General features: G+C 69.6%; 55 protein-coding genes and 4 pseudogenes (2 of these 59 cut by a window edge). 31 read left to right on the forward strand and 28 right to left on the reverse strand.

The features are described 5' to 3' along the window. Together OHA61_RS13505 and hemC are read left to right on the forward strand one after the other, a co-directional pair. Nucleotides 1–133: the 3' portion of a DUF4360 domain-containing protein gene (locus OHA61_RS13505; protein WP_324976462.1), read on the forward strand. It extends 518 nt beyond the left edge of the window; 133 of the gene's 651 nt are visible here — the last part of the coding sequence; its start codon lies beyond the left edge, outside the window; the stop codon is at nucleotides 131–133. 159 nt (nucleotides 134–292) lie between these two features. Continuing rightward, a complete protein-coding gene (gene hemC / locus OHA61_RS13510; RefSeq protein ID WP_406303261.1) occupies nucleotides 293–1,228 on the forward strand; it encodes a hydroxymethylbilane synthase in 936 nt (311 codons plus the stop codon). A 38-nt stretch (nucleotides 1,229–1,266) separates the two neighbouring features. Here the strand turns inward: hemC and OHA61_RS13515 are convergent. Then, nucleotides 1,267–1,387 (reverse strand): annotated as a pseudogene (locus OHA61_RS13515) (DNA mismatch repair protein MutT); the annotation flags it as partial. Nucleotides 1,388–1,966: 579 nt separating this feature from the next. On the opposite strand from OHA61_RS13515, the gene OHA61_RS13520 reads away from it, so the two are divergent. Both OHA61_RS13520 and OHA61_RS13525 read left to right on the forward strand, forming a co-directional pair. Beyond that, nucleotides 1,967–3,178, forward strand: a complete 1,212-nt coding sequence (locus tag OHA61_RS13520) for a pyridoxal phosphate-dependent aminotransferase (RefSeq protein ID WP_324976467.1) — start codon at nucleotides 1,967–1,969, stop codon at nucleotides 3,176–3,178. 91 nt (nucleotides 3,179–3,269) lie between these two features. Then, nucleotides 3,270–3,653, forward strand: coding sequence for a hypothetical protein (locus OHA61_RS13525; RefSeq protein WP_389371571.1), 384 nt, complete (start codon nucleotides 3,270–3,272; stop codon nucleotides 3,651–3,653). Nucleotides 3,654–3,857: 204 nt separating this feature from the next. Here the strand turns inward: OHA61_RS13525 and OHA61_RS13530 are convergent, their stop codons facing one another. Beyond that, nucleotides 3,858–5,681: a phosphoenolpyruvate carboxykinase (GTP) gene (locus OHA61_RS13530; RefSeq protein ID WP_406303262.1), complete on the reverse strand. Its 1,824-nt coding sequence runs from the start codon at nucleotides 5,679–5,681 to the stop codon at nucleotides 3,858–3,860. Between the two features lie 276 nt (nucleotides 5,682–5,957). Here OHA61_RS13530 and OHA61_RS13535 point away from each other — a divergent pair, with 276 nt between their 5' ends. The 3 genes from OHA61_RS13535 (at nucleotide 5,958) to OHA61_RS13545 (ending at nucleotide 8,966) form a co-directional block, all read left to right on the forward strand. Next, nucleotides 5,958–6,635: a hemolysin III family protein gene (locus OHA61_RS13535; RefSeq protein ID WP_406303263.1), complete on the forward strand. Its 678-nt coding sequence runs from the start codon at nucleotides 5,958–5,960 to the stop codon at nucleotides 6,633–6,635. Nucleotides 6,636–6,792: 157 nt separating this feature from the next. After that, nucleotides 6,793–8,325 (forward strand): DHA2 family efflux MFS transporter permease subunit, encoded by a 1,533-nt coding sequence (locus OHA61_RS13540; RefSeq protein WP_406303264.1) that lies wholly within the window; start codon nucleotides 6,793–6,795, stop codon nucleotides 8,323–8,325. A 5-nt stretch (nucleotides 8,326–8,330) separates the two neighbouring features. Further along, nucleotides 8,331–8,966 carry a TetR/AcrR family transcriptional regulator gene (locus tag OHA61_RS13545; RefSeq protein ID WP_406303265.1) on the forward strand — a complete coding sequence of 212 codons (636 nt, stop codon included), beginning with the start codon at nucleotides 8,331–8,333 and terminating at the stop codon, nucleotides 8,964–8,966. Nucleotides 8,967–9,013: 47 nt separating this feature from the next. Here the strand turns inward: OHA61_RS13545 and OHA61_RS13550 are convergent, their stop codons facing one another. Then, nucleotides 9,014–11,026, reverse strand: a complete 2,013-nt coding sequence (locus OHA61_RS13550; protein ID WP_406303266.1) for a thioredoxin domain-containing protein — start codon at nucleotides 11,024–11,026, stop codon at nucleotides 9,014–9,016. A 144-nt stretch (nucleotides 11,027–11,170) separates the two neighbouring features. On the opposite strand from OHA61_RS13550, the gene OHA61_RS13555 reads away from it, so the two are divergent. Then, a complete protein-coding gene (locus OHA61_RS13555; protein WP_406303267.1) occupies nucleotides 11,171–14,380 on the forward strand; it encodes a tetratricopeptide repeat protein in 3,210 nt (1,069 codons plus the stop codon). A gap of 155 nt (nucleotides 14,381–14,535) precedes the next feature. On the opposite strand, the gene OHA61_RS13560 is transcribed toward OHA61_RS13555, so the two are convergent. Next, complete coding sequence (locus OHA61_RS13560) at nucleotides 14,536–14,793, reverse strand: hypothetical protein (RefSeq protein ID WP_406303268.1); 258 nt, start codon at nucleotides 14,791–14,793, stop codon at nucleotides 14,536–14,538. Next, nucleotides 14,786–15,667: a mycothiol conjugate amidase Mca gene (gene mca / locus OHA61_RS13565; RefSeq protein ID WP_324988062.1), complete on the reverse strand. Its 882-nt coding sequence runs from the start codon at nucleotides 15,665–15,667 to the stop codon at nucleotides 14,786–14,788. Before mca ends, OHA61_RS13560 begins: the two co-directional genes overlap by 8 nt. A 108-nt stretch (nucleotides 15,668–15,775) precedes the next feature. Here mca and OHA61_RS13570 point away from each other — a divergent pair, with 108 nt between their 5' ends. Together OHA61_RS13570 and greA are read left to right on the forward strand one after the other, a co-directional pair. Further along, nucleotides 15,776–16,180 (forward strand): DUF4307 domain-containing protein, encoded by a 405-nt coding sequence (locus OHA61_RS13570; protein ID WP_406303269.1) that lies wholly within the window; start codon nucleotides 15,776–15,778, stop codon nucleotides 16,178–16,180. Nucleotides 16,181–16,366: 186 nt separating this feature from the next. Beyond that, entirely contained in the window at nucleotides 16,367–16,864 is a 498-nt protein-coding gene (gene greA, locus OHA61_RS13575; RefSeq protein ID WP_406303270.1) for a transcription elongation factor GreA, read from the forward strand. A gap of 71 nt (nucleotides 16,865–16,935) precedes the next feature. Here the strand turns inward: greA and OHA61_RS13580 are convergent, their stop codons facing one another. From OHA61_RS13580 to ilvA, 3 genes are all read right to left on the reverse strand, one after another. After that, nucleotides 16,936–17,787 carry an ABC transporter permease gene (locus OHA61_RS13580; RefSeq protein ID WP_406303271.1) on the reverse strand — a complete coding sequence of 284 codons (852 nt, stop codon included), beginning with the start codon at nucleotides 17,785–17,787 and terminating at the stop codon, nucleotides 16,936–16,938. Then, entirely contained in the window at nucleotides 17,784–18,830 is a 1,047-nt protein-coding gene (locus OHA61_RS13585; RefSeq protein ID WP_406303272.1) for an ATP-binding cassette domain-containing protein, read from the reverse strand. Before OHA61_RS13585 ends, OHA61_RS13580 begins: the two co-directional genes overlap by 4 nt. Nucleotides 18,831–19,130: 300 nt before the next feature. Then, entirely contained in the window at nucleotides 19,131–20,360 is a 1,230-nt protein-coding gene (ilvA, locus tag OHA61_RS13590) for a threonine ammonia-lyase (protein ID WP_406303273.1), read from the reverse strand. A gap of 147 nt (nucleotides 20,361–20,507) precedes the next feature. Here ilvA and OHA61_RS13595 point away from each other — a divergent pair, with 147 nt between their 5' ends. The 4 genes from OHA61_RS13595 (at nucleotide 20,508) to OHA61_RS13610 (ending at nucleotide 22,058) form a co-directional block, all read left to right on the forward strand. Next, on the forward strand, nucleotides 20,508–21,020 hold the full coding sequence (locus OHA61_RS13595) for a MarR family winged helix-turn-helix transcriptional regulator (protein ID WP_266486929.1): 513 nt from the start codon (nucleotides 20,508–20,510) through the stop codon (nucleotides 21,018–21,020). A gap of 32 nt (nucleotides 21,021–21,052) precedes the next feature. Continuing rightward, nucleotides 21,053–21,532 (forward strand): sigma factor-like helix-turn-helix DNA-binding protein, encoded by a 480-nt coding sequence (locus OHA61_RS13600; protein WP_406303274.1) that lies wholly within the window; start codon nucleotides 21,053–21,055, stop codon nucleotides 21,530–21,532. After that, nucleotides 21,529–21,780 (forward strand): hypothetical protein, encoded by a 252-nt coding sequence (locus tag OHA61_RS13605; RefSeq protein ID WP_406303275.1) that lies wholly within the window; start codon nucleotides 21,529–21,531, stop codon nucleotides 21,778–21,780. Before OHA61_RS13600 ends, OHA61_RS13605 begins: the two co-directional genes overlap by 4 nt. Nucleotides 21,781–21,866: 86 nt before the next feature. Beyond that, nucleotides 21,867–22,058, forward strand: a complete 192-nt coding sequence (locus OHA61_RS13610) for a DUF1059 domain-containing protein (protein ID WP_361914399.1) — start codon at nucleotides 21,867–21,869, stop codon at nucleotides 22,056–22,058. 125 nt (nucleotides 22,059–22,183) lie between these two features. Here OHA61_RS13610 and OHA61_RS13615 read toward each other — a convergent pair whose 3' ends face one another. After that, nucleotides 22,184–23,338, reverse strand: a complete 1,155-nt coding sequence (locus OHA61_RS13615; RefSeq protein WP_406303276.1) for a cystathionine gamma-synthase — start codon at nucleotides 23,336–23,338, stop codon at nucleotides 22,184–22,186. A gap of 107 nt (nucleotides 23,339–23,445) precedes the next feature. Between OHA61_RS13615 and OHA61_RS13620 the strand changes: the two genes are divergently transcribed. The 4 genes and pseudogenes from OHA61_RS13620 to OHA61_RS13635 form a co-directional block, all read left to right on the forward strand. Next, nucleotides 23,446–24,549: a hypothetical protein gene (locus tag OHA61_RS13620; RefSeq protein WP_361918218.1), complete on the forward strand. Its 1,104-nt coding sequence runs from the start codon at nucleotides 23,446–23,448 to the stop codon at nucleotides 24,547–24,549. A 93-nt stretch (nucleotides 24,550–24,642) separates the two neighbouring features. Continuing rightward, nucleotides 24,643–25,314, forward strand: coding sequence for a peptide-methionine (S)-S-oxide reductase MsrA (gene msrA / locus OHA61_RS13625; protein ID WP_406303277.1), 672 nt, complete (start codon nucleotides 24,643–24,645; stop codon nucleotides 25,312–25,314). Next, nucleotides 25,311–25,907 (forward strand): hypothetical protein, encoded by a 597-nt coding sequence (locus OHA61_RS13630; RefSeq protein ID WP_406303278.1) that lies wholly within the window; start codon nucleotides 25,311–25,313, stop codon nucleotides 25,905–25,907. The genes msrA and OHA61_RS13630 overlap by 4 nt, the downstream gene beginning before the upstream one ends. Beyond that, nucleotides 25,908–26,003 (forward strand): annotated as a pseudogene (locus OHA61_RS13635) (peptide-methionine (S)-S-oxide reductase); the annotation flags it as partial. Between the two features lie 14 nt (nucleotides 26,004–26,017). On the opposite strand, the gene OHA61_RS13640 reads toward OHA61_RS13635, so the two are convergent. Together OHA61_RS13640 and OHA61_RS13645 are read right to left on the reverse strand one after the other, a co-directional pair. Next, on the reverse strand, nucleotides 26,018–26,164 hold the full coding sequence (locus OHA61_RS13640; RefSeq protein ID WP_406303279.1) for a hypothetical protein: 147 nt from the start codon (nucleotides 26,162–26,164) through the stop codon (nucleotides 26,018–26,020). A gap of 267 nt (nucleotides 26,165–26,431) precedes the next feature. Next, nucleotides 26,432–27,205: a polysaccharide deacetylase family protein gene (locus tag OHA61_RS13645; RefSeq protein ID WP_406303280.1), complete on the reverse strand. Its 774-nt coding sequence runs from the start codon at nucleotides 27,203–27,205 to the stop codon at nucleotides 26,432–26,434. Between the two features lie 209 nt (nucleotides 27,206–27,414). Between OHA61_RS13645 and OHA61_RS13650 the strand changes: the two are divergent. The 3 genes and pseudogenes from OHA61_RS13650 to OHA61_RS13660 form a co-directional block, all read left to right on the forward strand. Continuing rightward, nucleotides 27,415–27,543, forward strand: a pseudogene (locus OHA61_RS13650) (peptide-methionine (S)-S-oxide reductase); the annotation flags it as partial. Nucleotides 27,544–27,622: 79 nt separating this feature from the next. Then, nucleotides 27,623–28,729, forward strand: a complete 1,107-nt coding sequence (locus tag OHA61_RS13655) for a serine hydrolase domain-containing protein (protein ID WP_406303281.1) — start codon at nucleotides 27,623–27,625, stop codon at nucleotides 28,727–28,729. A gap of 76 nt (nucleotides 28,730–28,805) precedes the next feature. Next, complete coding sequence (locus tag OHA61_RS13660; RefSeq protein WP_406303282.1) at nucleotides 28,806–29,540, forward strand: hypothetical protein; 735 nt, start codon at nucleotides 28,806–28,808, stop codon at nucleotides 29,538–29,540. Here OHA61_RS13660 and OHA61_RS13665 read toward each other — a convergent pair. The 5 genes and pseudogenes from OHA61_RS13665 to OHA61_RS13685 form a co-directional block, all read right to left on the reverse strand. Continuing rightward, entirely contained in the window at nucleotides 29,485–30,060 is a 576-nt protein-coding gene (locus OHA61_RS13665; RefSeq protein WP_406303283.1) for a hypothetical protein, read from the reverse strand. The two genes, OHA61_RS13660 and OHA61_RS13665, sit on opposite strands and share 56 nt — an antisense overlap. Then, entirely contained in the window at nucleotides 30,050–31,948 is a 1,899-nt protein-coding gene (locus tag OHA61_RS13670; RefSeq protein WP_406303284.1) for an alpha/beta hydrolase, read from the reverse strand. The genes OHA61_RS13665 and OHA61_RS13670 overlap by 11 nt, the downstream gene beginning before the upstream one ends. Continuing rightward, nucleotides 31,945–32,367 (reverse strand): hypothetical protein, encoded by a 423-nt coding sequence (locus tag OHA61_RS13675; protein ID WP_406303285.1) that lies wholly within the window; start codon nucleotides 32,365–32,367, stop codon nucleotides 31,945–31,947. The genes OHA61_RS13670 and OHA61_RS13675 overlap by 4 nt, the downstream gene beginning before the upstream one ends. 1,009 nt (nucleotides 32,368–33,376) lie before the next feature. Beyond that, nucleotides 33,377–33,448 (reverse strand): annotated as a pseudogene (locus OHA61_RS13680) (DNA mismatch repair protein MutT); the annotation flags it as partial. 54 nt (nucleotides 33,449–33,502) lie between these two features. Then, on the reverse strand, nucleotides 33,503–33,829 hold the full coding sequence (locus OHA61_RS13685; protein ID WP_406307346.1) for a GYD domain-containing protein: 327 nt from the start codon (nucleotides 33,827–33,829) through the stop codon (nucleotides 33,503–33,505). A gap of 502 nt (nucleotides 33,830–34,331) precedes the next feature. On the opposite strand from OHA61_RS13685, the gene OHA61_RS13690 reads away from it, so the two are divergent. The 3 genes from OHA61_RS13690 to OHA61_RS13700 all read left to right on the forward strand — a co-directional run bounded on the left by OHA61_RS13690 (nucleotide 34,332) and on the right by OHA61_RS13700 (nucleotide 35,649). After that, a complete protein-coding gene (locus OHA61_RS13690; RefSeq protein ID WP_406303286.1) occupies nucleotides 34,332–34,565 on the forward strand; it encodes a hypothetical protein in 234 nt (77 codons plus the stop codon). A 281-nt stretch (nucleotides 34,566–34,846) separates the two neighbouring features. After that, nucleotides 34,847–35,230, forward strand: coding sequence for an MmcQ/YjbR family DNA-binding protein (locus tag OHA61_RS13695; protein WP_389371554.1), 384 nt, complete (start codon nucleotides 34,847–34,849; stop codon nucleotides 35,228–35,230). A gap of 119 nt (nucleotides 35,231–35,349) precedes the next feature. Beyond that, entirely contained in the window at nucleotides 35,350–35,649 is a 300-nt protein-coding gene (locus OHA61_RS13700) for a hypothetical protein (RefSeq protein WP_406303287.1), read from the forward strand. Between the two features lie 111 nt (nucleotides 35,650–35,760). Here the strand turns inward: OHA61_RS13700 and OHA61_RS13705 are convergent, their stop codons facing one another. Further along, nucleotides 35,761–36,198 carry a PaaI family thioesterase gene (locus OHA61_RS13705; RefSeq protein ID WP_406303288.1) on the reverse strand — a complete coding sequence of 146 codons (438 nt, stop codon included), beginning with the start codon at nucleotides 36,196–36,198 and terminating at the stop codon, nucleotides 35,761–35,763. 157 nt (nucleotides 36,199–36,355) lie between these two features. Here OHA61_RS13705 and OHA61_RS13710 point away from each other — a divergent pair, with 157 nt between their 5' ends. Further along, nucleotides 36,356–37,903, forward strand: a complete 1,548-nt coding sequence (locus tag OHA61_RS13710; RefSeq protein WP_406307347.1) for a glycosyltransferase family 87 protein — start codon at nucleotides 36,356–36,358, stop codon at nucleotides 37,901–37,903. Between the two features lie 9 nt (nucleotides 37,904–37,912). On the opposite strand, the gene OHA61_RS13715 is transcribed toward OHA61_RS13710, so the two are convergent. From OHA61_RS13715 to OHA61_RS13730, 4 genes are all read right to left on the reverse strand, one after another. Continuing rightward, nucleotides 37,913–38,266 carry a DUF1330 domain-containing protein gene (locus OHA61_RS13715; RefSeq protein ID WP_406303289.1) on the reverse strand — a complete coding sequence of 118 codons (354 nt, stop codon included), beginning with the start codon at nucleotides 38,264–38,266 and terminating at the stop codon, nucleotides 37,913–37,915. 106 nt (nucleotides 38,267–38,372) lie between these two features. Beyond that, nucleotides 38,373–39,359, reverse strand: coding sequence for a GNAT family N-acetyltransferase (locus OHA61_RS13720; RefSeq protein ID WP_406303290.1), 987 nt, complete (start codon nucleotides 39,357–39,359; stop codon nucleotides 38,373–38,375). Between the two features lie 114 nt (nucleotides 39,360–39,473). After that, entirely contained in the window at nucleotides 39,474–40,736 is a 1,263-nt protein-coding gene (locus OHA61_RS13725) for an Ig-like domain-containing protein (protein WP_406303291.1), read from the reverse strand. A gap of 202 nt (nucleotides 40,737–40,938) precedes the next feature. Continuing rightward, a complete protein-coding gene (locus OHA61_RS13730) occupies nucleotides 40,939–41,301 on the reverse strand; it encodes a hypothetical protein (RefSeq protein WP_406303292.1) in 363 nt (120 codons plus the stop codon). A gap of 107 nt (nucleotides 41,302–41,408) precedes the next feature. Here OHA61_RS13730 and OHA61_RS13735 point away from each other — a divergent pair, with 107 nt between their 5' ends. After that, nucleotides 41,409–41,687 (forward strand): hypothetical protein, encoded by a 279-nt coding sequence (locus OHA61_RS13735; protein ID WP_406303293.1) that lies wholly within the window; start codon nucleotides 41,409–41,411, stop codon nucleotides 41,685–41,687. A 120-nt stretch (nucleotides 41,688–41,807) separates the two neighbouring features. Here OHA61_RS13735 and OHA61_RS13740 read toward each other — a convergent pair whose 3' ends face one another. The 6 genes from OHA61_RS13740 to OHA61_RS13765 form a co-directional block, all read right to left on the reverse strand. After that, on the reverse strand, nucleotides 41,808–42,800 hold the full coding sequence (locus tag OHA61_RS13740) for an IS481 family transposase (protein WP_406303294.1): 993 nt from the start codon (nucleotides 42,798–42,800) through the stop codon (nucleotides 41,808–41,810). A 124-nt stretch (nucleotides 42,801–42,924) separates the two neighbouring features. Continuing rightward, a complete protein-coding gene (gene hutH, locus OHA61_RS13745; protein ID WP_406307348.1) occupies nucleotides 42,925–44,466 on the reverse strand; it encodes a histidine ammonia-lyase in 1,542 nt (513 codons plus the stop codon). Nucleotides 44,467–44,560: 94 nt separating this feature from the next. Beyond that, nucleotides 44,561–45,727, reverse strand: coding sequence for a diguanylate cyclase domain-containing protein (locus OHA61_RS13750; protein WP_406303295.1), 1,167 nt, complete (start codon nucleotides 45,725–45,727; stop codon nucleotides 44,561–44,563). Nucleotides 45,728–45,798: 71 nt separating this feature from the next. Continuing rightward, nucleotides 45,799–46,593 (reverse strand): enoyl-CoA hydratase/isomerase family protein, encoded by a 795-nt coding sequence (locus tag OHA61_RS13755; RefSeq protein WP_406303296.1) that lies wholly within the window; start codon nucleotides 46,591–46,593, stop codon nucleotides 45,799–45,801. 279 nt (nucleotides 46,594–46,872) lie between these two features. Beyond that, complete coding sequence (locus OHA61_RS13760; protein WP_406303297.1) at nucleotides 46,873–48,105, reverse strand: adenylate/guanylate cyclase domain-containing protein; 1,233 nt, start codon at nucleotides 48,103–48,105, stop codon at nucleotides 46,873–46,875. A gap of 108 nt (nucleotides 48,106–48,213) precedes the next feature. Continuing rightward, complete coding sequence (locus OHA61_RS13765; RefSeq protein WP_328670135.1) at nucleotides 48,214–49,071, reverse strand: biotin--[acetyl-CoA-carboxylase] ligase; 858 nt, start codon at nucleotides 49,069–49,071, stop codon at nucleotides 48,214–48,216. Nucleotides 49,072–49,180: 109 nt separating this feature from the next. Here OHA61_RS13765 and OHA61_RS13770 point away from each other — a divergent pair, with 109 nt between their 5' ends. From OHA61_RS13770 to OHA61_RS13785, 4 genes are all read left to right on the forward strand, one after another. Then, nucleotides 49,181–50,764 (forward strand): acyl-CoA carboxylase subunit beta, encoded by a 1,584-nt coding sequence (locus OHA61_RS13770; protein WP_406303298.1) that lies wholly within the window; start codon nucleotides 49,181–49,183, stop codon nucleotides 50,762–50,764. A gap of 14 nt (nucleotides 50,765–50,778) precedes the next feature. Beyond that, nucleotides 50,779–50,985: an acyl-CoA carboxylase epsilon subunit gene (locus OHA61_RS13775; RefSeq protein ID WP_324989630.1), complete on the forward strand. Its 207-nt coding sequence runs from the start codon at nucleotides 50,779–50,781 to the stop codon at nucleotides 50,983–50,985. 397 nt (nucleotides 50,986–51,382) lie between these two features. Then, on the forward strand, nucleotides 51,383–51,511 hold the full coding sequence (gene mmpB, locus OHA61_RS13780) for a morphogenic membrane protein MmpB (RefSeq protein ID WP_266486898.1): 129 nt from the start codon (nucleotides 51,383–51,385) through the stop codon (nucleotides 51,509–51,511). 20 nt (nucleotides 51,512–51,531) lie between these two features. Continuing rightward, nucleotides 51,532–52,140 (forward strand): Maf family protein, encoded by a 609-nt coding sequence (locus OHA61_RS13785; RefSeq protein WP_406303299.1) that lies wholly within the window; start codon nucleotides 51,532–51,534, stop codon nucleotides 52,138–52,140. Between the two features lie 121 nt (nucleotides 52,141–52,261). Here the strand turns inward: OHA61_RS13785 and OHA61_RS13790 are convergent, their stop codons facing one another. Then, on the reverse strand, nucleotides 52,262–52,717 hold the full coding sequence (locus OHA61_RS13790; protein ID WP_406303300.1) for a hypothetical protein: 456 nt from the start codon (nucleotides 52,715–52,717) through the stop codon (nucleotides 52,262–52,264). A gap of 356 nt (nucleotides 52,718–53,073) precedes the next feature. Between OHA61_RS13790 and OHA61_RS13795 the strand changes: the two genes are divergently transcribed. Continuing rightward, on the forward strand, nucleotides 53,074–54,575 hold the 5' portion of the coding sequence (locus OHA61_RS13795; RefSeq protein ID WP_406303301.1) for an acetyl/propionyl/methylcrotonyl-CoA carboxylase subunit alpha. It continues 253 nt past the right edge of the window; the window shows 1,502 of its 1,755 coding nt (coding positions 1–1,502); it begins with the start codon at nucleotides 53,074–53,076; the stop codon falls past the right edge of the window.

Genomic DNA, 54,575 nt, shown 5'->3' on the forward strand with positions numbered 1-54,575 from the left:
CAACACCGAAGTGCGTGTGAACGCCGGGACATCGGACCCCAAGAAAACAACCAGCTTCATGACGATGGATTCGACGGACGGTGACATCAACACCATCTACCGGCTCGCCTGGAAGGACTGCGAGGAGTCCTGAGCAGGCCCGCTGCCCCGGCCGCTCATGTGCGGTGGCCGGGGCAGCGGGGGTCACTCGGCGTCCCGGACGACTGATGGCGTCCAATCTCCTTGCGACAACACCGAGATGGGCGTCAGGTCTGGGCATTGGGGGCGCGTGTGACGCTCTATGGTGGATGCCATGTCCGCCTCCGAGCTGATCCGCATCGTCTCCCGTGACTCGCCGATGGCACTCGCCCAAGTGGAGCGTGTACGGACCGAACTGGCCGCGCTCCACCCCCGTATCGCCACCGAGGTCGTCCCGGTCAAGACCACCGGGGACAAATGGATGGGCGATCTGGCTCAGGTCGAGGGGAAGGGTGCCTTCACCAAGGAGGTCGACGCCGCGTTGCTCGCCGGCGAGGCCGACCTCGCAGTGCATTGCGTCAAGGACATCCCCGCCGACCGGCCGCTGCCCGCAGGTACGACGTTCGCCGCCTTCCTCAAGCGGGACGACATCCGCGACGCCCTCATTCACCCGGCGGGCCTCACGCTCGACCAGCTTCCGGCCGGGACCCGGATCGGGACCTCCTCCGTACGCCGCGTCGCTCAACTCGCCGCCTCCCACCCGCAACTTCAGTGCGTACCGATGCGCGGCAACGCCAACCGCCGCCTGGACAAACTCGCCGCGGGTGAAGCCGACGCGCTGCTCCTGGCGGTCTCCGGACTGGAACGCATCGGCCGCACCGATGTCATCACCGAGACTCTGTCGACCGAGGTCATGTGCCCACCGATCGGCGCGGGCGTCCTGGCCCTCCAGTGCCGCGAAGGCGACCAGGACCTGATCCACACGGTCAGCGGCCTCGGCGACCCGGACACGCACCGAGAGGTGACTGCGGAGCGCATGCTGCTCCACGTGCTGCAGGGCCACTGCAACAGCCCGATCGCCGGGTTCGCCACCGCGGAGGGCAGTGGTGACCTTTCGCTGCGCGCGTGCGTCTTCGCCCCCGACGGGAAGAGGGTCCTGAACGCCCACGAGTGGGCGGGCCCGCTCGACCCCGCAACTCTCGGAACCTCGGTCGCTGTTGCGCTGCTCCGTCAAGGGGCACGGGAACTGATCGACTCCATCGCTCACTGACCTACCGCGAGGCGCGGCCCGGGTCCAGCACCTGCGTGCTCAAGACCGCCGCCGGGCATCGGCCAGTGGACTCCCACGTCATCGTTGTCGTAGGGGAAGAGGAAGACGGCACCGCTCGGGGTCGAGTACGGCAACTCGCGCCGCCTGACGGGGTATTCGCATCCCGACACCGCAGGGAGTGTCGCTCGAGACTGTGTCTCACCGGGCAGAGCCACGGCTCACGGCGTCGATGGACAAGGGGCGCCTGAGTCAGGCAGCGTGGGCTTCGAACCACAGCGAACCGAGATCATGTCCGGCGGTCAGACGTACGTCTGCGTCCAGAGCCGCCGCCAGATGCCTGAGGAGCGCCACGGTGGTCGCGGTGCCCCCTCCTCGATGCACGGTCCTCGTCGGTGGGCTGGGAGTGATCCGCCGAAGTGATCGTTCGGTGCGGCTCCGGCGATCGGGTCCGTGCCGTCGCCTCCGTCCGGACGTGGCCGCCGCCGAGGTGCCGCAGGAGGCGGTCGACGTTCCCGCCCCGGCGGGAGGGACGTCGTGGGCATGGTGACGAGGACAACACCGGCCCGTCCGCTTGCCGCTCTCGTAACGCAATCCGCAGGTGCAGGCACCGTACCGGTGGCCCTTTCGAAGGGAAGTTGGCGCTCTCACCGACCGATGCAACAAACCGGACATTCGTGCCACGCCCCGGTGGCCGAAAACACCAAGCGATCAGCTTTACGCGCCCGTAAGCTCACGGGCATGCAGGTGATCCAGTCGACGAAGCTCGCAAACGTCTGTTACGAAATCCGGGGTCCGGTCCTCGAGGAGGCGATGCGGCTTGAGGCAGCGGGTCATCGCATCCTCAAGCTCAACACCGGCAACCCCGCAGCCTTCGGTTTCGAGTGCCCGCCCGAGATCCTGGAGGACATCCTCCGCAACCTCGGCGACGCGCACGGCTACGGCGACGCGAAGGGCCTGCTGTCCGCACGCCGCGCGGTGATGCAGCACTACCAGACCAAGGGCATCGACCTGGACGTCGAGGACATCTACCTCGGCAACGGCGCCTCCGAGCTGATCCAGATGTCGATGCAGGCGCTGCTCGACGACGGCGACGAGGTGCTCGTACCGGCCCCGGACTATCCGTTGTGGACCGCGTGCGTGTCACTCGCGGGCGGCACCGCCGTGCACTACCGCTGTGACGAGCAGGCCGACTGGATGCCCGATCTCGCGGACATCGAGCGGAAGATCACCGACCGCACCAAGGCGATCGTGATCATCAACCCGAACAACCCCACGGGCGCGGTGTACAGCGAGGAGATGCTCCGCGGCCTCACCGAGATCGCCCGTCGGCACAACCTGATCGTCTGCTCCGACGAGATCTACGACAAGATCCTTTACGACGGTGCCACGCACACGCCGACCGCCGCGATCGCGCCGGACCTGATGGTCCTGACCTTCAACGGGCTGTCGAAGAACTACCGGGTGGCCGGGTACCGCTCCGGCTGGATGGCCGTCTGCGGCCCGAAGGCGCATGCCGCCTCGTACATCGAGGGCCTGACCATCCTCGCCAATATGCGTCTGTGCGCGAACATGCCCTCGCAGCACGCGGTCGCCACCGCGCTGGGCGGCCGGCAGTCGATCGAGGACCTCGTCCTGCCGGGCGGGCGGATCCTGGAGCAGCGGGACGTCGCGTACGACCTGCTCACCCAGATTCCCGGCGTGACCTGCGTCAAGCCGAAGGGCGCGCTGTATCTGTTCCCGCGGCTCGACCCCAATGTCTACAAGGTCAAGGACGACCGCCAGATGGTGCTCGACCTGCTGCGCGCCGAGAAGATCATGGTCGTGCACGGTACGGGCTTCAACTGGCCGGAGCCCGATCACTTCCGGATCGTGACGCTGCCCGCGGCGAAGGAGCTTGCGGACGCCGTGACGCGGATCGGGACATTCCTGGACGGCTACAGCCAGCCCTGAGCCATCTCGCCCGATTGCCGGATCCAGCTCAACTTTAGACGGAATCCAAGCTAGGATGGCCTCCTGACGACCCACGCAGGAGGCCATCCCCATGTACGAGCCGATCCGCACCAAGTCGGTCCATCGCATGCAGGCCGATGCGCAGGCCGACTACCCGCACCGCAGCCGCGAGGAAGAGCTCGACATCCAGCTCGCGGGCCACCTGTCCGCGCTCCTCGCCGTCACCGACGAACTGGGCCTCGACGAGGCCGCCGAGCACATCGCCGAGCAGGTCGCCCGGCTGCGCGGCGCTCCGCCCGCCCGGCACGCCGGCCTCAGCGCCGCCGACACCGGCGTCCTTCATCGCCGCGCCCACGACATCGCGGGCCGCGCCCTCGTCGTCGCGGCATCTCGCGCCGACACCGCCGCCGCGATCCTCGCGGCCGAGCGGATGGACGTGCACTCCGCCGCCCTCGCACCGGCAGGCGCCCACTGACGGCCCCGGTCCGCGTGCCGAGGAGGCGCACGGACCGGGTGCCACCCATGTCACCGCCACCTGCGGCGCAAGAAACGGGTCCGGCCCCCGGAGCCGTGAGGGGGCTCCGGGGGCCGGGGACGCGGCGGGCCGTATTGACCCCACAGGTCAGGGCGGATGTCAGGTGGGCCCGCCGCGACGTTTCTTCAGTTGGACGGCGAGCGCTCAGCCGAGACGCGAGACCAGCGCGCGGTACTCGTCCCACAGCTCCTTCGGCGCGTGGTCACCGAAGGTGTTGAGGTGCTCGGGGATCAGCGCCGCCTCCTCGCGCCAGACGTCCTTGTCGACCTTGAGCAGGAAGTCCAGGTCCGCCTCGGGCAGATCGAGGCCGTCCGTGTCGAGCGCCTCACGCGTCGGCAGGATGCCGATCGGGGTCTCGACGCCCTCGGCCTTGCCCGCCAGGCGCTCCACGATCCACTTCAGGACGCGGCCGTTCTCGCCGAAGCCGGGCCAGACGAACTTGCCCTCGTCGTTCTTGCGGAACCAGTTCACGTAGTAGATCTTCGGCAGCTTGGACGCGTCCGCGTTCTTGCCGACCTTGAGCCAGTGGCCCATGTAGTCGCCCATGTTGTAGCCGCAGAACGGCAGCATCGCGAACGGGTCGCGGCGCAGCTCGCCGACCTTGCCCTCGGCGGCGGCGGTCTTCTCGGAGGCGACGTTCGCACCGAGGAAGACACCGTGCTGCCAGTCGAAGGACTCGGTGACCAGCGGGACGGCGCTGGCGCGGCGGCCGCCGAAGAGGATCGCCGAGATCGGCACACCCTTCGGGTCCTCCCACTCCGGCGCGATGATCGGGCACTGCCCGGCCGGGACGGTGAAGCGGGCGTTGGGGTGGGCGGCCGGGGTCTCGGACTGGGGCGTCCAGTCGTTGCCCTTCCAGTCGGTCAGGTGCGCGGGCAGCTCTTCGGTCATCCCCTCCCACCACACGTCGCCGTCGTCGGTCAGGGCGACGTTGGTGAAGACGGAGTTGCCCCACATGGTCTTCATGGCGTTGGCGTTGGTGTGCTCACCGGTGCCGGGCGCGACGCCGAAGAAGCCCGCCTCGGGGTTGATCGCGTACAGCCGGCCGTCCTCACCGAAGCGCATCCAGGCGATGTCGTCGCCGATGGTCTCCACGGTCCAGCCGGAGATCGTGGGCTCCAGCATGGCGAGGTTGGTCTTGCCGCAGGCGCTCGGGAAGGCCGCGGTGACGTACTTGGGCTCGCCCTGCGGCGGGGTGAGCTTGAGGATCAGCATGTGCTCGGCGAGCCAGCCCTCGTCGCGCGCCATGACGGAGGCGATGCGCAGCGCGTAGCACTTCTTGCCGAGCAGGGCGTTGCCGCCGTAGCCCGAGCCGTACGACCAGATCTCGCGGGTCTCGGGGAAGTGCGAGATGTACTTGGTGGAGTTGCAGGGCCAGGGGACGTCCTGCTCGCCCTCGGCGAGGGGCGCGCCCAGCGTGTGCACGGCCTTGACGAAGAAGCCGTCGGAGCCGAGCTCGTCGAGGACGGGCTGTCCCATGCGGGTCATCGTGCGCATGGAGACGGCGACATACGCGGAGTCGGTGATCTCGACGCCTATCGCGGAGAGGTCGGAGCCGAGCGGGCCCATGCAGAACGGCACGACGTACATCGTCCGGCCGCGCATCGAACCGCGGAAGATGCCCTTCTCACCGGCGAAGATCTCCTTCATCTCCGCGGGAGCCTTCCAGTGGTTCGTCGGGCCCGCGTCCTCCTCCTTCTGGGAGCAGATGAAGGTGCGGTCCTCGACGCGCGCGACATCGGTCGGGTCGGACGCGGCGTAGTAGGAGTTCGGGCGCTTGATCGGGTCCAGCTTCTTGAAGGTGCCCTTGGCAACGAGCTCCTCGCACAGGCGCTCGTACTCGGCCTCGGATCCGTCACACCAGACGACGCTGTCCGGCTGCGTGATTGCTGCGATCTCGTCGACCCAGGAGATGAGCTCCTGGTGGTTGCTGGGGACGGTGCTGGGAGCCGCGATGTCGCGCGCCACGATCGCTCCTAAGTGAGGGTATGAAGGTTGATGCCCCGTGGGGGCTGCGACCCGGATGCTTCGGTCCCTTGCTCTTCTGGCGCTCATCCGGTGCCGACCGCACTCATCTGATCATCGGTGCCCTGTGCGCATATGTCCAGAGGACCTCTCACGTGAGCATCGCCACTCGCAATCCCGCCACCCCCCGCCGAGCGTTTGGGCCATAGCGGTGTGAGGCTTGTAACGAGGCCTGCAGACAGCCTCGTTACCTACGGTTGCGTAGGTAACATCCACGCCATGACCTCTGCCGTGCCGGAAGCGACCGACATAGAGCCCACACCGCACAAACCGCGGCTGCGCGGCTGGCTGCACGCCGGGATGTTTCCCGCCGTCCTGGTCGCCGGGCTCGTGCTCACGGCACTGGCCGACACCGCCAAGGCCCGGGTCGCCTGCGCGATCTACGTCTTCACCGCGTGCCTGCTCTTCGGGGTGAGCGCGCTCTACCACCGCGGCAACTGGGGCCCGCGCGGCGAGGCCGTACTGCGCCGCCTCGACCACGCCAATATCTTTCTGATCATCGCGGGCACGTACACACCGCTGACGATGCTCCTTCTCCCCGCTTCCACCGGCCGTACGCTGCTGTGGGCGGTCTGGGCGGCGGCCGCGGCGGGCATCGCCTTCCGGGTCTTCTGGGTGGGCGCCCCGCGCTGGCTCTACACCCCCTGCTACATCGCGATGGGCTGGGCGGCCGTCTTCTTCCTGCCCGACTTCATGCGCGCAGGCGGGATCGCGGTGCTCGTCCTGGTGATCGTCGGCGGGCTGCTCTACAGCGCGGGCGGCGTGATCTACGGAATGAAGCGGCCGAACCCCTCCCCCGGGTGGTTCGGCTTCCACGAGGTCTTCCACTCCTTCACGCTCGCGGCGTTCGTCGTGCACTACGTGGGGATCTCGCTGGTGGCCTACCAGCACTCCTGACGCGCTCCGGCATCTCCTTCGCCTCCTTCGCCGAACGGCCCGTGGCACCCGCCACGGGCCGTTCCGCGTTCCCGCGCCGACGCCCTCCGCACACGTTGACATCAACCACCTTTTGAGAGTTACTGTCATTTGACATCATCTCTCGAAGGAGGCTGCCATGTCCCGCCGCTGGTGGGCGCTCGGCGCTCTCGTCGCGAGCATGCTCGTGCTCGGTTTCGACCTCACGATCCTCAACGTCGCCCTGCCGACCATGGCCGCCCAGCTCGGCGCCACCACCGGCGAACAGCAGTGGATGGCCGACGCCTATGTCGTCGTCTTCGCCGCGATGATGCTCCCGGCGGGCCTCCTCGGCGACCGCTTCGGCCGCCGCCGGATGCTCGTCACCGGCCTCGGCGTCTTCCTCGCCGGCTCGCTCGTCGGCGCGCTGGCCGATGACGTCACCACCGTCATCGCCGCCCGTGCCGTGATGGGCATCGGCGGCGCGCTGATCATGCCGCTCGCCCTCGCCGTACTGCCCTCGCTCTTCGCCGCACCCCAGGACCGCACCAGGGCCGTCGGCATCGTCTCCGCCGCGTCCGCGCTCGGCCTGCCGCTCGGCCCGATCCTCGGCGGCTGGCTCCTCGATCACTTCTGGTGGGGCTCGATCTTCGTGATCAACGTCCCGATGGTCGCCATCGGGATCACCGCCTGCCTCCTGCTCCTGCCCGAGACCAGCGACCCCGCGTCCCCCAAGGTCGACGCCGTCTCCACCGCGCTCACCGCGGCCGGGCTCGGCACCCTGATCTACGCGATCATCGAGGCCCCGGACCGCGGCTGGGGCGATCGGCTCATCGTCGGCATGCTCGCCGCCGGTGTCGTACTCATCGGCGCACTCGTCCTGCGCGAACGCCGGGCGGCCAGGCCCATGCTCGACATGTCGCTGCTGCGCGACCGGGGCTTCCTGCTCAACACCCTCACCGCGACGCTGGTGATGTTCGTGATGGCGGGGCTGCTGTTCACCCTGCCCGTCCATCTCCAGGCCGTCCTCGGCTACAACGCTCTGGACACCGGGGTGCGGATGCTGCCGATGATGGGCGGCCTGGTGATCGCCGCCAAGTTCAGCGCGGCCCTCGTCCAGCGCTTCGGCCCGCGCGGGGTCATCACCGCGGGACTGGTCGTCCTCGCCTTCTCCGCGCTCCTCGGCAGCCGCACCACCGTAGACAACGGCTACGGCTTCACAGCCCTCTGGCTGTCCGTCATGGGCCTCGGCTTCGGCTTCGCGATGGTCCCCGCCATGGACGCGGCACTCGGCGCCCTGCCCGCCGACCGCGCGGGCAGCGGGTCCGGGCTGCTGATGACCGTACGCCAAGTCGGCAGCGCGATCGGCATCGCGCTCCTCGGCTCGCTGCTCGCCTCCCGATACGCCGGCGACCTCGACGTCACCGGGCTGCCGACCGCGGCCGCGGAACGGGCCCAGGACTCCGTCGTCGCCGCGCACCTGGTCGCCCAGCAGCTCGGCGACGGCGTCGGGGGACGCCTCGCGGACTCCGCCGACGCCGCGTATGTGCACGGCATGACCACCGTCCTGCTCGTCTGCGCAGTGGCGGCGCTGCTGTCCGCGCTGTTCGTCGCCGCGCTGCTGCCGAACCGGCGGCCCGTCACGAAGGACGAGGTGGACGTGGTTCCCGCGCCGGTCGATGCAGGACAATGACGAACATGGCCGCCACTCCACGTACGTCCTCCGGTGCTTCTCTCGCCGAAACGCAGCCACAGCCCGGCCTGCGCGAGCGCAAGAAGCTCAAGACGCGGATCGCGATCCGCCGGGCGACGTACCGGCTCATCGCCGAGCAGGGGTACGAGGCGACCACGATCGAGCAGATCGCCGAGGCGGCGGAGGTCTCCCCGTCGACCGTCTTCCGCTACTTCCCGACCAAGGAAGACATCGTCCTCACCGACGAGTACGACCCGATCATGGAGGCGGAGCTGAGGGCCAGGCCGGCGGGCGAGGATCCGCTGGACTCCATCCGGGCCGTGCTGACGCAGGGCCTGGCGGCGTTCATCGAGGAGGAACGGGAAGAAGTCATCCAGCGGACCCGGCTGATGGTGGAGGTCCCGGCGATCCGCGCGCGGATGACGGAGACGATGGCGACGACGTCGGAACTCCTGGTCCACGCCCTGGCGGACCGCACGGGCCGATCCCGTGACGACCTGGATGTACGGGTCTTCACGGCGGCGGTGCTGGGGGCGGTGCGCGAGGTGATGCTGTACTGGGCGGCGCGGGACCACAAGGACGACTTGATCGCGCTGCTGGACCGGGCGCTGACGACGATCCAGGGCGGGCTGCGGCTCTGACCCCGGGGGGCGTTCCCCCACCCCGCCAATCTGCGGCCCCGCCGCACTCAGCGACCGCCGAGCTGCCCCGCGAGCTCAGCAGCGTCCGCCGTGGGCATCCGGCACGCGAAGTTCCGGCAGACGTACGCCGCAGGGCCGCCGTCCACCAGATGGCGCTCCTTCAGCAACGGGAACTCCTCACCGTCCGGTTCGCCCACCGCGACCACCGCGCCGGGAGCCTGCGCCAGCAGCGCCGTACGGTGCAACTCCCGCGTCGCCGCGTCGCCTTGGGGTCCCACCACGGCCACCTCGCGCGGCCCGTCGAGCAGCGCCTCCGCGACCGCCAGCCCCCAGCCGATGAAGCGCGGCGCCCGCGGGCCGAGCGCCTTCACCACACCCAACGCCCCTTCCGCGGCCGTGCGATGGGCCTCGGATCCGGTGTGCGCCGCATACGAAAGCAGTGCACCGGCCGCCGCCGTCCAGCCCGACGGCGTCGCGTTGTCCGTCGGGTCCTGCGGACGGCGGATCAACGGCTCGGCGTCATGGGCCGTGTCGTACAACGCCCCGCCCTCCGCCACGAACTGGTCGATGACGATGTCCAGCAGGAAGCCCGCGAACTCCAGCCACACCCCCTCGCCGGTCACACCCGCGAGCGCCAGGAAGCCCTCGGCGACATCCGCGTAGTCCTCAAGGACCCCGGCGTGCGCGCCGGGCCTGCCGTCCCTGGACGTACGGGCCAGCCGCGCGCCGTTGTCCATGTGCAGCCGCACCAGCAGATCGGCGGCCTCGGTCGCCCGCTCGACAAGATCGGGACGCTCGAAATACGCACCCACCTCGGCGAGCGCCGCGATCGCCAGACCGTTCCACGCGGCGACCACCTTGTCGTCCCGCCCCGGACGCGCCCGCAGCGCCCGCGCGGCGAGCAGCCGCTCCTTGACCGACGGATCCACCTCGCCGTCCGGGAGCTGCAGGACCGACGCGCCCTCCTCGAAGGTCCCCTCCTCCGTCACCCCGAACAGCTCGACGGCCCGCTCCCCGTCCTCCTCGCCCAGCACCTCACGCAGCTGTTGCGGCGTCCACACATAGAACGCGCCCTCGACATGCCTGCCCGTGCCGTCATCACTGTCCGCGTCCAGCGCCGAGGCGAACCCGCCCTCGGCCGTACGCAGCTCCCGCACCATGAAGTCCGCTGTCTCCAGCGCCACCCGCCGGGCCAGCTCCGAACCGGTCGCCCGCCACAGATGCGCGTACACCCGGCACAGCAGGGCGTTGTCGTAGAGCATCTTCTCGAAGTGCGGCACCACCCACTCACGGTCCACCGAATACCGCGCGAAACCGCCACCGAGCTGGTCATAGATCCCACCGCGGGCCATCGCCGCGCAGGTCTCGGCGGCCATCTGCAGCGCCCCGTCGGACCCGGTCCGGGCGTAGTGGCGCAGCAGGAACTCCACGGCCATCGACGGCGGGAACTTGGGCGCGCCGCCGAAGCCGCCGCTGCGCTCGTCGTACTCGCGGGTGAGCCCGAGCAGCGCCTGCGCCAGCTCCTCCTCACCGGGCACACCCTCCCCGCCGTACGCGAGCGAACGCCCGGCCAGATCCCGGACGATCTTCCCCGCGACCTCACCGACCTCATCGCGCCGCTCGGCCCAGGCGGCGGCAACGCCTTCGAGGATCTGCCGGAAGGAGGCCATGCCGTGCCGGGGCTCGGGCGGGAAGTACGTACCGAAGTAGAAGGGCTCGCCGTCCGCGGTGAGGAAGACGGTCATGGGCCAGCCGCCCTGCCCGGTTGCTGCCTGCACGGCCTCCATGTAGACGGCGTCGACGTCGGGGCGCTCCTCGCGGTCGACCTTGACCGGGACGAAGTGCTCGTTCACATACGCCGCGGTCTCGTCGTCCTCGAAGGACTCGTGAGCCATGACATGACACCAGTGGCAGCTCGAGTAGCCGACGCTGAGCAGCACCGGCACCCCTCGCTTCCGCGCCTCCTCGAAGGCATCGCCCGACCACGGCCACCAGTCGACCGGGTTGTCGGCGTGTTGCAGGAGGTAGGGGGAAGTCTCATGGGCGAGGCGGTTCGGCATGTACTCATCCTCTCTCAGGTGAGGATGATCGTCAGAGTCTCTCGCGCTGACGCGCCGCACGCAGGACACTTGTCGCCGGAACGGAACCGGAACCCGAGACGGGCCGGAACCGGAACGGACACGGAGCTTCGGAGGGGGACGCACATGCGGGACAGCCATCGGGCGGAAGCCGAGCGGCTGTTGGTACGCGCCGTCGAGCAAGAAGTACGGCGTTCGGGAGGGCGGGCGGACTCCGCCGTGCTGCTGGCACGCGCGCGGGCCGCCCTGGACGGTTTGGCGGCGAACGCGGACGAGGAGTACGCCGCGTACGAGCAGGCGCTGGCCGAGGCGGAGGCCGGGCAGCAGCCGCTGGCCGAGCGGTTCAGTCGGCGCAATGTGTCGACTCCCTTGCTGGTGACTGCCGTTGCGGCGATCGCGGCGATCGGCGCGGATGTCGCGCTGGGCACGGCCACGGGTACCGCGCTCGGGGCCGGGGCGGTTGTCGCCGTCGCCGGGGCTGCGACGACCGTCGCGAAGGTGACCGCGTCGCACTGGCCGGCCGCGCACCGCAGGGCCGGGGCGCTCGGGCAGCCGGGTGGGGCCGAGCAGCTGCGGCTGCAGTGGCTGACGGCGCTGGAGGTACGGGGCATCCGCCCGTTCCTGGACCAGCAGCGGATGCTGGCCTCCTCGACCCGTACCGCGACGAAGAAGGCCGCCGTGGCGCCCCAGCTGCGGGGCACGGACCGCAGCGCGGCGGCGCGCAGGCGGTCCGTGCTGGAGCAGTCGTTCGGGCATCTGCCGGAGCCGGAGGGGCCGTTCGCGGGCCGCCGGGAGGAGATGACGCAGATCGCGCAGTGGGTGCATGCGGCCCGCGCCTCGACGGAGACGAAGCCGACGGTCGTGGTGCTGTACGGCGATGCGGGTGCGGGGCGTACGACGCTGGCCGTACGGGCCTCGCAGCATCTCAAGGACCAGTTCCGGGGCGCGTGTGTCGTCGATCTGCGGGGCGACAGCGCCGATCCGCTGTCCACGCGGGACGCGCTGCTGCATCTGCTGAACCGGCTGGGCGCGCCGCGTGAGCAGTTGCTGTTCCGTGAGCGGTCCTCGGCGGAGCAGCAGGTGCGGCGGCTGAGCGAGTTGTATCACCAGCATCTGACGGGCCTGCCGGTGACGGTGGTGCTGGACGACGCGAGCGATGCCGCGCAGGTGCGCACGCTGGTGCCGGAGCGTTCGGACAGTCTGGTGCTGGTGACCGCACGCAGGCCGCTCGACCTGGCGGACGACATTCCGGCGTGGGTGCACCAGCTGCCGGTCGATGCGCTGGATCCGGCGGGCGCGGAGGAGCTGTTGCGGGCGTCGGCCGAGGAGCCTTCGTCCAGTCCGTATGACGCTCAATCGGTGGATGCAGTACGGGAGTTGTGCGGCGGGCTGCCGCTGGCGCTGCGTGTCGCGGGCTCCTCGCTCGGCCCCCGGACCGCGCATCAGCTGGCGGCCGACCTGGGCGCCTACGGCCCCGTGGATCCGGTCGAGCGTGCGCTGTGGCTGCGCTACACCGACCAGTCCGAGCAGGCGCGGCGGCTGCTGCGCCGGCTCGCGCTGGCCGGACGGGCCTCACTCGGTGCGGCAGCGGCGGCGGCGCTGCTGGCCACGGACGAGCAGGAGGGGCAGCGGCTGCTGTCGGGCCTGGCGAGGGCGGGCCTGATCGATCATGTGCGGGCCAGCCGTTACCGGCTGCACGATGCCGTACGGTCCTTCGCCCAGGCCCGGCTTGTCGACGAGGAGGAGGCCAAGGAGCGGGCGGCCGCGCAGGAGCGGCTGATCCAGAACTACGCGGACCTGGCCGGGGCCGTGATCCGCATGGTGGACGGAAAGATGTCCACGCGGGCGGGCCAGTTCGGGGCGCACGGCTTCTCCTCGCTGGACGCGGCGCTGCGCTGGCTGGACGACGAGTCGAGCTTCATCACCTCGGCGCTGCGGCACGCGGAGGGTGTGAACCAGCAGACGGTGCTGGGTCTGCTGGGCGCGCTGTGCGACTACTGCCTGCTGCGCGGCGACCTGTACCGCCTGGGCGAGATCAGTGAGCTGTCGCAGGCGGTGGACCAGGGGCTGCTGGAGCGCTCCGTACGCTGGCGTACCGGTATCGCGGCCCGCCAGCTCGGCGAGCTCGACAAGGCGCGTACGACCCTCTCGTCCGTCGTCGGCCTCTATCGGGAGGCGCAGAACGACTCGGGCACGGCCCTCGCGCTCTGCTCGCTCGGCATCACCCTGCACCACCAGGGCAATCTCACCGAGGCCGCGGCGAAGCTGCACGAGGCGATCGAGCTGCAGTCGTCCGAGGAGCAGGCCGAGGACCGGGCGTGGTCGCTGCACGCGCTGGCCGCGGTCGAACGCGACCGGGCCAATCTCGCGGAGGCGCTGACCCTGCTGGCGACGGCGCTGACCCTGCACCGGGAGGGCGAGTCACTCCACGGCGAGGCCTGGACGCATTTCCAGCTGGGACAGGTGTGCCTGCGCATGGGCGATGTCCCGCGCGCCGAGTCGGAGCTGCGTACGGCGCTGGATCTGTACGGCCGCACCGGTGACGGCCGCGGCGAGGCGTGGGCGCTGACCCAGCTGGCCAGGGCGCGTCTGGTGGACGGCGACCCGGCGCCCGCGGTGGATCAGCTGCGCCAGGCGCTGAGCCGGCACCGGGACAACGAGGACGCGCGCGGTGAGGCGTGGACGCTGTACTACCTCGGCCAGGCGCTGGAGGAGGGCGGCGACCGTGACCAGGCGGTACGGGAGCTGGAGCGGGCCCGGACGATGTTCTCGCGGATGCGTGACGTCTACGGTCTGGCCTGCGCCCGCCACCACTCGGGCCGTGTCACCCGCGACCAGCGCGCGGCCCAGACCGGCAACCTCCGTAACTCCGGCTTCGCCCGCCAGCTCCTGGTGGACGCCCGGGCCGATTTCCACCGCATCGGGGTGGCTCACGGCGAGGCCTGGACCTGCCTGGAACTGGCTCTGATCGACGCGGGCAACAACCGCGCGGCGCAGGCGCTGGCGCTGTGCGACGAGGCGACGGAGCTGTTCGCGTCGTACCAGGACGAGCGCGGCTCGGACTGGGCACGTTTCCTGCGCTGCACGCTGCTGCCGTTCGCGTCACCGGGCGGCATAGAGGTCGGCACGGTGGTGGCCCAGGAGGAGCTGGCTCAGCTGATGGGTACGTCGCACTCCTCGCGCGACGGCAAGCTGGAGGACTGCGCGGAGGCGCTGGCGGTGATGCTGGAGCGCGGCGTCCACCTGGAGGACGGCTGGCAGGCCTGGCACCTGGGAATGGTCCCGAACCGCCACGCGCGCGAGGTGATGGGCGTCCCGGTCACGGCGTCGACGTAGCAGTCAATCGCCGGGACGGGCTGCGTTTCAGCCCGTCCGGCGATTGAGGACACGGCCGAAGGCCGTACCGGGGTCCAGGGCGGAGCCCATGGTTTCGGGATGGGGCGGGGTGGGGGAAAGCCCGCCGCAGGCGCCCAGCCCCGCCCGTTACGGCTTCACGCCGCGGCAGGCCCCGACTTCCGCTTCGCATCCTTCGAAGAAGGCCCGTCGCCCTTCGGATCCGGTGCCTCCTCGAAGTTGACCTTCCCCATGTGCCGGTTCATCGACTTCATCAGCAGCCACACCCCCACGGCCAGCGCCGCGAAGACGAGAAAGCCCAGGACACCGGGCGTGACCTTGTTGTCGTCGACCTCCTTGGCCAGAGGGACGAGATGCGTCAGTGCGAGGTTTGCGCTTGCGCTCATGTCAGGCATTCTCGCGGATGCCCGCGAAGAGGTCGTCCTCGGGGAGGGAGGTATCGACCAGAGACTTCGCCAGCTCGTACTCCTCGGTCGGCCAGACCTTCTTCTGGATGTCCATCGGAACCCGGAACCAGCCGCCGTCGGGGTCGATCTGCGTCGCGTGTGCGATCAGCGCCTTGTCGCGGATCTCGAAGAAGTCCGCGCACGGTACGTACGTGGTCAGCGTGCGTTCGGCGCGCTGGAACTCCTTCCAGCGCTCCAGCCACTCCCCGTACGGGGACTCCATGCCGCGCTCCAGCAGCGCCTCGTGCAGCGCGACCGTGCGCGGCCGGTTGAAGCCCTGGTTGTAGTAGAGCTTCTGCGGCTGCCAGACGGGCCCGAACTCGGACTCGGGGAACTTCTCCGCGTCCCCCGCGCCGTCGAAGGCGACCATCGAGATCTTGTGGGTCATGATGTGGTCGGGGTGGGGGTACCCGCCGTTCTCGTCGTAGGTCGTGATGACCTGCGGGCGGTAGGAACGGATGGACTTCACCAGTCGCCCGGCGGCCACGTCGACGTCCTCGAGGGCGAAGCAGCCCTCGGGAAGCGGCGGCAGCGGGTCGCCCTCGGGCAGGCCGGAGTCGACGAAGCCGAGCCATTCCTGGCTCACCCCGAGGATCTCGCGCGCCTCGTCCATCTCCTTCTTGCGCACTTCGTGGATGTGCTCCTCGATGTACGCGTCCCCCTGGAGCTTGGGATTGAGGATGGAGCCACGCTCGCCTCCCGTGCAGGTCACGACCAGCACGTCCACCCCCTCGGACACATACTTGGCCATCGTGGCCGCGCCCTTGCTCGACTCGTCGTCGGGGTGGGCGTGAACGGCCATCAGTCGCAGCTGCTCAGTCAAGACTCGATCCTCAATGATTCGTCGCGTACGGCGGCTTCTATAGTGACCGAATCGGGGGTCGGAAAATTCCGGCAGCCCCGTCCCGAGCCCAGCCCGAGAGGAATTGTCATGGCCGCGGTGCGCGCGCAGCTTCCGGAGGGCCGCTACGGCCGCTCGGCTGACGACCGTGCCGACCGCAAGCTCAAGATTGTGGGCGCGGGCCTCGGCGTCGCACTGCTCGGGGTCATCGGCTGGTTCGGATACGACTACATCGCCGGGCAGAAGATCAGCGCCGAAGTGATCAAGTTCAGCGTCACGTCCAACACCGAGGTGCAGGTGCACCTGGAAGTACGCAAGAACGCGGACACCACGGGCAGCTGCACGCTGCGTTCCCGGTCCGCGGACGGCAGCGAGGTGGGACGCCTCGACGTCGCTGTCGGCCAGCGGGGCACGACCCGTATCGACGAGGTCGTCAAGGTGCGCACGACGGCGCGCGGGACCAGCGCCGAGCTGGTGCAGTGCACCGCCCGCTGACAGCGGATCCCCTGCCTGATCACATGGCGGGTCTCGCCCGCTGACCTGCGGTGATGTAATTCTGATGGCTTTCGTCCTCCCCCTTGGGCCTCGGAATTGTTAGGCTCGTGGTTTCGCCCATCCATGGAGGCACATCCTTCTGGGTAGGGCGATGCTTTGTATTCCCAGTACCTACGAGGAGCACCTGTGACCCAGACCAGCGAGAACGTCACCTGGCTCACCCAGGAGGCGTACAACCAGCTCAGGGCCGAGCTGGAATACCTGTCTGGTCCCGCGCGCACGGAGATCGCCGCCAAGATCGCGGCTGCGCGTGAGGAGGGCGACCTGCGGGAGAACGGCGGGTACCACGCGGCCAAGGAGGAGCAGGGCAAGCAGGAGCTCCGTGTGCGCCAGCTGACCCAGCTCCTGGAGAACGTGAAGGTCGGCGAGGCGCCGACCGCCGAGGGCGTCGTTGCGCCCGGCATGGTCGTGACGATCGCCTTCGACGGCGACGAGGACGACACCGAGACCTTCCTGCTGGCTTCGCGCGAGTACGCCTCCGACGCCATCGCGACGTACTCCCCGCAGTCGCCGCTGGGCAGCGGCGTGAACGGCAAGAAGGTCGGCGAGTTCGCCGAGTACGAGCTGCCGAACGGCAAGACGGCCTCGGTCAAGGTCCTGGCGGCCAAGCCGTACAGCGCCTAAGCCCGCACACCGGACAGCACGGCGAAGGGCCGGACCGCACATCGCGGTCCGGCCCTTCCCTGTATGCATGATCAGGCGGTCGCCGAGCGGTACTTGCGCACCGACAGCGTCCGGAAGACCACGATGATCAGGACCGACCAGATCAGCGATGCCCACACCGGGTGCGCCATCGGCCAGGCGTCCGACGGCGATGCTCCGGGGTTGCCGAAGAGCTCGCGGCAGGCCTGGACCGTGGCGCTGAAGGGGTTCCACTCGGCGATCGGCTGCAGCCAGCCCGGCAGATTGCTGGACTGCACGAAGGCGTTCGAGATGAAAGTGACTGGGAAGAGCCAGATCAGTCCGCCGGACGTGGCCGCCTCGGGCGTACTGACCGAGAGTCCGATGAGTGCGCCGATCCAGGAGAAGGCGTATCCCAGCAGGAGCAGCAGCGCGAACGCGCCGAGGGCCTTGGGGATGCCCTCGTGGATCCGCCAGCCGACCAGCAGAGCGACGATCGTGAGGACGACGACGGTCAGAGTGGTCTGGACGAGGTCCGCGAGGGTGCGGCCGGTGAGGACTGCGCCGCGGGCCATGGGCAGGGAGCGGAACCGGTCGATCAGACCCTTGTGCATGTCGTCGGCGATGCCCGCACCGGCGCCCGCGGTGGCGAAGGTGACGGTCTGGGCGAAGATGCCCGCCATCAGGAACTCCCGGTAGACCGCGGGGTCCGTGGTGCCGCCGACGTCCATGGAGCCGCCGAAGACATAGCTGAACAGCACCACGAACATGACGGGCTGGATCATCCCGAAGATGATCATCTCCGGGATCCGGGTCATCCGGATCAGATTTCGCTTGGCGACGACGAGCGAGTCGTTGATCGACTGGACGACGCCGCCGCGCGGCTTGGGTGCCGCGAGCTTCACGGCGTCCGTTGCGGTGGTCACTTCACGGACTCCTTCCGGGACTTCATGGCCTTCGCATCCTTGGGATCCTTGGCGCCCTTGGCGTCCTTGGCGCCCTGCGACTGCCGGTTCTCCTCGTCCTGGAGCTCGGCGGCATGGCCGGTCAGGGATATGAAGACGTCGTCGAGGGTGGGGCGGCGCAGACCGATGTCGTCGATCTCGACGCCCCGGGTGTCCAGTTCGCGGATGACCTCGGCGAGCAGCTTGGCGCCGCCGTTAACCGGGACGGTGAGCTTGCGGGTGTGCTCGGCGATGGCGACCTCGCCCTTGCCGAAGCCCAGCAGCACCTCGCGGGCCGGGGTGATCTGGTCCGGGTGCTGCACGACGACCTCGACCCGCTCGCCGCCCGTCTGGGCCTTGAGCTGGTCGGCGGTGCCGCGGGCGATGACCCTGCCGTGGTCGATGACGCAGATGTCGTGGGCCAGGTGGTCGGCCTCTTCGAGGTACTGGGTGGTGAGCAGCAGTGTCGTACCGCCGCCGACCAGTTCTTCGATGACCTCCCACAGCTGCATCCGGTTGCGCGGGTCGAGTCCGGTGGTGGGCTCGTCCATGAACATCACGGGTGGGGAGACGACCAGCGCGGCGGCGAGGTCGAGCCGCCGGCGCATGCCGCCGGAGTACGTCTTGGCGGGACGGTCGGCGGCGTCCGCGAGGTTGAAGCGGTCGAGCAGCTCGCCCGCCCGTACCTTCGCGTCACGTGCGCTCATCTGGTAGAGCTGGCCGACCATCTGGAGGTTCTCGCGGCCGGTCAAGTACTCGTCGACCGCGGCGAACTGGCCGGAGAGGCCGATGCAGCGGCGGACTTCGTTCGGGTGTTTCAGGACGTCTATACCGGCGACGACCGCCTTGCCGCTGTCGGGCTGCAGCAGGGTGGTCAGTACGCGCACGGCGGTGGTCTTGCCGGCTCCGTTGGGGCCGAGAAGACCCAGAACCGTGCCCTCCGGGACGTCGAGGTCGACGCCGTCCAGAGCCCTTACATCGCCGAAGGTCTTCACCAGGCCTTCGGCGTAGATGGCGCCTGGCATGTGGGTTCTCCCAAGGTGGCAGATGGGTGGGTCACTGCTTGCGAAGAGATGCGTGGAGAGAAGAGGTACGTAGGGATACGAAGAGATGCGGGCGTACGAAGAGATGCGGGCATGTGTGGGATGTCCCGCACCTGGCGGGAGCATGGCAAGACCTTCACCGTAACGCGATACATCGCGACACTCAAGCCTGTCGCGAATGCACATGCCGAGAAAGCCCAAAGGGCCTGTCAGCGCCGCGTCAGGCTGTGTCAGCTTGCGCCGGCCACCGGGGCCGGAGGCCACGAGAGCGCCCTCGCGGGCTCAGCTCATGACCCTGTAACCCGCATCGCGCAGCGTCGCCGCCACCAGTTCGCAGTGCTCAGGGCCCTTCGTCTCCAGCTGCAACTCCACCTCCGCCTCCGTGAGCCCGAGCCGCGGGTCGGTCCTTACGTGACTCACATCAAGGACGTTAGCGTCGACCACTGACAACGAGCCCAGCAGTGCGGCGAGCGCACCTGGCCGGTCCGTCAGCCGCAGCCTCAGCGACAGATAGCGGCCGGCTGCCGCCATTCCGTGCCGCAGGATGCGCTGCAGCAGCAGCGGGTCCACATTGCCGCCCGACAGCAGGGCGACAACCGGGCCCTGGAACGCCCCCGGGTCACTCAGCAGCGCCGCCACCGGACTTGCCCCGGCCGGCTCGACCACCAGCTTCGCCCGCTCCAGGCAGAGCAGTACGGCGCTGGAGAGCTCGTCCTCGGAGACCGTACGGACTTCGTCGATGAGATCGCCAATGATTTTGAACGGAACGTCGCCGGGCCGGCCCACCTTGATCCCGTCCGCCATCGTCGACGGTGCGTCGATCGAGACGGGATACCCGGCGGCGAGCGAGGGCGGATACGCGGCCGCGCCCTCCGCCTGCACGCCGATCAGCTTCACATCGGGCCGCACCGCCTTCACCGCGACCGCGATACCGGCCGCGAGCCCGCCGCCGCCGATGCCGACGACGATCGTCCGCACCTCGGGGCACTGCTCCAGGATTTCGAGGCCGACGGTGCCCTGCCCGGCGATGATGTCGGGGTGGTCGAAGGGGTGGATGAACACCGCGCCCGTCTCGTGCGCGTACTCCTGCGCGGCGGCCAGGGTCTCGTCGATGACCTGGCCGTGCAGCCGTACCTCGGCGCCGTACTCCCTCGTCGCCGCGACCTTCGGCAGCGGCGCCCCCATCGGCATGAACACGATGGAGCGCACGCCGAGCAGCGAGGATGCCAGTGCCACGCCCTGCGCGTGATTGCCGGCGGAGGCCGCGACGACGCCCGCGGCCCGCTCCACCGGCGAGAGCCCGGAGATCCGTACGTACGCGCCGCGCAGCTTGAAGGACCCCGTCCGCTGGAGGTTCTCGCACTTGAGATGAACGGGCGCGCCCACCAGCTGCGACAGATGCCTGCTGCCCTCCATCGCGGTCATCCTGGCGACCCCCGCGAGCATCTTCTGAGCCCCCCGGATGTCGTCGAGGATGACGGGGCGAAAGGTGCCAGACGTACTGAAGCTCATGACGTCAAGCATCGCAGCTCACCGGGCCGACGGCTGCCCGGGTACCGGGCTTCCCCACTGGTTTGCGCAGCCCTGGTACACACCGGGTTTTTGCCGCGTACTCTGTCCCCCACCAACCGACCGCCGCACGAGAGAGCCCCCCTAGCCATGCCCACTTCTCAGGACATGACGACCCATCTCGACCCCGGCCTCCTCGATGCCCTCCAGCACCAGGTCGCCGTCTTCGCACGCCGCGCGGAACAGACCCGGCTCGGCGGGGTCGGCCAGGTCCGCAACTCCATGGACCGTGCCGCGTATCTGCTGCTCAACCGGCTCGACAAGGAAGGCCCGATGGGCGTCAAGGCGCTGGCCGCGGGGATGGGCATCGACTCATCGACCGTCACCCGCCAGGTCGCGCCGCTCGTCGACACCGGGCTGGTCAAGCGCACCTCGCACCCCGAGGACGGCCGCGCCGTCGTGCTCCAGCTGTCCCCGCGGGGCCAGGCCAGGCTCGAAGAAGTCCGCTCCTCGCGGCGCGAGCTGATGGCACAGGTGACGGACGGCTGGACGGAGACGGAACGCGAATCGTTCTGCACTCTGCTCACCCGTTTCAACACCGCTCTCTCCGCCCGCCAGGCCGGTCTGCCGCCCGTGGACACGGAGACGTCGCCGACCTCTTGACCCCGGCGCCTGATCTGCTCCTATATGAGGACGTGAGCGATCGGCAGACGGGACAAGGGCGTCGCCGTGCCCGGGAGTTCGAGGCGTTCGTCGCGGGCGCGGCGCCACGGCTGCTGCATGCCGCGACCCTGCTCACCGCCGAGCCCCCGGGCGCCAATCCGCACGCCGAGCAGCTGCTGACCGCCGCGCTCGCCCATACGTACGCGCAATGGGACCGGCTGCGCGGCGAGGATCCGTACGACCGCACCCGCCAGGAACTCGCCGCCCGCTTCGCCCGCGGCGCCTGGCGCCTCCACCGGGTGCGCGGCGGGGTGCTGGAAGGTCTCACCCCGCAGGAGCGCCTGATTCTGGTGCTGCGTCTGTACGAGGGCGTGGCGGAGGAACAGACGGCCGCGCTGATCGGGCTCCCGGTGGAACGCGTCCGCGCGATCTTCACGCGCGCGGTGCGGAGGATGTGCGCGAGTCCTCCCACGCCGCCGCCGCCGCACACTCAGGTCCAGGCGGCGTCATGAGCAGCCGGGAGCGCAAGGAGACCGAGGTACGCCGGATGCTGGAGACGCCCCATCCGCCGGTCCCGGCCGATCTCGCCGCCCGCGCCGTGGAGCACGGCACCCGGCTGCTGCGCCGCCATCGTGCACTGCGCCGTGCGCTGTGGCTGCTGCTGGTCGCCGCGGCGATCGCGTTCGCCCTCTGGGCGACGGTGGCGCAGCCGTGGGTGGTGGCGCCGTCGGACACGACGCCCCCGCTGGAGGGCTGGTAGGCAGCCCCTTCGCCGGCCCGGCCTGCCGGAGCGGCCCGGATCTATCCTGGAAAAAGCGGCGTACAGACCGATCCCAGGAGGTCCCCATGACCAGGAAAGTCGCCGATTGCCGCAGGTTCCCGAGCGTGATGGACTGCTCGCTCACCATCTCCGGTGAGGAAGAGGAAGTCGTACGGGCAGCAGCCGAGCACGCGGTCTCCGTCCATGGACACGCGGACAGCCTGGAGCTGCGCTCGGAGATCCGTGAATCGCTCGAGGACGAGAAGGTCACCGCGTGACGCCCGGCGCCTGACACATGACGTGCTCTGACATGCTCTGACTTCGTCTGCGGTCCTCTGACGTGCTCTGACGTGCTCGCCGGGCAGGCCGATGCTCGGCCCGCCCGGCGATGGTGACCGTGGGGTCAGCCCAGCGCCTGCTGAAGATCCGCCAGCAGATCGTCGCCCGACTCGATGCCCACCGAGACCCGCACCAGGTCCGCCGGGACCTCCAGTGCGGAGCCCGCCACCGACGCATGCGTCATCCGCCCCGGGTGCTCGATCAGCGACTCGACGCCGCCCAGCGACTCGCCCAGCGTGAACAGCTTGGCGCGGTTGCAGACCTCGACCGCCGCCTCCTCGCCGCCCTGGACCCGGAAGGAGACCATGCCGCCGAAGTGCTTCATCTGCTTGGCGGCCGTCTCGTGGCCCGGGTGTTCCGGCAGGCCCGGGTAGAGGACCTGGGTGACCTTGGGGTGGCTGGTGAGCATCTCGGCGACCCGGGCGGCGTTCTCACTGTGCCGGTCCATCCGGACGGGCAGCGTCTTGATGCCGCGCAGCACCAGCCATGCGTCGAACGGGCCCGCGACGGCGCCCATCGCGTTCTGGTGGTAGGCCAGTTCCTCGCCCACCGCCGCGTCCGCCGCGATCAGCGCGCCGCCGACGACGTCCGAGTGCCCGCCCATGTACTTGGTCAGCGAGTGCACGACGATGTCCGCGCCGAGCGAGATCGGCTGCTGGAGATAAGGGCTCGCGAAGGTGTTGTCCACGACGAGCCGGGCGCCCGCGCCCCGCGCGATCTCGGAAACCGCCGCGATGTCGGTGATGCCGAGAAGCGGGTTGGACGGCGTCTCGACCCAGATCACCTTGGTCTTGGGGGTGACCGCCGCCCGTACCGCCGCCGGGTCGGAGGTGTTGGCCACCGACCACTCGACGCCCCACCGGGAGACGACCTTGGCGAAGAGCCGGAAGGTGCCCCCGTACGCGTCGTTCGGGATCACCACATGGTCGCCCGGTTCCAGCAGCGTACGCAGCAGGCAGTCCTCCGCCGCGAGTCCGGACGCGAAGGCGAGCCCGCGCCGGCCGCCCTCCAGCGCCGCGAGGTTCTCCTCCAGCGCGGTACGCGTCGGGTTGGCGCTGCGGCTGTACTCGTAGCCGCCGCGCAGTCCTCCCACACCGTCCTGCTTGTAGGTGGACACCTGGTAGATGGGAGGGACGACCGCGCCCGTCAGCGGGTCTGCCGTGTTGCCCGCGTGGATGGCGAGGGTCTCGAAGCTGTGCTCACTGTGCTGGTCGCTCATGAGCCCCGAGCGTAGTCGCGCCGGAACGACTGCGCGGCCCGGCCCCGAACGCTGTCCGGTACCCACCGCCCCGATGACGCCGCAGTGCCGTCCGGGACAATGGGCTCATGGAGATTCTCTGGTTCCTGATCGCACTGTGCATGCTGACCGCGGTCATCGGCCCCTTCGTGCTGCGCCGGCGCTCCGCCATCCGGCAGGTCGCGCCCGGCTCGCCCGACGCCGCCGACCCGGACACGTACGGATTCGTACGCCAGGAGGAGCTGGACATCCGCCTGCCGGGACCGGACCAAGACCTCCTCGACGTACTCGAAGTCGTCCAGCGCACCCAGGACTGGCGGGCGGCGTCCCAGCTGCTCGCCGGCACCCCCAAGGAGGGCGAGGTCCGCTGGCAGCGCGTGCAGGCCTTCGCCGGGGCCGCGTCCGTGGAACTCCAGCAGCAGCCCGGCGTCGGCGGCGCGTGGCTGCGCGCCTGGCGCCTGGACTCCCCCAAGGACGCGGGCGGCGCGCAGGTGCACGCGGAGTTCCTGGTGCAGCAGGCGTGGCGTTCGTCGACCGCGGGCACGGACGACTTCCGGATCATCCTGGAGGAGGCCCGTACGGTCTGCGGCGAGGCGGCCCTGCTCTCGCCCGGCGACCCCGTTCCGTACATCGTCGAACTCGCCGTCGGCCGCGGACTCGGCTACTCCCACGAGCAGTTCGACCAGGTGTGGGCGAAGGTCATCGACCGCGCGCCTGAACACATGGGAGCGCATCTGGCCGCGCTGCACTACTGGTGCGAGAAGTGGCACGGCTCCCGCGAGGAGGCGGACCACTTCGCGACGACGGCCGCAGCCCGCGCCCCGCAGGGCTCGCTGCTCGCGGCGCTGCCGCTGTTCGCGGTGTACGAGCATCTGCCCGAGGTCAATCTGGTGCAGAGCTTCTACCGGAGCGAGGTCGTCACCAAGGCGATGGAGGGCGCGCTCTTCGCCGTGCACGCGGCCCGTCCGGACGACCCGATGCTCGCGCACGTACGGCATCTGCTCGTCCTCTTCCTCGTACGGTCGGAGAGGTGGGCGGAGGCGATGAACCAGCTGGTGCACGTCGACGGCCACATCGGCGCACTGCCGTGGACGCTGAGCGGGGACCCGGCGGCGGACTACACGGTGTACCGCAACCTGGCGGTGGCGGGCTACGAGGCCAACGGCGGGAGCCCGGCGACGTTGCCGCACTGATCGGGTGGGCGTGCCCGTGGGGTGCGCGGCGCTGGGAATTCCGGCGCCGCACCAATCGTTCTCACCGGTGTCGCCACCTCAAGGAGAGCCCGCATGTTCCTGTCCCGCCGCACCCCCGAGCTCCCCACCCCCGACCAGGCCCTCCGCGGCCGCCCGGAGCCCGAATTCTCCGTCCCCGCGCGCCACACGGTCCTGGGCAACCCGCTGCTGGGCCCGTACCCCGAGGGCCTTGAGATCGCGGACTTCGGCCTGGGCTGTTTCTGGGGCGCGGAGCGCAAGTTCTGGCAGACGGAGGGCGTCTGGACCACGCTGGTCGGCTACCAGGGCGGCCACACCCCGAACCCCACCTACGACGAGACCTGCTCGGGCCTGACGGGCCACACCGAGGCGGTGCGCGTCGTCTTCGACCCGAAGGTCGTCTCGTACGAGTCGCTGCTGAAGCTGTTCTGGGAGTCCCACGACCCGACGCAGGGCTTCCGCCAGGGCAATGACGTGGGCACGCAGTACCGCTCGGCGATCTACACCCACTCGGCCGCCCAGGCCGAAACGGCGACGGCGTCGCGCGAGGCGTACCAGCGAGTCCTGACGGGCTCGGGGTACGGCACGATCACGACGGAACTGCTGCCGGCGGAGGGCCGCCCGTTCTATCCGGCCGAGGCGTATCACCAGCAGTATCTTTCAAGCAGCAAAAACCCGAACGGCTACTGCGGGACCGGCGGCACTGGTGTCTCCTGTCCGATTGGTGTCGCGAAGGCGGACGGGTGAGCGCTGGCTTCACCCCCGAACTACTGGCGGGGCTGTGGCAGGAACGGCGGCCGTCGGGTCCGCCCATCGCTCACACGTTCCGCAGTACGTACCCGGACCGCTGGGTGCGCTTCCACAGCCTCCCCGAATCGAAGCGCTACCCAGATTCCCGGGACGAGTACGCGATCGTGCTGGACCGGTACAACACGATCCTCGACGAACTGTTCGCGGGCACGGACGTGTTCGTGGTGACCATGGACTGGTCGAACACGCCGACCGGGCCCGCCGGCTACCCAACACCACGACAGACACTGCACCCCGACGGCATCCGCTGGTGGACCGAGTCGGAGCAGGACGACCCCGACCCGGAGTTCCACACCCACACACGCCTGTACGCCACCCGACGCCCGTGGGAACGCGGCTGCGTCGACGAGTTGCTGCGCGCCGTCGCGGACGAAGTGGTCGTCGAAGTGTTCTTCACCGATACGGAACTTCGACGCATCCACCACCCGTACGACGGCGGCGCAGACGTCATCCTCACCACAACCACAGAACGAGACCGGCTGCGCGGCCGACACACCGCCTGGCTCCCCAGCAACGCAGCAGGGCTCTAACACCAGCAGTACTTGGACAAGAACCCGGCGGGGTACTGCGGGATCGGCGGGACGGGGGTTTCCTGCCCGATCGGTGTCGCGCCCGCCGAGGGATGACAGGCCCGCGGTTGTCAGAGGTCGACGCCCTGGTCCGTCGTCTCACACCGGAGGACCGGGCCGCGGTCAGCCTGCTCGACCTGCAAAGACTCCAGGTCGAGCGGACCGGTGTCAGCGAGCAGACCGCTGGACAGATGCGGGAACCCGTATACGGAGTGCATGGCCGCGAAGCCCGCTGGTGGTGGCTCCGCAAACCGACTGTCCTGCCACCTGACTGGTAACGCAACACCGCCAGCCAAGTCCCGGTATCCGGGAGGGAACTGACACCAGCAGTACACGGGCCGGGCAGCTCAGCGGCGTCGAGCCCATAGCGCGTGCCCATCAGGACGCACAACCACGGCAATGGCAGTCGAAGCGCCGGTCCGGAGGGCCGCGGGTGGCGCTCGCGGCAGGCCGGGACCTCGAATGCCGGGACCGACCAGGGCCGCTCAACGCACCGGGAAGCCGCAGGAGTAGCCCTGCTCCTTGAGCCAGGGAAGGATCCGGCGCAGGGCCTCGACGGTCTGGGAACGGTCCCCGCCCGCGTCGTGGAAGAGGAGCGTCGGCCCATTGGGCAGCTCCCGCTTGACGGTGGCGACGATTGCGTCCGTGCCCGGTCGTTCGAAGTCCTTGGTGTCCACGTTCCAGCCCAGCGGGCGCATCCCCCGGGAAGCGGCGAGCTCACGGCTGTGAGGGGTGAAGGCCCCGCCGGGCGCCCGGTAGTACATCGGCCGTACACCTCCGGACGCCTCGGTGATCATGCGTTCGGCGTCCTGTATCTGCTGCGACTGGTAGGCCTGGGACTTCTTGTCCATGGTGGTGTCGTGCGACACCGAGTGGTTGCACAGCCGGTGCCCGGCCGCGACCACCTTCTTCACGAGGTCCGGGTGGGCCTGCGCCTGCCTCCCCACCATGCAGAACGTGGCCTTCACCCCGTACTCCCGCAGCACGTCCAGCACTTGAGGGGTCCACACAGGGTCGGGGCCGTCGTCGATGGTGATGTTGACGCCGCGCGTCCCCTTGTCCGAGGCGTGCGCGATGGTCACCGAGACCTTTTTGACGTCACTGCCCGGCGTCGCCGACGCGGCCGCCTTGGGCGACGAGCCGCCCACGGTACCGGCCTGCGCCGTCCACACCGAGGCACCGATGGTGAGCACCGTCACCCCGAGCGCCGCCCCGACCAGCTTGCCGTACCAGCCCCGCCCGCCGCCGTGCCGTGCCATGTCCGCCCCGCCTTCGCCCAGTCCCTCGCCGATCCCCGGTCACTCTGCGACCACCTGGCAGGACGAAGGGCGGCGGCCATGGGATGCGTCCGTTACGGTTCGCGGACAATCTCGGGGGAGTTCGCGGACAACTCGGCTTGCAGCGGCCAGAACCCGGCCAGTTGGCCCGATCCCAGGGCGGCGGCCACGGTGCGCGCTGTCGTTCCACTCACCAGCAGTACTTGGACAAGGACCCGGCGGGCTCCTGCGGGATCGGGGGGACGGGCGTCAAGCCAAGTACCCCGTTCGAGACGAACTGGGGAGCGTCCTGCCCGACGGGCATGGCCCCTGCGCCGGAAGCCACTGAGGGATGGTCGCCCGCCAGCGGGCCGGGAATTCAGTTGCCTCGCCTCACCCCAAGCTGGCTAGATTCTCCGCATGGCGGACATCCAGGGCTCATACGATGACCTGTTCACTGCCGTGCCCAGCGCGCTGGCGGCATTGCTGGACGAGGGAGACGCCGGCGGCTCGGTGGCCGTCTTCGTGGATGGCCGGCCGGTGGTGGATGTCTGGGGCGGATTCACCGACGCCGACCGTACGATCCCGTGGCAGCGCGACACGATCGTCAACGTCTGGTCCGTCACCAAGACGATGACCGCGCTGTGCGCCCTGGTTCTCGCCGACCGTGGCGAACTCGACCTGGCCGCGCCGGTCGCCCAGTACTGGCCGGAGTTCGCCGCGGCGGGCAAAGAGAAGGTGCTGGTACGCCACCTGCTCGCGCACACGGCTGGCCTCCCCGACTGGGACGGGCCGGTGGCGGAGCTGTACGACTGGACGTCCGCCACGGCACGACTGGCCGGGCAGGCTCCGCAATGGGAGCCGGGCAGCGAAGCCGGATACCACTCGCTCACCCAGGGATTCCTCGTGGGCGAGGTCGTACGCCGCATCACCGGCCGGACGCTGGGCGCGTTCTTCGCCGACGAGGTTGCCGGCCCGCTGGGCGCGGACTTCCACATCGGCCTGCCCGCCGAGCACGACCACCGGGTGGCGCTCACGATCCCGCCACCGTCGCGGGACGACGGCTACGCCGCAAGTGCCCCTGCCAGCGGCGCGACTCCCGCCGCCGGGACCCCGATACGGGTCCGCGACGGGAACAGCGTGGCCTGGCGCCGTGCGCAAATCCCTGCGGCGAACGGTCTCGGCAACGCCCGCTCGGTCGCCCTCGTCCAGTCCGTGATGGCTTGCGGAGGATCGGTGCGGGGGGCGCGGCTGCTGTCGCAGGCGGGTTGTGACCGTGCCCGGGAGGAGCAGTTCAACGGCGACGACCGCGTCCTTGGCATGCCGATGCGCTGGGGTCTGGGCTACGGACTGTTCGGCAACACCTACGGGTGGGGCGGTTGGGGTGGCTCACTGGTCATGATCGACCCTGACGCCCGTATGGCAGTGGCGTACGTGACACATCAGATGCGCGAACCTGCGGACGACACTCGGGGACTGGAGATCGTCACGGCCGCGTATGACGGGCTCGTTGGTCTGCGCGCCTGATCCAACGGGTCACATGGCAGCACAGGCTCGACGGGACTGGGGTTTTTTGCCCGATCGGTGTCGCGAAGGCTGATGGGTGAGTTCCGACTTCACCCCCGAGCGGTTGGAGGGGCTGTGGCAAGAACGGCGGCCGTCGGGTCCGCCCATCGCCCACACCTTCCGCAGTACGTACGCGGACCGCTGGGTGCGCTTCCACAGCCTCCCCGAATCGAAACGCTACCCGGAGTCCGAGGACGAGTACGCGATCCTGCTGGACCGCTACAACACGATCCTCGACGAACTGTTCGCAGGCACGGACGTGTTCGTGGTGACCATGGACTGGTCGAACACACCGACCGGGCCCGCCGGCTACCCGTCACCACGACAGACGCTGCACCCCGACGGCATCCGATGGTGGACCGAGTCGGACCAAGCCGACCCCGACCCGGAGTTCCACGCCCACACACGCCTGTACGCCGACCGGCGCCCGTGGGAACGCGGCTGCGTCGACGCGCTGCTGCGCGCCGTCGCGGACGGAGCGGTCGTCGAAGTGTCCATCATCGATACGGAACTTCGACACATCCACCACCCGTACGACGGCGGCGCAGACGTCATCCTCACCACGCCAGCGGAGCTAGACCGGCTGCGCAGCCAGTACACCGCCTGGCTCTCCAGCCATCCCGCCCTCTTTGACAGAAGCGTAGGTTGCATCGGCTGCAGCCACTGCGATGTGCGTGCGGCTCGCTGGGGCGGCACTTTGAGGTGTCGTCACAAGGCTACTGGTTGCCGACCTTGTAGTCAGGGTCCACATAGCAGGGGGAGTCCAGGGTGATGTACAGGCCGTCGCGCCCGGCCTTCTCCCACTTGGACGCGTCCGGGGCTCGGGAAACGAAGTCCTCTTCCACCCTCACCGTGTGATGGAGCTTCATGTCCTCCACGTCGAGCTGCATCTGCTGGGCCTTTGAGTTGGCCTTTTCAAAGCGGTATGCCTTCCAGCCTTGCTTGGGGAGCCCTTCGTGAAGTCGCTCCAGCGCTGCGGTGAGGGCCTCCCTGGAGGGCCCGTACACCTTCCAGAAGTGCTTGACCCGGTACCCATGCTCGACCTTCTCGCACGGGGAGACATCAGGAGAACCGTTGGTGGTCTCCCCTTTGAGGCCGGAGAGATCCAGAATGAGGCTGGACTGTTTGCGCACCAGGTCCTTGGCCTCCTTGACGGGCATCTTCTCCGGTGTGTAGTCGAGTGCGTCGTTGTTCATGGCGCTGCATCCTGTCGTGGCGATCAATGCGGCGAGGGTGAGCGCGGCGAGCCGGGCCGTCCGCGACGCGATCCTGCGATGGTTGCTAGTCAGCATGTGTCACCCTGTCATACTTTCCTACGGTTACCCGGGCCTGGTTGTTGAGGCTCTCCGTGCCTTCGTCCCAGTAGCCGCTGTGGCCCCGGGATCCGTCCGTTGCGACGATCTCCGCGCCGAAGTCCGGATTGGTAGGAGTCTGGGGCTTCACGATGCTGGCCCCGTCTCCGTCGATGAACGCCGGGAGGATGTCGATGTCCAAGTCGACCGGGGCATGCTTCCAGCCACCAAGGTCAGGGACGGGGTCGCTCGTGACGAAGGGAATGTTGATGCCTCCGTACTTGTCGTCGCCGACGTAGGGAATGTGGACACCCTTGAGGTACGGGTCGCTGTCGGCCTCGGCGGCGAAGACGTGCCCCCTGGGAACGTCGAGTTCCGCGGCGGTGCCGACCTGCATGCCGGGGCTGCCGGCGACAAAGATGTCGTCGACCGGGAGAGTGCCCTGACGGGCGGCGGCGCCGATAACCGTACTGCCGTAGCTGTGGCCCGTCACTGTCAAATGGTCCTGCCCTCCCTCGTGGGAGGAGCGCAGCCCGCCCAGGAAGGTATTCAATTTGGGGCCGCCGTCGTCGGCGTACTCACTCTTCGGGGCGTCGGTCACCAGACTTTGCGGCGCGTCGTAGCCGAGCCAGGTGATGGTGGAGACACTCTCCCCTTCGGCGAGGGCGTCGCTGGCGCGCCAGAGCGTCTCCATGCGCTTGACGTCGCCTCCGATGCCCTCCAGGTTTGACGTGGTGCCCGGCACGTACACGGACGTGTGCGTGGCCGTGTCCGGGTTGCCGTTCGCGACGATCGCGTGGCCGATGCCCTTGGTGTCGAAGCCCAGCAGGTACGCCTCGGGCAGCGGGCGCTCGCCGGGCTTGTCGGACCGGCCCGTGCGGTCGAAGCGGTCCTGGATGGCATCCATGCCCGTCAATTTGGCGAGGTACGGGGCTCGCTTTTCGGACCATTCGGTCCAGGCCGGGTTTCTGTAGGTGCGACCGTGGCTGGGGTGCTTGATGTACTTTTCCGGTTCCGGGCCAATCGCATTGAGGTCCAGTTGGGTCTGCGCGCGGGTCTCGGCCAGGACCATGCGGTTGGCGTCGTCGCGGACGGTGGCCGGGATGCCGTCGAGAGCGCCGATGGATGCCGGGTAGAGGGTGGCGTACTCGTCACGCTTCTCCTGTGGCAGTTCGTTCCACCACTTGGCTTTGTCGGCAGGGGACTTGCCCTTGGGGATCTCCGATTCGGCGGCGTACTTGCCGGCCGCTTTCTGCAGGTCCCTGGTGTCGTTGGCGGCGTCGGCGAACATCGCGTCGGTGATGTCGAGGCCCTTGACGCCGTCCGGGATCTTGAGTTTGCGCAAGGCGCCCGCGTACCGGCCGTCGATCTCGTCGGCTTCCCGCAGCGCGGTAGCGATGTCCTCGGCGATCTGCTCGGCCAGGGCCTTGTTGGCGTCGCCGCCGCCCTCGGCCTTGCCGGGGATGAGGGGGATCGGGGCTCCGGGGGCGGCTGTTCCGCTACCCGATTCGGGCGTAGTGATGAGCGCCGGGGCAACGGGGTACTCGACGGAGCCGTTCGGCTGCACGGTGAAGGTCTTGGGGACATCCGCCAGCGCGTTCATGAGCTTCCGCTGCGGGGCGGCGAGTTCGGAGGCGAGCCCGTTGAGGGCCGTGCGGATCAGCCCGCACTCGGTGTGGATGTACTGGTAGTTGCGGCTGAGCCGGGTCAGGTCGCCGGTGGCGGCGTCGGCGGTCTTTCCCTTCTGGGTCTCGCGGAGCTTGCTGAGCATCTCGTTGTCGACGCGGTCCTTGGCGGCGTTGGCGCGGCTGGACACCTTGCCCCAGCCGTCCGCCGCGTCCTGGTATTCCTTGAGATCGAGCTTCTCCAGCTGCTGCCAGGTGATCACTTCGGACCCCCGGCCCTGCCCTCGAACTTCTTCCGGGTCACGACCTCGCGCTCGCCGAACTCTTTGCCCGCGCTCTTGAGGGAGCCCTCGAGGCGCTGGCACTCGTCGCGTACGGCGGTGAGTCGCACCTTCCATGAACCGAGGACCTCGCCCATCGCCGTTGTGCAGTCCAGGCCCGCGGTGCTCTTCGCCTCCACCTTGGCGGCGGTCTCCAACTCGGTCAGCGCTGAAGCGGAGGACGTGTGCAGGGCGTTTGCGACCCCGGACGCGGTGGTCCACGGGCCACCGCTCGCCTTGAGATCGGGAGCGCCGCTGTCGCCCCCACCGCCGTGCGCGTCCGCCGAGGCCAGTCTCGTTGCAGTGCGGGAGCCGGAGCTGTCGTCGCCGAACAGCGCTCCCCATTTCTCGTTGAGCGCCATGCGCCCTCCCCCGTAACAAGTGAACCAAATGCTTCAAGAACCTAACGGACGGAACTGTGTTCGTCGAACCTGGCTGGACGGGACGCTCCTTGTAATGGATGAGGAAAATGCGATGGGGGTGGGGTGACTGTGCCACGGGCGCCGGGCTGCCCAACGCCGAAGAAGGACTCGCGAGATGGCCCCGGCGCGAAGCGCCCGAGAGGCACATCGTGTGACGGCCAGGACCGAGTTCAGGACGGGGCGGCCAAGAACCTGCCAATGTCAAGACCGGGCAGTCCAGGCTGAGTCTGGAGCAGGCTCTCGACGAACCCGCTTGATTGGTCAGGCGGCAGCACCAAGACGCCCCCAGCGCGTCACATGACAACGCCGGGACGGCGGCACGGGTGTCTCGTGCCCGATCAGCGTCGCGAAGGCGGAGGGCTGACTCGACACATGAGACGACGTCGTACCGGTTGCGGCGAGCCCCATGGGGTATCGCCATCGACCTGACCGCCGAGGCGAGCCTGACCCCGTAACCGCCGGTAGGTGGCGAACTGGTCGGCGACCCGGTGTGGCTCGACCTCGCCCCCGTCCTCAACCATCCGCCCTCCGACCACTCGGGCTTGCGGATCACCGAGGATGAAGCGGCATGGTTGCGGCGCGGAGTGGCCTTGGCCGCAGGCTCCATCGCGGCCCAGAACCCGTCATTGCACACCACGGTCACAGTCCGACGAGTCCTGTTTCCCCTCACGGACTTTCAGCCTGAGGGCCTCGCCGCAGCGGTACTTGAGTGGACCGAGAAGGAGTTCGGCCTGACTTCCTACCCTGTGGAAGCAGAGTTCGATCAGCGCGCCAATCGGTACGTCTACACGTGGTAGTCGAGGACACCAGCGCTACGTGGACAAGCACCCGGCGGGGTACTGCGGGCGGTGGGACGCCTGTGAAGGTAATCGCGCCGTCGGAGACGAACTGGGGACGGTCCTGCCCGGCCGGCATCGCGCTTGCCGAGAACTGACCCCAATGGGCCCCAGCCCAGGTAGGGCGGGTCCCGGCCTTCCAAGAAGTGCTGGATGCGGAGTCGCTGCGTGTGATGCATGGGGAGGTCCGCCGAGGTCGTCGCGCATTGAAGCACGGCTGATCCCCCTAATCCGAGCCGCTAAGCGCCAGGAGCCCGGTACCGGACTTGCTCGGCTTTGCGCAGGGCATCCATTGTTTCATCAACGGTCAGGAGCACTGTCGTCTCAAACGACCTGAGCGCGCCGCCTCCGCTGATCGCCAGCGCAACCGCGGCCATCGACACGTTGTCGGGGGCCTCCCACAGGTTGTAGCCGTCGTGCGTGCCGAAGGCGTACCAGAAGCCATGGAGCTTCCCGCCGACGGACTCGATGTACGACTGAGCCGCCTGCGCGCGGTCCTCGGGACGGCCGATCAGCCTCGCCCACGTCTCCGGCGTGTAGCTGAATCTCGATAGATAGAGCGGCATCATGTCTCCCTTTCGCTCCATCAAGGGATGCCCCCGCGGGAGGGAAACGCGCCCGAGGCGGCCCGCGTATCCCCCGAACGGCGGCGGCCGATGACCGGTACGGCCACCAGCCGTCGGGTGAGCGACCCGTCCGGGCGGTGTGGAGAGCGCCGTGCTCCCGCCTGATGCTTCGACGTGCGCAGCGACGGCAGCTGGCGGCTGATCGCTTTGGCTCGCGGCGCCTCGCCTGCGCCGGTTGACCCCCTGGTGCGCTCTTGCGCCAAGCCTGACGGCCAGTCACCGTCAGAGGCTTGACGTTGCTCCACAGCGAAAGGCATGCGCAGGAGGTGGCCGTTCAGCCGGAGGCCACCATGTATAACGCTACTTCACTCATCATCTCGTTGATTGCTCTGGGCTTCTCGGGCTTGTCGCAGTTAGACAACTATGGTACGCGCGATCTGCAAGTGATATGACACTCCTCTGAAGTTGCTCTGCGCGCCACTCTGACGAGTACATCGGCATCATGTATGCGCTCGACATGGTGGACTTCCGAATAGCGCTGGGAATCTTCCATTTCCGCATCCGTCAAGTGTGGGAGACGCTCGAGCCCTACATTCGCGCCGAAAGAGTGGCCCGGCAAGCGCCGTTCCTTCCGTTCTTCGAGAACTTGTACATTCGAGCCCAGGTCGCGTCCCCGGAGGAAATTTTCCGTTCCATAGGCCTCCGCAGCACACACGGCTATGCCCTGGGCGCCTGAGCGTCGCCGCCGGAACGCACGGAGAACGGCACGCATCAGCATCGTGTCTTCTAGGCACTTCGGAGACCAACTAAGGCCGCTCCTGCCCGAGCGGCATCGCGCCCGCCGAGGATTCATTGCACTTCACCGTGAATGGCGCACAGAGCCACAGAGGGTGAGCCAGCCACTCTCCTGAACGCCCCAAACGCTTAGTTTCGGGTCAGGCGGGGCCGACTGCCCGGCCGATCCTGGCGGGCGCGGCTAGCGTGGGACGGGGCAGACGGCGCGATCGGGAGGACGGGATGGCGGCACCACCGAAGCACGCCCTCGCGAAGTGGGAGAAGGTGCGGGCCTTTGCCCTGGGGCTGCCCGGCGCCGGCGAGGAATTCCCTTGGGGCGAGACCGTCGTCAAGGTCAACAAAAAGATCTTTGTCTTTCTGGGAGTGAACGACGGCAGCTATCCGCTGGGTGTCGGCGTCAAGCTCAAGGACGAGGCGATGCACGCCCATGCCCTGTCCTGCCCGGGCGCCGAACCGTCGGGCTATGGGCTGGGGAAGGCGGGCTGGGTGCAGATCCCGCTCGCCGTGAAGGGCGCACCGTCGGCGGAGGTGCTCTTCGACTGGGTCGAGGAGAGCTACCGCACCATCGCCACGAAGAAGCTGATCGCCGAACTCGACGCCCGCTGATCGTGGCCCCCGCGCCCTGACCTGTCGCTTTGCGTGAACGGCGTACTCCCGACGGCACCCGACCGGCCACGCGGTTCTACTGGGACCGGAGTTCACCGTCGACCGAGGAGCGGATCAGCATGGCTGTTGTGTTGTCGTTGCGCTGGGCCGGTGTCACGCCCGAGCAGTACAACGCGGTTCGGGACGAGGTGCGCTGGGAAGAGAAGACGCCGGACGGGGCCGTGCTGCACGTGGCCTGGTTCGCGGGGGGCGGGTTGCCGGTCACCGACGTATGGAACAGCCAAGGGGAGTTCGAGCGCTTCTTCGCCGAGCGGCTCGCGCCCGCTGTCCAGAAGGCCGGCATCGCAGGGCAGCCCGAGACCCAGTTCACGCCGCTCCACCGGCGCTTCGTGGCGCCCGGCGTCAGCGGTTCGGCCTGAGCGCTGGTTCCCTGAGCTGTCCGTCGAACGCGCGCGTACCGGCTCGGATCCGGGCGGGGCGATCCAATGAGGCCGGACAGCCTGGATGCGGTCACTGATCGCCCACGACCACTAACGAATGGTCTGGATTCGCGCGGTCGCAGTCGCCACAGCCACCGGTCTGTCGTCAGGGCCGATGAGCTCACCGGCGAGAAAGCACACGTCCTTGCCGCGCTGCACAATCCGTCCCCGCCCCGTCAGCCGTCCGGGACGGGCGGGGCGCAGGAACTGAACATGCAGATCGAGCGTCGGCGCGAACTGGTTCTCCGGCAACGTCGCGACCAGCGCAGGCCCCAGAGTGTCGTCGAGCATCGCGGCCAGGAACCCGCCCTGGATCACGCCGACGGGGTTCGCGAACTGATCGCCCGCCAGAAACGCCACCTCGATGGTCCCCTGCTCCGGATCCACATCGACCAGCTCCCAGCCGAGAAGCACCGCTGCAGGTGGCGGTGGGACCCGGCCTGCCTGCACGTCCCAGAACAACCCACGCCTTTGCGTATCCATCTCCATGAGCCACATTGAACAGGCCGCCACTGACAGCCTCGGGAGGCGGCTTCTCGCCGTTAGGGTTTGCGCCGTGGGGATCAGTGAACAGGCGGAGAGCGTCCGGCGTGACGCAGGCGAGCGGGACGCATCACCCCGGTGGCGCGTCCCGCTCGTCGCGCGCGTGCCGGTGGTCGCACGCGTTCCGCTCGTCTCGATCGCCGTCGTCGTGCCGCTCTACGCCCTGTGGGCGTTCTGGCTCGCCACCGGCGGTGGCGATCTGGCCGCGCAGCTCGCCTGGGCCGGCTTCATGGAGCGGCATCCCGCCTCCGCGTACAACCTCTCCTGGTACGGCGGCACCCACACCGCCAACTACAGCCTCCTCGCTCCCCCGCTGATGGCCGTCTTCGGCGTACGCGCCGTGTCCGTGGCCGCCGGGCTTGCCGGGACCTGGGTGCTGGCCCGTCTGTTCGTACGCAGCCAAGTGCCGCGGCCGGTCTGGCCCGCCGTTCTCGGGGCGGTGGCGCTCTGGTGCAACGTCGCCTCCGGTCGTACGACCTTCGCGCTGGGCGTCGCGATCGGGCTGCTCGCGCTGCTGTACGTACGCAGGACCGCCGTCGCGGCGCTGTGCACGACGCTGGCGGCGATGGCCAGTCCCGTCGCGGGGCTGTTCCTGGTGGTGGCGGGGGCGGCGTATCTGCTGGACCGGCAGTGGCGCAAGGCTGCCGCGCTCGTGCTGCCGCCGTTCGTCGTGGTGGGCGTGGTGACGCTGCTGTTCCCCTTCCAGGGCGAGCAGCCCATGGCGACGGGCAAGCTGTGGATGCCGCTGGCCGCGTCGGCGGCGGTCGCCGTCGCCGCGCCGCGCGGGCGTGAGTGGCGGGTGGTGCGCTACGGGGCTGCCGTGTACGGCCTCGGCGTCGTCCTGACCTATCTCATCGCCTCGCCGATCGGTACGAACGTCGAGCGTCTCGTCGGTCTCGTCGGACCGCCGGTGCTGCTGGCCGCCGTGCTCACCGCAGGGCTCGGCAGGTTCCTGCGCGCCGTTCTCGCGGCCGCCCTCGCCCTCAACACGTACTGGCTGATCGACAAGACCAACGACGACCTGCTGGTCTCCAACGACGTGCCCGCGTGGGCGGCGCACACCGACGGTGTCGTACGGGAACTGGAAAGGCTGGGCGTCGGCCGCACCCGGGTCGAGGTCGTCCCCGCCCGCAATCACCGCGAGGCGTCCCTCCTCGCCCCGCACATCAACATGGCGCGCGGCTGGAACCGCCAGCTCGACGTGGAGCGCGGGCGGTTGTTCTACGACGGGTCGCTGACCCCGGCGACGTACCGCCAGTGGCTCGACCGGTGGGCGGTCGGCCTGGTGGTGCTGCACCACGGGCGTCCCGACGGGCCCGCGGAGGCCGAGGCGGCGATCGTCAGGAGCGGGCCCGGCTGGCTGGAGCGGGTGTGGCAGGACGAGGGCTGGTCGGTCTACCGGGTGCGGGACGCCGTTCCGCTCGTGTCCTCCCCGGCGACGGTGGTGCGAGGCGACGACGCGGAGCTGGTGGTACGGATGCCGGCGGCCGGGTCGGTGAGGGTGCGGGTGGCGTACTCCCCGTGGCTGCGGGCGCGGGGGGCGTGCCTGCGGCAGGAGGGCGAGTGGACGCGGCTCACGGTGCCACGGGCCGGTGAGTACCGGTTGGACTCGCCCTACCGCCTGTCGCGCTCCGCCGACTCGGACTGCTGAACGCGGTGGTCAGCTCACCGCGGACTGCTCCCGCCTCAGCCGGTCCGCGGTGACCGACGCGTCGTACCCGGGAGCCACGCCCTCGACCAGGACCACGTCGCCCGCCATGTGCCGCGTGCGCAGCGGCACAAGCTCCTGATACGCCTCGGATTCGTACCAGCCGCGCGCCTCGTCCATCCCCGGGAAGCCGATGATGACGAGAGCGCCCGGCCATGCGCCCTCGCGGACCTCGACGCTCGCACCGTGGACGAGGAAACGGCCGCCGAAGGGGTCGAGCGTGGACTGGATCCGCTCCATGTAGACGAAGATCTCGTCGTCGAGGTGGGGGGAGGGAAGCAGATGGCCGACGGCGTAGGCGTTCATGATGTCCTCCTGGTGCGTGCTGATTTCGGATGTCCTCGATCCTGCCGGGAGCCTGGAACAGCGTCGATTACGCCCGAGGTAATCAGCGGGAGCCCGCCGGACTGGGTCAGAGCTTGGCCTGGAAGACCGCGGCCGTCCGCTCGCGCCGGTAGCCGAGCTGCTCGTTGACCGCCAGCATCGGCCCGTTGTCGTCGGCGACGCTCGTCGCGATCTCCCGTACGCCGGGCTGCGCGAGGCTCACCGCCCCCAGCATGTGCCGCTTGACCGCACGGCCGAGCCCGCGGCCCCGGTGGTCCGGGGTGACCACCGTGTCGTACTGGACGGCGCGCACGTCCGACGGGTCGCGCAGGACCAGTTCGGTGTACGCGGCGACGTCACCGCTCGCCGCGTGGAGCACCGCCGAGGACAGGATCACCCCGCCCCGGTCCAGGATCACCTGCGCGGCCGCCCGCACCCTGTCGGCGTCCCACGGGGTCACCTGCTCGTCCATGTCGCCGCTCGGGGCGTCCTCCATGGCGTTGTGCGCCGCGGCGAACGCGTCCGCGTGGGTGTCTGGCACGACGCCCGGCCACTGGGCGTACGCATAGCCCTCGGGGAGCTCCGGCGGCCGCGGGTGCGCTTCGAGCGCGTCGCGCACGTTCTGGACGTACCACCCGAGCGGCAGCACATTCTCGAAGCCGAGCCGGGTCGCGAACTTCTCGCCCGCGCCACCGAGTTCAAGCATCGTGGAGACCGAGGTCCGCCCATCGGCGGTGAGTTCGGCGCGCACCGCCTCCCAGAGCGCGGCGCCGACACCGCGGCGTCTGGCCCTCGGGTGCACGGCGAGCACGTCGAGGAAGGCGGTGTGCCGGTTGCCCTCGTCCGTGAACAGCAGCAGCGCGGCCACGCCGTCGTACGCGCCGTCCGGCGCCGTGGCCGCGAGACGGACGGTACGCCCGTGCACCGATGACAGGCTGAGCTTCCCCTCGGTCTCGACCCGCCCGAGCGCGGGCACTGAGGCCAGAAGGTCCTGGCGGTGGGCCGCGGTGACCACGTCGTGCCAGGCGTCGACGGCGGTCGCGGGCGGCGGGACGGCGAGAGGGGTGATCGTCATAGCCGGGACGGTACGGGCCCGTCCGAGCGCGCGCAGGCCAATTTCGACGTCCCCAGCGGCAGAGGAAGGCGGCGGCACCCCGGGGGGTGCCGCCGCCTTCGTACGCGTCGTGGGTCAGACGGCGGAGCCGGCCTTCCAGGCGCTCCAGCTCATGTTCCAGCCGTTGAGGCCGTTGTCGGGCGAGATGGTCTTGTCCTGGGAGTTCTTCACGACGACGACGTCACCGACGATCGAGTTGTTGAACAGCCAGGCGGCGGGCTGGTTCGGGTCGCCCGCGCCCTTGACGTCGTTGAGGCCGACACAGCCGTGGCTGGTGTTGGCGCTGCCGAAGATCGAGTCGGCGCCCCAGTAGTTGCCGTGGATGAACGTGCCCGACGTGGACAGCCGCATCGCGTGCGGGACGTCCTTGATGTCGTACTCGCCCTTGCCGTCCTTCTTCTTGAAGCCGACCGTCGAGCCGTCCATCCGCGTCTCCTTGAACTTCTCGGAGATCACCATCTGACCGTTGTAGGTCGGGTTGTCGGGGGCACCGGCGGAGATCGGGATCGTCTTGATCGTCTTGCCGTCCTGGGTGACCGTCATCGTCTTCGCCGAGGCGTCGACGGTCGAGACCTGGTTGCGGCCGATCTTGAAGGTGACGGTCTTCTGCTGGACACCGAAGACGCCGTCCGCGCCCTCGACGCCGTCCAGGTTCAGCTTGAGGGTGACGGTCGAGCCCTCCTGCCAGTACTGGTCGGGGCGGAAGTCGAGACGCTGCCCGTTGAACCAGTGGCCGACGACCTCCTGGCCGCTGCTCGACGTCACCTTGATCCCGGACTGGACGGCCTTCTTGTCGGTGATCGCCTTGTTGAAGGTGACGGACACCGGCATACCGACGCCGACGGTGGAACCGTCCTCGGGCGTGAAGTTGCCGATGAAGCTGTTGTCGGGCGAGACCGTGGTGAAGGAGGAGTTCTCGTGAGCCTCCAGGCCGGCAGCGTCCTTGGCCGAGGCAGTGATCTTGTACGTGGTGGAACGGTCGAGCTGCTCGTCCGGCTTCCAGCTCTTGCCGTCGGCGGCCAGCGTGCCCTTGACGCTCTTGCCGTCGGCGGTGGCCATCGTGACCTGGGTGAGGGTGCCTTCACTGACGGTGACCTTGGCGGCGTTGTTGATGCTCGCGTTGGTCGCGCCGTTCTTGGGCGAGATGGCTATTCGGGCCTTCGAAGCGTCCTTCGCAGCGGCCTCGTCGACCTGAGCCTGCGATTTCTTCGAGCCGTCGGCGCCGCCCTTGTCCCCGTCGCCGCTGCAGGCGGATATGACCAGCACGCCGCCGAGCACCGCGGACGCGGCCATGAGGGCCCTGCGCCGCTTGCTGTCCGTCATCACACGCTTCTCCATCGTCGCCGATTCCCCTGACCAACTGCTGAAACACTCATTCCGGGCCACCCGGTTCCACATCCGGCGGGGATGTGGCATACACCACTCACCGACTCCCACCGACGCAGCGGTGGCCCCGCCGGTTGCAGTACGGCACGAAGACGGCCGGGCTCAGGTTCACCGGCCTGACGATCCGGGCCCTTTCACCGGCCGGCCGCGGAGGTTACGGCCGCGCGCCGTCAGGGCTCTCGTCGCTCTCGTCATCGTCGTAGTCCCCATCTTCCTCGTCGAGGTCCCACTCCTTTGCATCGGGGTCGTACTCGATCTGCTCACTGCTCCAGGATGCCTGCGCGAGATCGACCCCCGGAACCTCGCTGACCAGGTCGAAGGGATCCACGAGATACGCGATGGCCTCAGCCTCGTCCTCGCGCACCGCCGAGCGTGCGTGCGCACGCTCCTCGTCCGGCATGAACTCGTCGGCCGCGATGCGCTCGAGCGCCGCGCCGGTCAGCGCCTCCGGCTCGGCGATCTCCAGCACCAATTCCACCCGCAGCCGCACATAACGTGATGTCTCAGAAGAGGTCATACGACGGAGGGTAGAGCGCACGGTCACCCGGCTTTCCCACGACCCGCTGCTTTCACTAGCATCAGCGCACCGGCCAATTCTTGGATGCCTCAAGGGGGATCGAGTCCGTGTCCGTCGCACGTCGACCGCTTCTTACCGCCACTGCCGCAGGGACTCTGCTGTGTGCGCTGTGGTTCGTCCCCTCGGCGAATGCCACGGCCGAGACGGAAGCGGGGCCGAGACAGCAGACCGGCGCGCAGGCGTCGGCGCAGGGGCTGGCTCTCGCCGACACGGGCACGGTGGACACCACGCCGTATCTGATCGGCGGCACGGCGTTCCTGGGTATCGGCGTGGGCTTCGTGACGTACTCGGTGCGCCGCCCTCAGTCGTCGGCGGGGCTGCGATGAGCCACGCCGACGACTGATTTACCGGTGCCAGGGCGTCCGGCTGCGGTTCGCCCGCGAAACCACCCACCGGACAGCAACCACCAACGCCCCCTGGCCCACGTTCACCGCGAACCCGGTGACTTAGGTGTACTGCCCAGGGACGTTGGTCAACCTGGTGATGGGTGGTTTGCCGCTGGTTGCGGTGTGGGGGCGGTGGTGATTGTAGTGATGGAGCCAGGCCGGCAGGGCTTTGCGGCGGGCTGATTCGCTGGAGTAGAAGCGGCCAAGAGCCCAGCCGTCGGCCAGGGTGCGGTGGAAGCGTTCGACCTTGCCATTGGTCTGTGGCCGGTAGGGCCGGGTCTTCTTCGGCGTGATTCCCAGCTCGGTGCAGGCCTGTGTCCAGTGCCGGGAGCGGTAGGCCGAGCCGTTGTCGGTGAGCACCCGCTCGACCCTCACGCCGCGGGCGGCGAACCAGTCGACCGCGCGTCGCAGGACACCGACCGCCGTGGCGGCTTTCTCGTCGTCGCAGATCTCGGCGTAGGCGACCCGGGAATGATCGTCGACGACGGTGTGGACGAACGCGGTGCCCAGCAGCGGTCCGCGGTACTTGTTGCGGGGCCTGTCCGGGGTCGCGGCGCGGTTCCTGCGGCCCTGGACGCGTCCGACGTAGCGCCAGCCGCCGCCGTCGGGAACGTTCCCGAGCTTCTTCACGTCGATGTGGAGCATCGCGCCGGGATGGTCGTGTTCGTAGCGGCGGACCGGCTCGCCGGTGGCGCGGTCGATGTGCGAGAGCCGGTTGATCCGGCACCGGGTCAGGACCGCGTGCACGGTGGAGGCAGGCATGCCGAGCCGTCCGGCGATCTGGACCGGGCCCAGACGCTGCTTCCAGCGCAGGTGCACGATCTTGCGGACCTGCGGCTGCGTGGTTCGGGCAGGACTGCGGTGCGGCCGTGAGGACCGGTCGCCCATGGCCTGGGCACCGGACTCGGCGTAACGGACGGCCCACCGCTTCGCGGTCGGCCAGGACACGTCATAACGCTCGGCCGCACGAGCGACCGGCCACCCGTCATCAACAATCAGACGCGCCAGGCGAAGACGGGCACGAGGAGTCAAAGCAGCGTTAGCGTGAGACACGAAGGCCTCCAGGTTGGCGGAGCGGTTCCTAGACAGCTCCACTCCACAACCGGAGGCCTTCGCCATCTCACAGATTCAGACCGTGTCGTCGCACAAACTCAACCAACCTGCCCGGGCAGTACACTTAGGCCAGCGGCCCCGTCACGGGCTCGACGGCCGCGATGAGCTTTCCGTCCCGGACGAACGCGTCCGCCGCCTCCAGGTCGGGCGCGAGGAAACGGTCCGGGCCGGGGCCCTCGACGCCCGCGGCGCGCAGGGCACCGATCGCGGCCTGCGAGGCGGGCGCGGGGGTCAGGTGGCGGCGCAGCTCGATGGCGCGGGTCGCGGCGTAGAGCTCCACCGCGAGGATCCGGTTCAGGTTGCCGACGGCCGTACGCAGCTTGCGCGCGGCGGACCAGCCCATCGAGACGTGGTCCTCCTGCATCGCCGACGACGGGATCGAGTCGGCGGAGGCCGGCACGGCGAGCCGCTTCATCTCGCTGACCAGGGCGGCCTGGGTGTACTGGGCGATCATCAGACCCGAGTCCACACCGGCGTCGTCGGCGAGGAACGGCGGCAGGCCGTGCGAGCGGTTCTTGTCGAGCAGCCGGTCCGTACGCCGCTCCGCGATGGATCCGAGATCCGCGGCGGCGATGGCCAGGAAGTCCAGGACGTACGCCACGGGGGCGCCGTGGAAGTTGCCGTTGGACTCCACGCGCCCATCGGGCAGGACGACCGGGTTGTCGACGGCCGAGGCGAGCTCGCGGTCGGCGACCAGGCGGGCGTGGGCGAGGGTGTCGCGTCCGGCGCCGGCGACCTGCGGGGCGCAGCGCACCGAGTACGCGTCCTGGACGCGCGGGGCCTCTTCCTCCTGGAAGTGGCCGACGAGCCCGGAGCCCTTGAGTACGGCGCTCATGTTCGCCGCGGCGACGCCCTGGCCGGGGTGCGGGCGGATGGCGTGCAGCTCGGGTGCGAGGACCTTGTCGGTGCCGAGCAGCGCCTCCAGCGACAGCGCGGCGGTGATGTCGGCGGTGACGTAGAGGCGCTGGAGGTCGGCGAGGGCCATGACCAGCATGCCGAGCATGCCGTCGGTGCCGTTGAGGAGGGCCAGGCCCTCCTTCTCGCGGAGCACGACGGGCGTGATGCCGTGCTCGGCGAGCAGCTCGCCCGCGGGCCTGACGGTGCCGTCGGGGCCCTCGGCGTCGCCCTCGCCCATGAGGGTCAGCGCGCAGTGGGACAGCGGCGCGAGGTCGCCGGAGCAGCCGAGGGAGCCGTACTCGTGGACGACGGGCGTGATCCCGGCGTTCAGTACGTCGGCCATGGTCTGGGCGACCTCTGGGCGTACGCCGGTGTGGCCGGAGGCCACGGTCTTCAGGCGCAGGAACATCAGCGCGCGGACGACCTCGCGCTCGACGCGCGGGCCCATGCCCGCGGCGTGCGAGCGGACGATGTTGCGCTGGAGCTGGGCGCGGAGCTCGGGGCTGATGTGCCGGCTGGCGAGTGCGCCGAATCCGGTGGAGACCCCGTAGACGGGCTCGGGCTTGGCGGCGAGGGCGTCCACGATTCCGCGGGCGGCGGCGAGGGCGGCGACTGCCTCCTCGGAGAGCTCGATACGGGCGCCCTCGCGGGCCACGGCGATGACGTCTTCGGCGGTGGTACCGGACGTCCCCACCACGACTGTGTGCATATCCATATTCAGCAGCGTACGGATTGAATCGGAACCTGTCACTAGTGGCGGCCGGGTTGACCCCTTACGCGCTCACCGGGCCCGCCAGTCGGACTCACGGCTCGCTCCAGGGTTCCGGGGCGTCCTCGGGCCTGGCTGCCCGGAACGTGCGGCGCTCGTGCCTGGAGCGGGGCGGGGAGTCCGCGAGGCGCAGCACCGTGCCGTCGCGGCCCGCGACGACGGGTTTCGGGGAGCGGGCCGCCTTCGCGCGGTACTGGGCCGCGTCCGCGAGCCGGAACAGACGGCGGGCCGAGCGCACCTGCCCGATCGGGTCGCCGGTGGACGCGACCCCGCAGGCGACACCCTCACCCATCTCCAACTCGCCCGCCCGTACACAGAGTTCGTCGGCGGCATGGACCACCTCGTCCGCGGTCGGGCCGACCGAGAGCAGACAGAACTCGTCCCCGCCGAGACGGGCCGCCAGCGCGCCGGGGAGCATCGCCCCGCACAGCGAGAGCACCGAGCCGAAGCGTTCGAGCAGCCGGTCGCCGACGGCGTGGCCGTGGGTGTCGTTCACCTGCTTGAGGCCGTTGAGGTCGCACACCACCAGGCTGACGACCGAGCCGTCCACGCGGTGGCGCTCCAGCGCCTCGTCGAGCCTTATGTCGACGGCGCGGCGGTTGGCGAGGCCCGTCAGGGGGTCCGTGAAGGCCAGCCTGCGGACCTCTTCCAGCCGCTCGGTCTGGGCGATCCCGGCCGCCACCACGGAGGCGATCACGGTCGCGAAGTCCGCGTCGTCCCGGTCGAAGACGGGCCGGCCGGCCGCGCGTGCCACATACAGCTCGCCCCATGCCCGCCCGTGCAGCACGATGGGCGCGACCACACAGCAGCCGCGCCCGCGCCTGCGCAGCGCGGCCACGCGCTGATGGGAGTAGCCGATCTCGCCCGAGACCGGGCCGTCGACGGTCTCCACCCAGGCGTCGGGCTCGCCACCGCCGGCCCACTGCTCGTGCAGAAACTCCGTGATCTCCGGGAAGCGGTTGACCGGATATGTCTCGGATTCGGGGAACTCCTCCTCCCCGGCGGCGCGTTCGCCGGCGTTCACGAGCACCTTGAGACGTCCGAGCTCACGCTCCCACACGGACAGCGCCGCGAAGGAGCCGGAGAGCGCGTCGCACGCGCCGAGCGCCGCGGCGCGCCATGACTCGCGCGGGGTACGCGCGCAAGCCATTGCCTGCGCCAGCGCCACTACGGCTCGCAGCCGCCGATCCTCAGCCATCATCCCAGCTTAGGGCTGGTTTGCCTGATGTGATCAGTTGACGTGACCCGGGTCCCTGCGAGCTCTGGCGCGGGTCACTCGCCGGGCCACTGCGGCTTCCGCTTCTCGTTGAACGCGGCGACACCCTCGGCGCGGTCCCCGGAGAAGGCCACCGAGCGCCAGGCCGCGTCCTCGACCTCGAGACCGGCCCGCAGATCGAGCCCCTGCCCGAGCCTCATCGCGCGCTTGGCGGCGCGGAGCCCGACGGGAGAGTTCGCGGCGATCTTGGCGGCGATCTCCAGCGCGCCGGTCCTGGCATCGTCCACGAGCTGGTCGACGAGCCCCAACTCCCGGGCCTCCGCGGCCTCCACGCGGCGTGCCGTATAGACCAGCTCGGCCGCCCGCGCGGCCCCGACGCGGCGCGGGAGCAGCTGCGTCCCGCCGCCGCCGGGGATGACACCGACGGACACCTCGGGCAGCCCCACGACGGCGGTGCCGTCGGCGACGATCAGATCGCAGGCCAGCGCCAGCTCGAACCCGCCGCCGAGCGCGAATCCGTGCACGGCGGCGACGGTGGGCATGGGCAGCTCGAGCACCCCGGTGTAGGCGGCCCGCGCGGTCGGCCGCTGCCGCACCAACTCGGCGTCGGAGAAGGAGTTCCGCTCCTTCAGGTCGGCGCCGACGCAGAAGGCCCGTTCATGGGTGGAGCTGAGCACGGTGACCCGTACGTCCCGGTCGGCACCGAGGGCGTCGCAGGCGGCGGCGATGGAACGGGCCATGTCGGTGGAGACGGCGTTCATGGCCTTGGGCCGGTCGAGTACGAGCTCGGCGACGTGCTGGTGCCTGCGGACGACGACGAATTCCCCGAAGCGCTGCTCGGACTCGGACATGACGACCCTCCCGGTGAACGATGGTTAACCGGATCATAGGGCGTGGCCGCTGCGCGGGGCCTGTTCCCCCACCCCGCCCTCCCCCAGACTTCGTCCGGGGGGACCCCCACGGGGCTGAATGTGCGGCAGAGCCGCACACTTCAGCCCGTCCGGCGTTTGAGGACACGCGCGAAGCGCGTACGGGGTCTGGGGCGAAGCCCCAGTTCGGGATGGGGGTACCTCCCACGGCCGCCAGGCCGTAGGGGGAGGGCGGGGTGGGGGAACACCCCCGGTCAGAGCTCAGCCGCCGCGGCGCGACATGAGCCACGGCTCCACCACGCCGAGCCCCCGCACCGGCCGCTGCCACATCGGCTGAAGCGCGAAGCGGTACGAGGGGGGCTCCTCGCCCTCCTTCTCCGCCGCGGCCGCTGCCTCCGCCGCCTCCGCCTCGGACGCCGGCGCGTCCCCCGTGCGCACGAGCTCCTCCGCGAACGCGCCGTCCACCAGCACCGCGTCCTTCGGCGCTATCGAGGTCAGGCGGCTCGCCAGGTTCACGGTCGTGCCGAAGACGTCGCCCATCCGCGTCGTCACCGTCCCGAAGGCGATGCCGACCCGCAGCGCGGGCATCGACTCGTCGTCCGTCATCGTCTCTATCAACCGCAGCGCGATCTCCGCCGCCGTGCCCGCGTCGTCCGCCGCGTACAGGACCTCGTCGCCGAGCGTCTTGATCAGTCGGCCGCCGTGCGCGGCGACCAGGTCCGCGCAGGTGGTCTCGAACGCCTCGACGAGTTCCCCGAGTTCCTCCTCCTCCAGGCGCCGGGTGAGGCGGGTGAAGCCCACCAGGTCCGCGAAGCCGACCGCGAGACGGCGGTCCACCATCTCCTCGTCGTCCGCCGCCTGGACCACGCGCCCGGTCGCCGCGGCGAGCTGGCGCCGCCAGACGTAGACGAGGAACTCCTCCAGCTCGGGCAGGAGCAGCTCGACCAGGGGGTACGTGACTTCCGTACGGGTCATTCCGGGCTCGGGCGGCTCGGTCAGGCCCTCCAGGAAGGAATCGATCTGCCATTCCGCCAACCGGGCGGTGGTCTGGCCGGTCGAGCGGGCCACCTGGACCGCCATCGGCTCGCTGAGCAGGCCCGCCTCGACGAGACCGGCGAGCCGTCGCAGGGCCAGTACGTCCGCCTCGGTCAGGGCCTTGGCCTGGCCGATGTCGGCGAAGCCCATGGCCCGCCAGAAGCGGGAGGCGAGCTCCATGGAGACTCCGGCCGTGCGGGCGGCCTGAAACGGCGTGTAGCGCCGGTCCGCGCCCAGGATCAGCTGCTCCAGCCGGATCGCGAGGGGGTCGTCGGTCGGCTCCACGGTGTGATCGACCTCGTGGTGCGGCGGATGCACCGCAGCGGCCCCTGAGGCCGTGCCCGGGGACGAGGACGCGCGGGAGGCCGACGATGACGAATTCGGGGGTCCGGACGCGCCGGAAGAGGAGCCCTCCGGCGGCTGCGCGCCCGCGCCGGAAGTGGTGTCGTCGACGGTCACCAGCCGCCTCCTGCCCGTTCCCTGCGCACTGCCCTGCCGATCTGTCGCTCGATCGCCTCAACGATACGGCAGGTGTGCCCTGGCTCACGTCCCGGCCGGCCGGCCGGTTCAGCCGGCCGGCCGCAGGTGCACGATGTCGCCCGCACTGATCGCCTGCCGCCCCCCGCCCTCCGTGGACAGCACCAGCCGCCCGTCTCCGTCGATCGCGACCGCCTCGCCGATCACCGAGCGTTCGCCGGGCAGCTCGGCCCGTACGCTCCGTCCCAGCGTCGCGCAGCCCGCCGCGTACGCCTCCTGGAGCCCCGAGAGGCCCGGGTCGCCGCCGGCCGCGCGCCAGTCGCCGTACCACTGCTCCAGCGAGCGCAGGACGGCCCTCAGCAGCGGGTCACGGTCGGTGGAGATCGCGTTCGCGAGGGCGAGGGAGCCCGCCTCCGGGACCGGCAGCTCCTCGGTACGCAGCGTGACATTGAGGCCGATACCGATGACCACAGCGTCGTCGCCCGCCCGCTCGGCGAGGATCCCGCCGGTCTTGCGCTCCTCGCCGTCGATCTTTACCAGCAGGTCATTGGGCCATTTGAGGTACATGTCCACCCCGGCGGCGCGGGCGAGACCCGTCGCGGACGCCACCCCGGCGAGCAGCGGCAGCCAGCCCCAGCGCTCGACCGGGATGTCCGCTCCGGGCTTCAGCAGTACGGAGACGAACAGCCCGGAGCGCGGGGGCGCCGTCCAGGTGCGGTCCAGGCGTCCCCGCCCCGCCGTCTGCACCTCGGCGACGAGCACGGCCCCCTCCTCCAGGGACCCGGCTCTGGCCGCCAGGTCGGAGTTGGTGGACCCGGTCTCGGGCACGATGTCGAAAGAGGTCCACAGCCCGCCCGGCTGCAGCAGCGAGTGGCGCAGCGCGGCTTCGTTCAGCGGCGGCCGGTCGAGGTCGGACCAGCGGCTCCGGGGCGCATTCTCAGGCGTCATGCAAGCCAGGTTAGGTGTGGTAAACGACGCACTGCCGAACGGTATGCGCGCCGATACGCTACGAGTCAGTAGCCACCGACCCCGTGACCAGCCAGGGAGCCGCATCCCGATGTCCGAGCCGGAACAGATCGACATTCACACCACCGCAGGAAAGCTGGCGGATCTGCAGCGCCGTGTTGACGAGGCGACGCATGCCGGTTCCGCGCGCGCGGTGGAGAAGCAGCACGCCAAGGGCAAGTTGACCGCCCGTGAGCGCGTCGATCTGCTGTTGGACGAGGGTTCGTTCGTAGAGCTGGACGAGTTCGCCCGGCACCGCTCCACGGACTTCGGCATGGAGCAGAACCGTCCCTACGGCGACGGTGTGGTCACCGGCTACGGCACGGTCGACGGCCGTCCGGTGGCGGTCTTCTCCCAGGACTTCACCGTCCTCGGCGGGTCCCTGGGCGAGGTCTTCGGCCAGAAGATCATGAAGGTGATGGACTTCGCACTGAAGACGGGCTGCCCGGTCGTCGGCATCAACGACTCCGGCGGCGCCCGTATCCAGGAGGGCGTCATGGCCCTTGGCATGTACGGCGAGATCTTCCGCCGCAACACCCATGCCTCCGGCGTGATCCCGCAGATCTCGCTGATCGTCGGACCGTGCGCGGGCGGCGCCGTCTACTCCCCCGCGATCACCGACTTCACGGTGATGGTCGACCAGACCTCGCACATGTTCATCACCGGACCCGATGTCATCAAGACGGTCACCGGTGAGGACGTCGGCTTCGAGGAGCTGGGCGGAGCCCGTACGCACAACACCACCTCCGGTGTCGCGCACCACATGGCGGGCGACGAGAAGGACGCCGTCGAATACGTCAAGTCGCTCCTGTCGTACCTGCCGTCCAACAACCTCTCCGAGGCACCGGCCTTCCCCGAGGAGGCCGACCTGGAGACGACCGACGAGGACCGCGAGCTCGACACCCTCATCCCCGACTCCGCGAACCAGCCGTACGACATGCACACGGCCATCGAGCATGTGCTGGACGACGGCGAATTCCTGGAGACGCAGGCGCTGTTCGCGCCGAACATCGTCACCGGCTTCGGCCGGGTCGAGGGCTACCCGGTCGGCATCGTCGCCAACCAGCCGATGCAGTACGCGGGCTGCCTGGACATCAACGCCTCCGAGAAGGCCGCGCGCTTCGTGCGCACCTGCGACGCGTTCAACGTCCCCGTGCTGACCTTCGTCGACGTGCCCGGCTTCCTGCCGGGCGTCGACCAGGAGTACGGCGGCATCATCCGCCGCGGCGCGAAGCTGATCTACGCCTACGCGGAGGCGACGGTTCCGCTGATCACGGTGATCACGCGCAAGGCCTTCGGCGGCGCCTACGACGTCATGGGCTCCAAGCACCTGGGCGCCGACCTCAATCTGGCCTGGCCGACCGCGCAGATCGCGGTCATGGGCGCACAGGGCGCCGTGAACATCCTGCACCGCCGCACGATCGCGGCCGCGGATGACGTCGAGGCGACCCGCGCGGAGCTGATCCAGGACTACGAGGACACGCTCCTCAACCCGTACATCGCGGCGGAGCGCGGCTACGTCGACGCGGTGATCATGCCGTCGGACACGCGCTCGCAGATCGTGAAGGGCCTGCGTCAGCTGCGTACGAAGCGGGAAAGCCTGCCGCCGAAGAAGCACGGCAACATCCCCCTCTAGGAAGGGACCTGACGATGATCAAGGTCGTACGAGGAAATCCCACCCCGGAGGAACTGGCCGCCGCACTTGCGGTGGTTCAGGCACGCGCCGCGGCGACGGCCGCGGCGGTGGAGGGCGCGCCGCTCCCGCCGGAACAGTGGTCGGACCCGGCGCGGATCGCCCGCACGCGAAGGCCGCTGCCGGGCCCGCGGACGTGGGCCCGCAGCTACTGGCCGGTTTAGGCCCGCGCCTCGATCGCCGGACGGGCTGACATGTCAGCCCGTCCGGCCATGAAGAGCATGAGCCCCTGACGGAACAGCAACCCCTTAAGGTCCTGTCCTACCGATCTTGCCGGTTTCGCGTGCCCTGGCACGCCCGCTCGCCGCGTTGTCGTCAGTCGCCGACGCTCCGCGTCGGCTCTCCCCCTGCCTTCGGCGGGGGGACCCCCATCCTCCGGCCTGCGATCGCACGCACCACAGTGACATCAGCAGCCGCTCCGCGGCGGGCCGCTCACTGATCCGGCCTGATCGGCCGGACAGGACCTAGTCATCGCGACACCGGAAATTGGCCCGTTGTCGGCCCGCCGGTTGAGTACCCGTACTCAGGCGCCGCCCGGCTCCCTGCAGCAGGATCGAAGACATGCTGTGGTCCGACCCGGAGAACGAGCCTCCGAAAGAACTGCGCGAGACGCAGGCGATGATGCGCCGCGCGGGCCTCCTGCTGGCCCTCGCGATGGTGGTGGCGATGTTCGTGGTCGGGCTGCACTGACCGCCGCCTACGATGACCCCATGACCGCTCACCGCCCCCGGCTCGTCCTCGGCTCCGCCTCCCCCGCGCGCCTCAATCTGCTGCGCCAGGCCGGACTCGTCTCCGAAGTGATCGTCAGCGGCGTCGACGAGGACGCGCTGAGCGCACCGACCCCGGCCGAGCTGGCCCTGGTACTCGCCGAGGCGAAGGCGGCCGCCGTGGCCGCGCGCCCGGAGGCCTCCGGCGCGCTCGTCATCGGCTGCGACTCGGTCCTCGAACTGGACGGCCAGGCCCTGGGAAAGCCGGCCGACGCGGAGGACGCGACCGCCCGCTGGAAGAGCATGCGCGGCCGCTCCGGCATCCTGCAGACCGGCCACTGCGTCACGGACACGGCGACCGGCCGCAGCGTGTCGGCGACCGCGTCGACGACCGTGCGCTTCGGCGAGCCGACGGACGCCGAGATCGCCGCGTACGTCGCGAGCGGCGAACCGCTGCACGTGGCGGGCGCGTTCACGCTGGACGGCCGCTCGGCGCCGTTCATCGACTCCATCGACGGCGACTACGGCAACGTGATCGGGCTCTCGCTGCCGCTGCTGCGCACGCTGCTGGCCGAACTCGGCTTCTCGATCACGGATCTGTGGACGGACTGAAGCACCCCCGCCCCGGGGCGGGTTGACGTCAGCCGAGCGTCAGAATCACGTCAGACTCGACGCCGGCTCGCGGCCGGGTGAGGGCGGGCTCGGGCCCGCCTCACGACCGGCTCGGATCCCGCTAGGCGGGTGCGGCGCCGTTCGTCGAAGCGGGCTCGCTCAGGGTCTCTTCCTTCTGTGGCTTCCCGCCATTTCCATAGGCCAGCAGCACCAGGACGATCAGTGCGAGCACGACCATCATGAACGCGAACGCGTCCCAGCCGACGAGACCCACCGTGAGCGCGCCCAGCACGCCGTGCGTGATCGCGCACGAGATCAGCAGGATCCGGGCGGCGCGCCCCGGGGCCCGGTCGCGCAGACCGGCAAGCAGCGCGACCACACCGCAGGCGGCGAGGTAGAGACCGAAGACGCCGCCCATCACCCATGTGCCCGTGACCATCGCGTCCGGGTCCAGGTCGGCGAGCGACATGCTCTGCTTCTTGAGGAACGTGGCGAGGATCCCGTTGATCACCACGATGCCGATGGCCTCCACCAGCAGAACAAGCGCGGCCACCACGGCCACCGGTCTGCGCGCCACGGCGCCCCCAACCCTCTGTTACCGGAAGTACGTACGACAACACGAACGCTACTAACGGGTAAAGGGCGGGACAAGGGGCGCGGCACGCTCGGTCTCACAGCAAAGAATCATTGGGCCATTCGTAGGGACTCGACAAAGAAACGCGCCCGGCCGCTGGCGCCCAGAACAGAGACCTGTGCCACACCACGGGGTTACTGTGCGAGGAAGGAACCCGTCGTACCTTGGTGCGACAAGGGATTTCGCGACTTGCGCGAGCCTCGAATCACGCTCCGTGTGGCATAGCTCACCATTGGGGATGGGTCGAAGGACGGTGTGCGGCTTCCCTAAACTCAGCTTGTTTCAAGGAGGGAGCCATCGTGCGCAAGGTGCTCATCGCCAACCGTGGCGAAATCGCTGTCCGCGTTGCCCGTGCCTGCCGGGACGCCGGGATCGCGAGCGTAGCCGTCTACGCCGATCCGGACCGGGACGCATTGCATGTCCGCGCGGCCGACGAGGCGTTCGCCCTGGGCGGTGACACCCCGGCCGCCAGTTACCTGGACATGGCCAAGGTGCTCCAGGCCGCGAAGGACTCGGGAGCGGACGCCATCCACCCCGGATACGGCTTCCTCTCGGAGAACGCGGACTTCGCGCAGGCCGTACTGGACGCCGGTCTGACGTGGATCGGCCCGCCGCCGCAGGCGATCCGCGATCTGGGTGACAAGGTCGCCGCCCGTCATATCGCCCAGCGCGCCGGCGCGCCGCTGGTCGCCGGTACGCCCGACCCGGTCTCCGGCGCCGACGAGGTCGTCGCCTTCGCCCGGGAGAACGGGCTGCCGATCGCGATCAAGGCGGCGTTCGGCGGTGGCGGCCGCGGTCTGAAGGTCGCCCGCACCCTCGAAGAGGTGCCGGAGCTGTACGACTCCGCGGTACGCGAGGCCGTCGCCGCCTTCGGACGCGGCGAGTGCTTCGTCGAGCGGTACCTGGACAAGCCGCGGCACGTCGAGACCCAGTGCCTGGCCGACAGCCACGGCAATGTCGTCGTCGTCTCCACGCGTGACTGCTCGCTGCAGCGCCGCCACCAGAAGCTGGTCGAGGAGGCGCCCGCGCCGTTCCTCTCCGAGGCGCAGAACGCCGAGCTGTACGCCGCGTCCAAGGCCATCCTCAAGGAGGCCGGTTACGTCGGCGCCGGCACCGTCGAGTTCCTCGTCGGTGTCGACGGCACGATCTCCTTCCTCGAGGTCAACACCCGTCTCCAGGTGGAACACCCGGTCACCGAAGAGGTCACCGGCATCGACCTGGTCCGCGAGATGTTCCGTATCGCCGACGGCGAGGAGCTCGGTTACGGCGACCCGGCGGTGCGCGGTCACTCCTTCGAGTTCCGCATCAACGGCGAGGACCCGGGCCGGGGCTTCCTCCCGGCCCCCGGCACGGTGACCACCTTCGCGCCGCCGTCCGGTCCGGGTGTGCGCCTCGACGCGGGCGTCGAGTCCGGGTCGGTGATCGGTCCCGCCTGGGACTCGCTGCTGGCCAAGCTGATCGTCACCGGCGCGACGCGGGAGCAGGCGCTGCAGCGTGCGGCGCGCGCGCTGGAGGAGTTCAACGTCGAGGGCATGGCCACCGCCATCCCCTTCCACCGCGCGGTCGTCACCGACCCGGCGTTCACCGCGGACCCCTTCCGGGTCCACACCCGGTGGATCGAGACGGAGTTCGTCAACGAGATCAAGCCCTTCGCGGCGCCCAGCGACGCGGACGCCGAGGACGAGCCGGGCCGCGAGACGGTCATCGTCGAGGTCGGCGGCAAGCGCCTGGAGGTCTCGCTGCCGTCCTCGCTGGGCATGACGCTGGCCCGCACCGGCCTGGCAGCGGGCGCCAAGCCCAA

Origin of the sequence: Streptomyces sp. NBC_00885 (assembly GCF_045207475.1) — a bacterium.
Classification (GTDB): domain Bacteria; phylum Actinomycetota; class Actinomycetes; order Streptomycetales; family Streptomycetaceae; genus Streptomyces.

What these genes read in the sequence shown, in the direction of transcription:
- OHA61_RS13640 (WP_406303279.1), bottom strand. Translation starts at nt 26,164, where the DNA reads ATGCACTCCGTATACGGGTTCCCGCATCTGTCCAGCGGTCTGCTCGCT.
- OHA61_RS13720 (WP_406303290.1), bottom strand. Translation starts at nt 39,359, where the DNA reads ATGACGATCACCCCTCTCGCCGTCCCGCCGCCCGCGACCGCCGTCGAC.
- OHA61_RS13560 (WP_406303268.1), bottom strand. Translation starts at nt 14,793, where the DNA reads ATGCCTGACATGAGCGCAAGCGCAAACCTCGCACTGACGCATCTCGTC.
- OHA61_RS13645 (WP_406303280.1), bottom strand. Translation starts at nt 27,205, where the DNA reads ATGGCACGGCACGGCGGCGGGCGGGGCTGGTACGGCAAGCTGGTCGGG.
- OHA61_RS13655 (WP_406303281.1), top strand. Translation starts at nt 27,623, where the DNA reads ATGGCGGACATCCAGGGCTCATACGATGACCTGTTCACTGCCGTGCCC.
- OHA61_RS13765 (WP_328670135.1), bottom strand. Translation starts at nt 49,071, where the DNA reads ATGACGCCTGAGAATGCGCCCCGGAGCCGCTGGTCCGACCTCGACCGG.
- OHA61_RS13690 (WP_406303286.1), top strand. Translation starts at nt 34,332, where the DNA reads ATGTATGCGCTCGACATGGTGGACTTCCGAATAGCGCTGGGAATCTTC.
- mmpB (WP_266486898.1), top strand. Translation starts at nt 51,383, where the DNA reads ATGCTGTGGTCCGACCCGGAGAACGAGCCTCCGAAAGAACTGCGCGAG.
- OHA61_RS13540 (WP_406303264.1), top strand. Translation starts at nt 6,793, where the DNA reads ATGTCCCGCCGCTGGTGGGCGCTCGGCGCTCTCGTCGCGAGCATGCTC.
- hutH (WP_406307348.1), bottom strand. Translation starts at nt 44,466, where the DNA reads ATGCACACAGTCGTGGTGGGGACGTCCGGTACCACCGCCGAAGACGTC.
- OHA61_RS13570 (WP_406303269.1), top strand. Translation starts at nt 15,776, where the DNA reads ATGGCCGCGGTGCGCGCGCAGCTTCCGGAGGGCCGCTACGGCCGCTCG.
- OHA61_RS13555 (WP_406303267.1), top strand. Translation starts at nt 11,171, where the DNA reads ATGCGGGACAGCCATCGGGCGGAAGCCGAGCGGCTGTTGGTACGCGCC.
- OHA61_RS13605 (WP_406303275.1), top strand. Translation starts at nt 21,529, where the DNA reads ATGAGCAGCCGGGAGCGCAAGGAGACCGAGGTACGCCGGATGCTGGAG.
- OHA61_RS13755 (WP_406303296.1), bottom strand. Translation starts at nt 46,593, where the DNA reads ATGTCCGAGTCCGAGCAGCGCTTCGGGGAATTCGTCGTCGTCCGCAGG.
- OHA61_RS13695 (WP_389371554.1), top strand. Translation starts at nt 34,847, where the DNA reads ATGGCGGCACCACCGAAGCACGCCCTCGCGAAGTGGGAGAAGGTGCGG.
- hemC (WP_406303261.1), top strand. Translation starts at nt 293, where the DNA reads ATGTCCGCCTCCGAGCTGATCCGCATCGTCTCCCGTGACTCGCCGATG.
- OHA61_RS13525 (WP_389371571.1), top strand. Translation starts at nt 3,270, where the DNA reads ATGTACGAGCCGATCCGCACCAAGTCGGTCCATCGCATGCAGGCCGAT.
- OHA61_RS13535 (WP_406303263.1), top strand. Translation starts at nt 5,958, where the DNA reads ATGACCTCTGCCGTGCCGGAAGCGACCGACATAGAGCCCACACCGCAC.
- OHA61_RS13685 (WP_406307346.1), bottom strand. Translation starts at nt 33,829, where the DNA reads ATGCCGCTCTATCTATCGAGATTCAGCTACACGCCGGAGACGTGGGCG.
- OHA61_RS13620 (WP_361918218.1), top strand. Translation starts at nt 23,446, where the DNA reads ATGGAGATTCTCTGGTTCCTGATCGCACTGTGCATGCTGACCGCGGTC.
- OHA61_RS13665 (WP_406303283.1), bottom strand. Translation starts at nt 30,060, where the DNA reads ATGCTGACTAGCAACCATCGCAGGATCGCGTCGCGGACGGCCCGGCTC.
- OHA61_RS13770 (WP_406303298.1), top strand. Translation starts at nt 49,181, where the DNA reads ATGTCCGAGCCGGAACAGATCGACATTCACACCACCGCAGGAAAGCTG.
- OHA61_RS13750 (WP_406303295.1), bottom strand. Translation starts at nt 45,727, where the DNA reads ATGATGGCTGAGGATCGGCGGCTGCGAGCCGTAGTGGCGCTGGCGCAG.
- OHA61_RS13615 (WP_406303276.1), bottom strand. Translation starts at nt 23,338, where the DNA reads ATGAGCGACCAGCACAGTGAGCACAGCTTCGAGACCCTCGCCATCCAC.
- OHA61_RS13700 (WP_406303287.1), top strand. Translation starts at nt 35,350, where the DNA reads ATGGCTGTTGTGTTGTCGTTGCGCTGGGCCGGTGTCACGCCCGAGCAG.
- OHA61_RS13520 (WP_324976467.1), top strand. Translation starts at nt 1,967, where the DNA reads ATGCAGGTGATCCAGTCGACGAAGCTCGCAAACGTCTGTTACGAAATC.
- msrA (WP_406303277.1), top strand. Translation starts at nt 24,643, where the DNA reads ATGTTCCTGTCCCGCCGCACCCCCGAGCTCCCCACCCCCGACCAGGCC.
- OHA61_RS13715 (WP_406303289.1), bottom strand. Translation starts at nt 38,266, where the DNA reads ATGAACGCCTACGCCGTCGGCCATCTGCTTCCCTCCCCCCACCTCGAC.
- OHA61_RS13775 (WP_324989630.1), top strand. Translation starts at nt 50,779, where the DNA reads ATGATCAAGGTCGTACGAGGAAATCCCACCCCGGAGGAACTGGCCGCC.
- OHA61_RS13595 (WP_266486929.1), top strand. Translation starts at nt 20,508, where the DNA reads ATGCCCACTTCTCAGGACATGACGACCCATCTCGACCCCGGCCTCCTC.
- OHA61_RS13610 (WP_361914399.1), top strand. Translation starts at nt 21,867, where the DNA reads ATGACCAGGAAAGTCGCCGATTGCCGCAGGTTCCCGAGCGTGATGGAC.
- OHA61_RS13730 (WP_406303292.1), bottom strand. Translation starts at nt 41,301, where the DNA reads ATGACCTCTTCTGAGACATCACGTTATGTGCGGCTGCGGGTGGAATTG.
- OHA61_RS13550 (WP_406303266.1), bottom strand. Translation starts at nt 11,026, where the DNA reads ATGCCGAACCGCCTCGCCCATGAGACTTCCCCCTACCTCCTGCAACAC.
- OHA61_RS13545 (WP_406303265.1), top strand. Translation starts at nt 8,331, where the DNA reads ATGGCCGCCACTCCACGTACGTCCTCCGGTGCTTCTCTCGCCGAAACG.
- OHA61_RS13725 (WP_406303291.1), bottom strand. Translation starts at nt 40,736, where the DNA reads ATGGAGAAGCGTGTGATGACGGACAGCAAGCGGCGCAGGGCCCTCATG.
- OHA61_RS13585 (WP_406303272.1), bottom strand. Translation starts at nt 18,830, where the DNA reads ATGCCAGGCGCCATCTACGCCGAAGGCCTGGTGAAGACCTTCGGCGAT.
- OHA61_RS13675 (WP_406303285.1), bottom strand. Translation starts at nt 32,367, where the DNA reads ATGGCGCTCAACGAGAAATGGGGAGCGCTGTTCGGCGACGACAGCTCC.
- ilvA (WP_406303273.1), bottom strand. Translation starts at nt 20,360, where the DNA reads ATGAGCTTCAGTACGTCTGGCACCTTTCGCCCCGTCATCCTCGACGAC.
- OHA61_RS13785 (WP_406303299.1), top strand. Translation starts at nt 51,532, where the DNA reads ATGACCGCTCACCGCCCCCGGCTCGTCCTCGGCTCCGCCTCCCCCGCG.
- OHA61_RS13705 (WP_406303288.1), bottom strand. Translation starts at nt 36,198, where the DNA reads ATGGAGATGGATACGCAAAGGCGTGGGTTGTTCTGGGACGTGCAGGCA.